General features: G+C 63.2%; 51 protein-coding genes (2 of these 51 running past the window's edge). 17 read left to right on the forward strand and 34 right to left on the reverse strand.

What is annotated here, in order from left to right:
* Nucleotides 1-1,822, reverse strand: the 5' portion of a protein-coding gene (relA, locus tag JKV55_RS05985) for a GTP diphosphokinase (protein WP_202083204.1). The gene continues 392 nt to the left of window position 1, outside the view; the window shows 1,822 of its 2,214 coding nt (coding positions 1-1,822); the start codon lies at nt 1,820-1,822; its stop codon lies off the left edge, out of view.
* A gap of 9 nt (nt 1,823-1,831) precedes the next feature.
* A complete protein-coding gene (gene rlmD, locus JKV55_RS05990; RefSeq protein WP_202083211.1) occupies nt 1,832-3,145 on the reverse strand; it encodes a 23S rRNA (uracil(1939)-C(5))-methyltransferase RlmD in 1,314 nt (437 codons plus the stop codon).
* 80 nt (nt 3,146-3,225) lie between these two features.
* Here rlmD and barA point away from each other — a divergent pair, with 80 nt between their 5' ends.
* The gene (gene barA / locus JKV55_RS05995; RefSeq protein WP_202083213.1) at nt 3,226-5,922 is read left to right on the forward strand and encodes a two-component sensor histidine kinase BarA; all 2,697 of its coding nucleotides are present in this window, start codon (nt 3,226-3,228) and stop codon (nt 5,920-5,922) included.
* Nucleotides 5,923-6,081: 159 nt separating this feature from the next.
* On the opposite strand, the gene pdxJ is transcribed toward barA, so the two are convergent.
* The 10 genes from pdxJ to rpoE form a co-directional block, all read right to left on the reverse strand.
* Complete coding sequence (gene pdxJ, locus JKV55_RS06000; RefSeq protein WP_202083215.1) at nt 6,082-6,819, reverse strand: pyridoxine 5'-phosphate synthase; 738 nt, start codon at nt 6,817-6,819, stop codon at nt 6,082-6,084.
* Complete coding sequence (gene recO / locus JKV55_RS06005; RefSeq protein ID WP_202083312.1) at nt 6,812-7,519, reverse strand: DNA repair protein RecO; 708 nt, start codon at nt 7,517-7,519, stop codon at nt 6,812-6,814. The genes pdxJ and recO overlap by 8 nt, the downstream gene beginning before the upstream one ends.
* 1 nt (nt 7,520) lies before the next feature.
* Nucleotides 7,521-8,426, reverse strand: coding sequence for a GTPase Era (gene era, locus JKV55_RS06010; protein ID WP_202083217.1), 906 nt, complete (start codon nt 8,424-8,426; stop codon nt 7,521-7,523).
* Entirely contained in the window at nt 8,423-9,091 is a 669-nt protein-coding gene (gene rnc / locus JKV55_RS06015; RefSeq protein ID WP_255511242.1) for a ribonuclease III, read from the reverse strand. The genes era and rnc overlap by 4 nt, the downstream gene beginning before the upstream one ends.
* Entirely contained in the window at nt 9,091-10,005 is a 915-nt protein-coding gene (lepB, locus tag JKV55_RS06020) for a signal peptidase I (protein ID WP_202083220.1), read from the reverse strand. Before lepB ends, rnc begins: the two co-directional genes overlap by 1 nt.
* 2 nt (nt 10,006-10,007) lie before the next feature.
* Nucleotides 10,008-11,804, reverse strand: coding sequence for a translation elongation factor 4 (lepA, locus tag JKV55_RS06025; RefSeq protein ID WP_202083222.1), 1,797 nt, complete (start codon nt 11,802-11,804; stop codon nt 10,008-10,010).
* A gap of 79 nt (nt 11,805-11,883) precedes the next feature.
* Entirely contained in the window at nt 11,884-12,333 is a 450-nt protein-coding gene (locus tag JKV55_RS06030; RefSeq protein WP_202083224.1) for a SoxR reducing system RseC family protein, read from the reverse strand.
* Entirely contained in the window at nt 12,330-13,301 is a 972-nt protein-coding gene (locus tag JKV55_RS06035) for a MucB/RseB C-terminal domain-containing protein (protein WP_202083226.1), read from the reverse strand. The genes JKV55_RS06030 and JKV55_RS06035 overlap by 4 nt, the downstream gene beginning before the upstream one ends.
* Nucleotides 13,302-13,319: 18 nt before the next feature.
* Nucleotides 13,320-13,871: a sigma-E factor negative regulatory protein gene (locus JKV55_RS06040; RefSeq protein ID WP_202083228.1), complete on the reverse strand. Its 552-nt coding sequence runs from the start codon at nt 13,869-13,871 to the stop codon at nt 13,320-13,322.
* Nucleotides 13,872-13,887: 16 nt separating this feature from the next.
* Nucleotides 13,888-14,466, reverse strand: a complete 579-nt coding sequence (rpoE, locus tag JKV55_RS06045; protein ID WP_202083230.1) for an RNA polymerase sigma factor RpoE — start codon at nt 14,464-14,466, stop codon at nt 13,888-13,890.
* A gap of 181 nt (nt 14,467-14,647) precedes the next feature.
* On the opposite strand from rpoE, the gene nadB reads away from it, so the two are divergent.
* Nucleotides 14,648-16,264 (forward strand): L-aspartate oxidase, encoded by a 1,617-nt coding sequence (gene nadB / locus JKV55_RS06050; RefSeq protein WP_202083232.1) that lies wholly within the window; start codon nt 14,648-14,650, stop codon nt 16,262-16,264.
* On the opposite strand, the gene JKV55_RS06055 is transcribed toward nadB, so the two are convergent.
* On the reverse strand, nt 16,261-16,644 hold the full coding sequence (locus tag JKV55_RS06055) for a protein YgfX (RefSeq protein ID WP_202083234.1): 384 nt from the start codon (nt 16,642-16,644) through the stop codon (nt 16,261-16,263). The two genes, nadB and JKV55_RS06055, sit on opposite strands and share 4 nt — an antisense overlap.
* Complete coding sequence (locus tag JKV55_RS06060) at nt 16,613-16,876, reverse strand: FAD assembly factor SdhE (protein WP_202083236.1); 264 nt, start codon at nt 16,874-16,876, stop codon at nt 16,613-16,615. Before JKV55_RS06060 ends, JKV55_RS06055 begins: the two co-directional genes overlap by 32 nt.
* A 119-nt stretch (nt 16,877-16,995) precedes the next feature.
* Here JKV55_RS06060 and ygfZ point away from each other — a divergent pair, with 119 nt between their 5' ends.
* A complete protein-coding gene (gene ygfZ / locus JKV55_RS06065) occupies nt 16,996-17,898 on the forward strand; it encodes a CAF17-like 4Fe-4S cluster assembly/insertion protein YgfZ (protein ID WP_202083238.1) in 903 nt (300 codons plus the stop codon).
* On the opposite strand, the gene JKV55_RS06070 is transcribed toward ygfZ, so the two are convergent.
* The gene (locus tag JKV55_RS06070) at nt 17,880-18,770 is read right to left on the reverse strand and encodes a LysR family transcriptional regulator (RefSeq protein WP_202083240.1); all 891 of its coding nucleotides are present in this window, start codon (nt 18,768-18,770) and stop codon (nt 17,880-17,882) included. The genes ygfZ and JKV55_RS06070 overlap by 19 nt on opposite strands.
* An 89-nt stretch (nt 18,771-18,859) precedes the next feature.
* On the opposite strand from JKV55_RS06070, the gene JKV55_RS06075 reads away from it, so the two are divergent.
* Nucleotides 18,860-19,297: a PACE efflux transporter gene (locus JKV55_RS06075; protein WP_202083242.1), complete on the forward strand. Its 438-nt coding sequence runs from the start codon at nt 18,860-18,862 to the stop codon at nt 19,295-19,297.
* A gap of 33 nt (nt 19,298-19,330) precedes the next feature.
* Here the strand turns inward: JKV55_RS06075 and JKV55_RS06080 are convergent, their stop codons facing one another.
* The 9 genes from JKV55_RS06080 to ehuR all read right to left on the reverse strand — a co-directional run bounded on the left by JKV55_RS06080 (nt 19,331) and on the right by ehuR (nt 30,672).
* Nucleotides 19,331-20,608: a dicarboxylate/amino acid:cation symporter gene (locus JKV55_RS06080; RefSeq protein ID WP_202083244.1), complete on the reverse strand. Its 1,278-nt coding sequence runs from the start codon at nt 20,606-20,608 to the stop codon at nt 19,331-19,333.
* Nucleotides 20,609-20,965: 357 nt separating this feature from the next.
* A complete protein-coding gene (locus JKV55_RS06085; protein WP_202083246.1) occupies nt 20,966-22,294 on the reverse strand; it encodes an amidohydrolase in 1,329 nt (442 codons plus the stop codon).
* A gap of 2 nt (nt 22,295-22,296) precedes the next feature.
* Complete coding sequence (locus tag JKV55_RS06090) at nt 22,297-23,730, reverse strand: aldehyde dehydrogenase family protein (RefSeq protein ID WP_202083248.1); 1,434 nt, start codon at nt 23,728-23,730, stop codon at nt 22,297-22,299.
* A gap of 52 nt (nt 23,731-23,782) precedes the next feature.
* Nucleotides 23,783-24,835 (reverse strand): threonine aldolase family protein, encoded by a 1,053-nt coding sequence (locus JKV55_RS06095; RefSeq protein ID WP_237332700.1) that lies wholly within the window; start codon nt 24,833-24,835, stop codon nt 23,783-23,785.
* Nucleotides 24,836-24,876: 41 nt separating this feature from the next.
* The gene (locus JKV55_RS06100; RefSeq protein ID WP_202083250.1) at nt 24,877-26,058 is read right to left on the reverse strand and encodes a M24 family metallopeptidase; all 1,182 of its coding nucleotides are present in this window, start codon (nt 26,056-26,058) and stop codon (nt 24,877-24,879) included.
* A gap of 94 nt (nt 26,059-26,152) precedes the next feature.
* Entirely contained in the window at nt 26,153-27,439 is a 1,287-nt protein-coding gene (locus JKV55_RS06105; RefSeq protein ID WP_237332701.1) for a TRAP transporter large permease, read from the reverse strand.
* 17 nt (nt 27,440-27,456) lie between these two features.
* Entirely contained in the window at nt 27,457-28,020 is a 564-nt protein-coding gene (locus tag JKV55_RS06110) for a TRAP transporter small permease (protein ID WP_094038528.1), read from the reverse strand.
* 62 nt (nt 28,021-28,082) lie between these two features.
* Nucleotides 28,083-29,102 (reverse strand): TRAP transporter substrate-binding protein, encoded by a 1,020-nt coding sequence (locus JKV55_RS06115; RefSeq protein WP_237332702.1) that lies wholly within the window; start codon nt 29,100-29,102, stop codon nt 28,083-28,085.
* 205 nt (nt 29,103-29,307) lie between these two features.
* Complete coding sequence (ehuR, locus tag JKV55_RS06120) at nt 29,308-30,672, reverse strand: MocR-like ectoine utilization transcription factor EhuR (RefSeq protein WP_202083252.1); 1,365 nt, start codon at nt 30,670-30,672, stop codon at nt 29,308-29,310.
* Between the two features lie 446 nt (nt 30,673-31,118).
* Between ehuR and doeA the strand changes: the two genes are divergently transcribed.
* From doeA to JKV55_RS06165, 9 genes are all read left to right on the forward strand, one after another.
* Entirely contained in the window at nt 31,119-32,306 is a 1,188-nt protein-coding gene (gene doeA / locus JKV55_RS06125) for an ectoine hydrolase DoeA (RefSeq protein ID WP_202083254.1), read from the forward strand.
* 7 nt (nt 32,307-32,313) lie between these two features.
* On the forward strand, nt 32,314-33,315 hold the full coding sequence (gene doeB / locus JKV55_RS06130; RefSeq protein ID WP_202083256.1) for a N(2)-acetyl-L-2,4-diaminobutanoate deacetylase DoeB: 1,002 nt from the start codon (nt 32,314-32,316) through the stop codon (nt 33,313-33,315).
* Between the two features lie 106 nt (nt 33,316-33,421).
* Entirely contained in the window at nt 33,422-33,901 is a 480-nt protein-coding gene (locus JKV55_RS06135) for an Lrp/AsnC family transcriptional regulator (protein ID WP_202083258.1), read from the forward strand.
* Nucleotides 33,902-34,370: 469 nt separating this feature from the next.
* Entirely contained in the window at nt 34,371-35,888 is a 1,518-nt protein-coding gene (locus JKV55_RS06140) for an NAD-dependent succinate-semialdehyde dehydrogenase (RefSeq protein ID WP_237332703.1), read from the forward strand.
* Between the two features lie 53 nt (nt 35,889-35,941).
* On the forward strand, nt 35,942-37,348 hold the full coding sequence (locus JKV55_RS06145) for an aspartate aminotransferase family protein (protein WP_202083260.1): 1,407 nt from the start codon (nt 35,942-35,944) through the stop codon (nt 37,346-37,348).
* A gap of 123 nt (nt 37,349-37,471) precedes the next feature.
* Entirely contained in the window at nt 37,472-38,464 is a 993-nt protein-coding gene (eutB, locus tag JKV55_RS06150) for a hydroxyectoine utilization dehydratase EutB (protein WP_202083262.1), read from the forward strand.
* Nucleotides 38,465-38,501: 37 nt separating this feature from the next.
* Nucleotides 38,502-39,446: a cyclodeaminase gene (locus JKV55_RS06155; protein WP_202083264.1), complete on the forward strand. Its 945-nt coding sequence runs from the start codon at nt 38,502-38,504 to the stop codon at nt 39,444-39,446.
* Between the two features lie 98 nt (nt 39,447-39,544).
* Nucleotides 39,545-40,339, forward strand: a complete 795-nt coding sequence (locus JKV55_RS06160) for a maleate cis-trans isomerase family protein (RefSeq protein WP_202083266.1) — start codon at nt 39,545-39,547, stop codon at nt 40,337-40,339.
* Entirely contained in the window at nt 40,336-41,229 is an 894-nt protein-coding gene (locus JKV55_RS06165; protein WP_202083268.1) for a DMT family transporter, read from the forward strand. Before JKV55_RS06160 ends, JKV55_RS06165 begins: the two co-directional genes overlap by 4 nt.
* A gap of 308 nt (nt 41,230-41,537) precedes the next feature.
* On the opposite strand, the gene lysS is transcribed toward JKV55_RS06165, so the two are convergent.
* Entirely contained in the window at nt 41,538-43,022 is a 1,485-nt protein-coding gene (gene lysS, locus JKV55_RS06170) for a lysine--tRNA ligase (protein ID WP_202083270.1), read from the reverse strand.
* A 257-nt stretch (nt 43,023-43,279) separates the two neighbouring features.
* Nucleotides 43,280-44,378, reverse strand: a protein-coding gene (prfB, locus tag JKV55_RS06175) for a peptide chain release factor 2 (protein ID WP_202083273.1) whose coding sequence is annotated in 2 segments (ribosomal slippage) — nt 43,280-44,302 and nt 44,304-44,378 — 1,098 coding nt in all. Because the reading frame shifts where the segments join, the coding sequence is not laid out codon by codon here.
* Between the two features lie 199 nt (nt 44,379-44,577).
* Here prfB and JKV55_RS06180 point away from each other — a divergent pair.
* Nucleotides 44,578-46,458 carry a methyl-accepting chemotaxis protein gene (locus JKV55_RS06180; RefSeq protein WP_202083275.1) on the forward strand — a complete coding sequence of 627 codons (1,881 nt, stop codon included), beginning with the start codon at nt 44,578-44,580 and terminating at the stop codon, nt 46,456-46,458.
* A gap of 71 nt (nt 46,459-46,529) precedes the next feature.
* Here JKV55_RS06180 and recJ read toward each other — a convergent pair whose 3' ends face one another.
* Nucleotides 46,530-48,269 (reverse strand): single-stranded-DNA-specific exonuclease RecJ, encoded by a 1,740-nt coding sequence (gene recJ / locus JKV55_RS06185; protein ID WP_439654900.1) that lies wholly within the window; start codon nt 48,267-48,269, stop codon nt 46,530-46,532.
* Nucleotides 48,270-48,406: 137 nt separating this feature from the next.
* On the reverse strand, nt 48,407-49,294 hold the full coding sequence (gene xerD, locus JKV55_RS06190) for a site-specific tyrosine recombinase XerD (protein ID WP_202083279.1): 888 nt from the start codon (nt 49,292-49,294) through the stop codon (nt 48,407-48,409).
* Between the two features lie 75 nt (nt 49,295-49,369).
* Here xerD and fldB point away from each other — a divergent pair, with 75 nt between their 5' ends.
* Nucleotides 49,370-49,885 carry a flavodoxin FldB gene (fldB, locus tag JKV55_RS06195; protein ID WP_202083280.1) on the forward strand — a complete coding sequence of 172 codons (516 nt, stop codon included), beginning with the start codon at nt 49,370-49,372 and terminating at the stop codon, nt 49,883-49,885.
* A gap of 82 nt (nt 49,886-49,967) precedes the next feature.
* Here the strand turns inward: fldB and JKV55_RS06200 are convergent, their stop codons facing one another.
* From JKV55_RS06200 to JKV55_RS06210, 3 genes are all read right to left on the reverse strand, one after another.
* Complete coding sequence (locus JKV55_RS06200) at nt 49,968-50,342, reverse strand: DUF6746 family protein (protein WP_202083282.1); 375 nt, start codon at nt 50,340-50,342, stop codon at nt 49,968-49,970.
* 186 nt (nt 50,343-50,528) lie between these two features.
* Nucleotides 50,529-51,833, reverse strand: a complete 1,305-nt coding sequence (gene brnQ, locus JKV55_RS06205; RefSeq protein ID WP_439654901.1) for a branched-chain amino acid transport system II carrier protein — start codon at nt 51,831-51,833, stop codon at nt 50,529-50,531.
* A 165-nt stretch (nt 51,834-51,998) separates the two neighbouring features.
* Nucleotides 51,999-52,706: a tRNA1(Val) (adenine(37)-N6)-methyltransferase gene (locus tag JKV55_RS06210; RefSeq protein ID WP_202083319.1), complete on the reverse strand. Its 708-nt coding sequence runs from the start codon at nt 52,704-52,706 to the stop codon at nt 51,999-52,001.
* 70 nt (nt 52,707-52,776) lie between these two features.
* On the opposite strand from JKV55_RS06210, the gene srmB reads away from it, so the two are divergent.
* The gene (gene srmB, locus JKV55_RS06215) at nt 52,777-54,072 is read left to right on the forward strand and encodes an ATP-dependent RNA helicase SrmB (RefSeq protein ID WP_202083286.1); all 1,296 of its coding nucleotides are present in this window, start codon (nt 52,777-52,779) and stop codon (nt 54,070-54,072) included.
* Between the two features lie 321 nt (nt 54,073-54,393).
* Here srmB and yaaA read toward each other — a convergent pair whose 3' ends face one another.
* From yaaA to JKV55_RS06230, 3 genes are all read right to left on the reverse strand, one after another.
* Complete coding sequence (yaaA, locus tag JKV55_RS06220; RefSeq protein WP_202083288.1) at nt 54,394-55,167, reverse strand: peroxide stress protein YaaA; 774 nt, start codon at nt 55,165-55,167, stop codon at nt 54,394-54,396.
* A gap of 9 nt (nt 55,168-55,176) precedes the next feature.
* Nucleotides 55,177-56,286 carry a PilT/PilU family type 4a pilus ATPase gene (locus tag JKV55_RS06225; protein WP_202083289.1) on the reverse strand — a complete coding sequence of 370 codons (1,110 nt, stop codon included), beginning with the start codon at nt 56,284-56,286 and terminating at the stop codon, nt 55,177-55,179.
* Nucleotides 56,287-56,347: 61 nt separating this feature from the next.
* Nucleotides 56,348-57,382 (reverse strand): type IV pilus twitching motility protein PilT, encoded by a 1,035-nt coding sequence (locus JKV55_RS06230; protein ID WP_202083291.1) that lies wholly within the window; start codon nt 57,380-57,382, stop codon nt 56,348-56,350.
* A 34-nt stretch (nt 57,383-57,416) separates the two neighbouring features.
* Here JKV55_RS06230 and JKV55_RS06235 point away from each other — a divergent pair, with 34 nt between their 5' ends.
* Nucleotides 57,417-57,671, forward strand: the 5' end (the start) of a protein-coding gene (locus tag JKV55_RS06235) for a YggS family pyridoxal phosphate-dependent enzyme (protein WP_202083292.1). It continues 438 nt past the right edge of the window; 255 of the gene's 693 nt are visible here — the first part of the coding sequence; it begins with the start codon at nt 57,417-57,419; its stop codon lies off the right edge, out of view.

Raw genomic sequence — 57,671 nt, forward strand, 5'->3', positions numbered from 1 at the left:
AACGGGCGGTGTTGGTCAGCAGGTTGCCCACCCCCTGCACCACTATATGGCCATGGGCCTTGTGCTCCTGGGGTTTCTTGGCCGCCTTCTGCTCCAGCTGGCGCAGCACCTGCTCGTCCTGCTCGGCACTGGTCGGTTTCTTGTGCTGCCCCTGCAGGTAGTTGAGCAACTGGTTGATGCGCAGGTCGCCGCCGCCGATGCCGGCCAGCAGGTCATCCAGGCTGGCCACATTGAACCGCTCCAGCGCCTTCTTGTCGATCTGGGAGAAGGTCAGCCCCAGGCGGTCCAGCTCCTTGTCGAGCACCTCGCGGCCGGCGTGGATGTTCTTGTCCCTGTCCTGCTTCTTGAACCAGGTGGCCACCTTGGAGCGGGCCCGGCTGGTGCGCAAGAAGCCCTGGTTGGGGTTCATCCAGTCCCGGCTGGGATTGGGCTGCTTCTGGGTGATGATCTCCACCTGATCGCCGGTCTGCAACTGGTAGGTGAAGGGCACTATGCGGCCGTCGATTTTGGCGCCGATGCAGCGGTGGCCGATCTGGCTGTGGATATAGTAGGCGAAGTCGAGCGGGGTGGCCCCGGCCGGCATGTCCACCACTTCCCCCTTGGGCGTGAACACATAGACCCTGTCCTCGAACACCTGGCTGCGCAACTCGTCCACCAGGGAGCCGCTCTCGGCCATATCTTCCTGCCAGGCCAGCAGCTTGCGCAGCCAGGCGATTTTTTCCTCGAAGCCGCTCTGCCTGGCGCCGGCCGCACCTTCTTTGTACTTCCAGTGGGCCGCCACCCCCAGCTCCGCATCCTGGTGCATCTGATCGGTGCGGATCTGGATCTCCACCGTCTTGCCCTCGGGGCCGATCACCACCGTATGGATGGACTGGTAGCCGTTGGGCTTGGGGTTGGCCACGTAGTCGTCGAATTCCCGGGGGATGTGACGCCACTGGGTGTGCACCACCCCCAGGGCCGCGTAGCAGTCCTGCAGGTGCTTGGTCACCACCCGCACCGCCCGCACGTCGAACAACTCGTCGAAGTCCAGGCTCTTCTTCTGCATCTTGCGCCAGATACTGTAGATATGCTTGGGTCGGCCATACACCTCGGCCTCGATCTCCGCCTCTTTCAGCGCCTTCCTGAGTCCGGATACAAAGTCATCGATATAGGCTTCCCGCGCCAGCCGCTTCTCGTCCAGCAGCTTGGCGATGCGCTTGTAGGTGTCCGGATGCAGATAGCGGAACGACAGATCCTCCAGCTCCCACTTGAGCTGGCCGATACCGAGCCGGTTGGCGAGCGGCGCGTAGATGTTGGCGATCTCCTTGGCCACCAGCACCCGGGTTTCCTCATCGGCGCTTTTCACCTCGCGCAGGCAGGTGATGCGCTCGGCCAGCTTGATCACCACCGCCCGTACGTCTTCCACCATGGCCAGCAGCATGCGACGAACCCTGTCGACCTGGGCCTCGGAGCTCTTGTCGCTGTGCACATGCTGCAGCGAACGGATGGCTTCCATATCGGCCACCCCCTGCAGCAGGCGGACGATATTGTCGCCGAAGTCAAGCCGTGCCCGCTCCAGGTCCAGGTAGCCGGTTTCCAGGAAGGGATAGAGCAGCGCCGCCTTGAGGGTATCCAGATCCATGCTCAGGGTCAGCAGTATGCCCACCATCTCCACCCCCTCGGCCAGCAGCCGCTGCTCCGCCTCGGGCGATGCCTCCAGCCGCCGGCAATACTCGTACACCGAGGTCAGCTTATCCCTTTCTTTCGCTTCCAGGGGCAGGGTCGCCGCCCACTCGGCCAGGCTGAAGGTCGATTTAAGATGGGTATCGCGCACTGAAACCATAAGCGTCCCTTAACTGAGTTCAAACAAGGCCATCGCTTCGCAATGGACCGTATGGGGGAACATATCAATCAGGCCGAGCCGGCTGAGCCGGTAGCCCCCCGCCAGCAAGGCCTCGCTGTCCCGGGCCAGGGTCACCGGGTTACAGGAAACATAAAGCAGCCGTTCGGGCGAGAGCTTCAGCAGATAGGGCACCACCTGCTCGGCGCCGGCCCGTCCCGGATCCAGCAACACTCGTTCGAAACCTTCCCGGGCCCAGGGCTCCCGGGTGAAGTCGGCGGCCAGATCGGCGCGGTAGAAACGGGCCAGGCTCAGGCCGTTGTCTTCCGCGTTGCCGCGGGCCTGCTCCACCATTTCCATCACCCCCTCCACCCCGACCACCGGATGCCCGGACGCCGCCAGCGGCAGGGAAAAATTGCCCACGCCGCAGAACAGATCCAGCACCGGCTGTTCCGGCTCGGCCGCCAGCCACTCCAGGGCCTGCCGTACCATCTGCTCGTTGAGCCGGCCGTTGACCTGGATAAAGTCACCGGGAGAAAACGCCAGCTTAATATTATCTATCTGATAGTAAAGTGGAAAAGGAACGTGTAACGGACGGCGCCCGGTATCATCCTGTAAAAACAGCGCCAGGCTTCGCTCCTGGGCGAAGGCCAGCAGCATATCCAGGTCCCGGGTCGGCAGGCTGCCCGTATGACGCAGCAACAGGGCTATTCCCTCGGCCGCCTCATACAGCTCCAGATGCCCGAGCTGCCTGACCGCTTTCAATCGGTTAAGCAGCTGGCGCAGCGGCACTATCAGGCTTGACAGCGCCGGTTGCAGCACGCCGCACCGCTCGATCTCCACCAGCTCATGGGACTGCTGGCGACGAAAGCCCAGCGCTATGCCCTTGCCCTGGCGGCGGATCGCCAGCCGGGCCACCCGCCGGTAGCCCTGCTCGGCCCCGCGCAGCCACTCCGGCTCGGGCAGGGTCTCGACCCCGTGACGGGCGAACAGCCGGGCCACGGCGCGGGCCTTCAACTCCCGCTGGACGGCGACCGGCACATGCTGCAGCGAGCAGCCGCCGCACTGGGCGGTATAGGGGCAAAAGGGCTTCAGCCGCTGCGGGGATGGCTTCAGCACCTTGACCAGGTCGGCGGTCTGGTACTTGTTGTTCTGGCCGGTCAGCTTTACCCGCACCTGTTCGCCGGCCAGCACGCCGGACACGAACAGCGGCTTGCCCTTGTGGCGGGCCACCCCCACGCCATGGGCGTTGAGCTCGAGGATCTCGACCTCCAGCGGTGCCTGCGCCTGGACATCGGGCTTTTTGACCTTGAAGAACTGAACCATAAAACGTGGAGCCCTCGGACCGGCTATGTCATCATAAGCATCTGTTGATTTGAATGCGCATTCTCCCACATTAGCCCCCTATGACCAAATACGGCCTGCGAGCCCGGGTACTGGCTTTTACCATATTACCGACCCTGATCATCGGCATACTGCTGGCCGGTTATTTTTCCGTGAACCGTTATCAGCAGCTGGAAGAAGCCCTGATCCGCCAGGGGGTCAATGTGATCGAGCCCCTGGCCCTGGCCAGCGAGCTGGCCCTGACCAGTCGCAACCGGGAGGCGCTCAACCGCCTGCTCAGCAACATTCACCGCAACAACAGCCCCCTGGTCAAGTCCATCGCCCTGTTCGATCTGGAAGGCCGGCTGCTGGTGACGTCCAACTACCACCGCGACTTCCATGTCATGCGCCTGCCCGAGGAGCTGCCCCTGCCCCGGGTGACCCTGGTGGAAACCGGCCCCGAGGGCATCATACTGCGCACCCCGGTGGTGACCGACAACATCCGTATCGATGCCCTGTGGGAAGAATCCTCTTCCACCCCCATCGGCTATGTGTCCATGCAACTGACCAACGACTCGGCCATGCTGGTGCACTACAGGGACAGCTTCTTCGCCGGCCTGATCGTGCTGCTCGGGGTCAGCTTCAGCACCCTGTTCGGCATCCGCCTGATCAAGGGCGTGTCCCAGCCGATCACCGACATGGTCAGCGCCGTGTACAAGATCCGCGAAGGCCGGCTCGATACCCGAGTCAGCGGGGAATTCACCGGCGAGCTGGAAGTGCTCAAGAACGGTATCAACGCCATGGCCAAGTCCTTGTCGGAATACCACGACGAGATGCAGCAGAACATCGATCAGGCCACCTCGGATCTGCGCGAAACCCTGGAACAGATAGAGATCCAGAACATCGAGCTGGACATGGCCAAGAAGCGGGCCCAGGAGGCCGCCCGGGTCAAGACCGAGTTCCTGGCCAACATGTCCCACGAGCTGCGCACCCCGCTCAACGGTGTGATCGGCTTCGCCCGCCAGCTACAAAAGACCCGGCTGACACCAAACCAGCTGGACTATCTCAAGACCATAGAGAAGTCGGCCCAGAACCTGCTCGGCATCATCAACGACATCCTCGATTTCTCCAAGCTGGAGGCGGGCAAGCTGAAGATGGAGCAGATCCCCTTCTCCCTGCGCGATACCCTGCAGGAAGTGATGACCCTGCTCGCCCCCAGCGCCCACGACAAGGGACTGGAGCTGTCGCTCAGGGTGGATGCGGCGGTACACGACAGCCTGGTGGGCGACCCGTTGCGGCTGCAGCAGGTGCTCACCAACCTGGTGGGCAACGCCATCAAGTTTACCGAACAGGGCAACGTGGACGTACGGGTCGATGCCCGTCCGGCCAGCCAGCCGGATCGGGCCGCCCTGTGCATTCATGTGCAGGATACCGGCATCGGCATTTCCGACAGCCAGCGCCGCCAGCTGTTCCAGGCCTTCAACCAGGCCGACTCCAGCATCTCCCGCCGTTATGGCGGCACCGGCCTGGGCCTGGTGATCACCCAGAAGCTGGTACACCAGATGGCCGGCGATATCGAACTCTATTCGGAGCTGGGCTCGGGCTCGGTGTTCAGCTTCACCCTGGAGCTGGGCCGGGCGGCCCTGCCTCTGGCCGAGCCCCTGCCGCTGGCCGAACTCAGCCACAAGACGGTGCTCTATCTGGAGGAGGATAACTTCAGCCGGCGCGCCACCACCGCCCTGCTGCGGGAGTGGGGCGTTCAGGTGCTGCACGAGCCTTATCCGGGGGTTCGTATCGACACTGCCCTGCTGGGCTTCGGCCCCCATACCCTGCCCAGCCAGATGGAGCAGGATATCCTCAGGCAAAAAGAGTACGACAACAAGGTGGTGGTGCTGCTCAGCTCCACCGATCCGACCCTGGTCGATGCCCTGCTCAAGACCGGCGCCGGTTACTGCCTGACCAAGCCGGTACACTACCAGAAGCTGGCCCATGCCCTGGTGGAGCAGGATAGCCTCCCCCCCGAGGCCATGCTGCAGATCACCCTGGCCCCCCCTTCCCACAAACAGCCGCTCCGGGTCTTGGCGGTGGACGACAACCCGGCCAACCTCAAGCTGATCAGCGCCATGCTGAGCGAACAGGTCAGCCAGGTGGAAAGCTGTACCAACGGCCGGGAGGCGCTGAACCTGGCCACGGTCAACCGCTACGACATCATCTTTATGGATATCCAGATGCCGGTAATGGACGGCATCCAGGCCACCCGGGAAATCCGCGCCCAAGGCGGTCCCAACGCCAGTACGCCCATAGTGGCGGTCACCGCCCATGCCATCGAAGGCGAGCGGGATCGGCTGCTGCGCAAGGGCATGGACGACTACCTGGCCAAACCCATCGACGAAGCCATCCTGGCCCGTATCATCGAGCGTTTCGGTCATCGTCAGCCGGCGCAGGGGCAGATCGACTGGCCATTGGCGTTGAAGCGGGCCGGAGGCAAGGAGCCGCTGGCGAAAGACATGCTGAGCATGTTGCTGCACAGCTTCGATGAATTCGAGCCGCTGTTGGGTGCGGCCCTGTCCGGTGAGCTCGACGGCGAATACCTCTACCCCCCGCTGCACAAGCTGCACGGCGGCACCGCCTACTGCGGCGTGCCGCAATTGCAGGCGCTGGTGGCACAACTGGAGAAGGCCCTGCTGGCCAAACAGCCGGTGGAAGAGCTGGAGCCCGAACTGCTGGAGCTGGAAGAACGGATGGGGCAGATCCGGGAAGAAGTGAAGAGGTATTTATAACCCGGTGAGGAGTGAGGAGAATGCAGCTGTCGGCGACAAGCTGTCAGCCATAAGAAAAACACTCGGTACAAACACTACCTTCCCCTGCATACTCTCGTCCCTACAAAAAACCCCGAGCGCGCCAGTTCGGGGTTTTTCTGAAAGCGTACAGCTTACGGCTCAAACGCCCTGACGGGCTTCGCGCATCAGCCGCTTCATATCGCGAATGGCTTTTTCCAGGCCGTCGAAGGCGGCGCGGGCAATGATGGCATGGCCGATGTTCAGCTCCAGCATCTCGGGAATGGCGGCGATCGGCTTGACGTTGTGGTAATGCAGGCCGTGGCCGCCGTTCACCTTCAGCCCCAGATCATGGGCGTAGGCGGCGGAGGCCGCGATACGCTTGAGCTCGGCCAGTTGTTCGGCCTCGTTGGGCGCATCGGCATAATGACCGGTGTGGATCTCGATATAGGGTGCGCCGGCGGCCACCACCGCGTCGATCTGCGCCTTGTCCGCATCGATGAACAGCGATACCTTGATGCCCACCTCGCTCAGTCGCCGCACCGCGGCTCTCACCTTGTCGAGCTGGCCGGCCACGTCCAGCCCACCCTCGGTGGTCACTTCTTCCCGTTTTTCCGGTACCAGGCAGACAAACGCCGGTTTGATACGGCAGGCGATATCGAGCATCTCCTCGGTGACCGCCATTTCCAGGTTCATCCGGGTTTGGATGGTCCGGCCCAGGATCTCCACATCCCGATCGATGATATGGCGGCGGTCTTCCCGCAAGTGAACGGTAATGCCATCGGCACCGGCCTGCTCGGCCACCGCCGCCGCCTGCACCGGATCCGGGTAACTGGTGCCCCTGGCATTGCGCAAGGTGGCAATGTGATCGATATTGACCCCTAAATACAATTCACTCACTGCGACTTCCTCTCTTTCCTTTGATGAACAGGGCCCGGCTGCGCAACGGGCGACCGCCGAGATAGGGCCCCAGCGCCTGGCGGCTGAAGCGTTTGGCGGAAGCCAGCACCTCGACTCGGCTCAGATCCAGCTCGGCCAGGGCATACAGATGCTCCCCCGGATAGGCGCCGGGCTCGGCCTGCGCCAGGGCGATAAAACCGGATTCCGGCTGATAGCCATACCAGCCTTCGGGGCGGATGGCATCGCCGGTCAGGGCGTCCTGGGTGAAGTCCACGCCATAACCCAGTATATTTAGCATATAAAACTCAAAATGACGCAAACATGGTTCTATAGCATCACCGCTTGCCAGTTTTTTCAGCGTTTTATAATAAGCCTCGAACACCTCGTCGAAGGGCGTCTGGGTTTCCAGCAGATAATAGAGCAGCTCGTTGAGGTAAAGGCCGCTGTACAGGGCTGCCCCCGTCAAGGGGATGGCCGGGCCACTCGCTTCGGCGCTGTGCAGATTTTTCAGCTCGCCCTTGCCGGCGAAAGCGAGCCTTAACGGCACAAAGGGCTGTAACAGCCCCTTGAGTGGTGAGCGGGGTTGGCGGCTGCCCTTGGCCACCAGGCTCTGGCGGCCCTGCTCCCGGGTAAAGACGTCCACCAGCTGGCTGGTTTCCCGGTAGGGCCGGCTATGGATGACAAAGGCGGCGAACGCCATGTCAGTCGTCGCCATACCCTAGGCTGCGCAGGGCTCGCTCATCATCGGCCCAGCCCGACTTGACCTTGACCCACAATTCGAGAAACACCTTCTGTTCGAGCAGCCGCTCCAGATCCAGCCGCGCCTCGGTGCCGATCACCTTGAGCTTTTCGCCCTTGTTGCCGATCACCATCTTTTTCTGGCCGCTGCGTTCCACCAGGATCAGGCCGTTGATATGGATGACCCCCTGCTCGTTGACCTGATAGCGCTCGATCTCCACCGTCACCGAATAGGGCAGCTCTTCGCCCATAAAGCGCATCAGCTTTTCACGGATGATTTCCGCCGCCATGAAGCGGGAGGAACGGTCGGTGATGTAGTCTTCCGGGAAATAGTGCAGCGACGGCTTGAGCCGCGAACGGGCCAGCTTGGCAATGGTGTCCACATTGGTGCCTTTTTCCGCGGAAATGGGCACGATATCGGCAAAATTCATCTGCTGGGACAGCCACTGGATATGAGGCAGCAGCTCGTCCTTGCTCTGGACGTTGTCGATCTTGTTGATCGCCAGCACCACCGGGCAATGGATGTGGCGCAACTTGTTCAGCACCATGTCGTCATCGGCGGTCCACTTGGTGCCTTCCACCACGAACACCACCATCTCCACATCACCCAGCGAGCTGGTAGCCGCCCGGTTCATCAGCCGGTTGATGGCCCGCTTCTCCTCGATATGCAGCCCGGGGGTATCCACATAGATGGCCTGATAGGCCCCCTCGGTGTCAATGCCCATGATGCGGTGGCGGGTGGTCTGCGGCTTGCGCGAGGTGATGCTCACCTTCTGCCCCAGCAGCTGGTTCAGCAGGGTGGACTTGCCCACGTTGGGGCGGCCCACGATGGCGATAAAGCCGCAGTAAGTTTGTTCTTGATCTGTCATAGCAAGGTATCCAGGGCATGTTCGGCGGCAGATTGCTCGGCCTTGCGGCGACTGGTACCTATACCAATCACCGGATCGGGCAAGCCGTCTACCAGACAGTGCACGGTAAATTTCTGATTATGGGCCTCTCCGATCACGTCCACCACTGTGTAGGTGGGCAAGGGCTTGCGTTTGGCCTGAAGCAGTTCCTGCAGCCGGGTCTTGGGATCTTTCTGTTCCACGCCGGGCTGGATATCGTTGAGCCGCTCGTCATACCAGGACAGCAGCAGCTCGCGCACCCGCTCGATATCGGTATCCAGGTAGACGGCACCAATCAGGGCTTCCACCGCGTCCGCCAGGATAGACTCGCGCCGGTAACCGCCACTTTTCAGTTCCCCCGGGCCCAGGATCAGGTATTCCCCCAGCTCGAACTCCCGCGCCAGTTCGGCCAGGGTCTTTTCCCGTACCAGGGTCGCGCGCATGCGCGACATGTCCCCTTCGTTCACCTTGGGAAAGCGGTGAAACAACGCATCGGCCACCACCATGCTGAGGATGGAGTCCCCCAGGAATTCCAGCCGCTCGTTGTGGCGGGAACCGGCGCTGCGGTGGGTCAGGGCCCGCACCAGCAGGGTTTCGTCGTTGAAGCTATGGCCCAGTTTTTTTTGCAGAAGATTCAGTTTTTTCATCAATGAATGGCGCCTATGCGGCTGAAGCGCACGTCACTCGGTACCCAGGAAGGCAACCAGCTGTCGGCGTTACGTTCGAACTCAAAGCTTATCCAGATGGCAACCGCCCGTCCCACCAGGTTCTGCTCGGGCACAAAGCCCCAGAACCGGCTGTCGGTGCTGTTGTCCCTGTTGTCACCCACCGCGAAGTAATGGCCTTCCGGCACCACCCACTCGTCCCGGGCCGTACCCGGCTGGCGGTAATACATGGACACCCGATCCGGCAATAACGGATTGCGCAGTATGTCATGGGGGCGTTCGGTCAGGTGCTCACGGTAGCGCTCGAGCGGTATGCCCATCTGGGTAAATTCGCCGCTGTGCTCGAATTCAAGGGGCACAGGCGCAAAATCGGGGCACTCGCCCCCGTCGCAGGCGGGCTTGAGGTAGAGCTGTTTGTCCCGATAGACGAGCCGGTCCCCCGGCAACCCGACGATGCGCTTGATATAATCGATACGGGTATCTTCCGGGTACTTGAACACCGCCACATCACCGCGCCTGGGCTCGCCGGTGGGGATAATCTTGGTATTGCTGACCGGCTCCTTCAGGCCGTAGGCGAACTTCTCCACCAGGATGAAGTCGCCGACCAGCAGGGTGGGCATCATGGATCCGGACGGGATCTGGAAGGGCTCGTAGATAAAGGAGCGCAGCACCAGCACCGCACCGATCACCGGGAAGATGGACTTGGCCTGCTCGATCCAGCCCGGCGCCGTGGCGGCCTTGGCCAGGGCGGACTTGTCCACCTTGTTACCATATACCTGCTGGGCATCGGCAATTTTGCGGGCCCGCTGGGGGGCCCAGATCCATTTGTCACAGGCCCAGATGATACCGGTGACCAAGGTCACCAGCACCAGGATCAGGGCAAAGGTACTCGCCATGGTTACTTGTCCTTACCTACGTGCAATATGGCCAGGAAGGCGTCCTGGGGGATATCGACCCGGCCCAGCGACTTCATCCGCTTCTTGCCTTCCTTCTGTTTGGCCAGCAGTTTTTTCTTGCGGCTGACATCACCGCCGTAGCACTTGGCGGTCACGTCCTTGCGCAGGGCCTTCACCGTGCTGCGGGCGATGATATGGTTGCCGATGGCCGCCTGAATGGCGATGTCGAACATCTGCCGCGGGATCAGCTCGCGCATCTTCTCCACCAGTTGGCGACCCCGGTACTGGGCGTTGTCCTTGTGGGTCACGATCGCCAGGGCGTCGACCCGATCGCCGTTGATCATGATATCCAGGCGCACCATGTCCGCCGCCTCGAACCGCTTGAAGCCGTAATCCAGCGAGGCATAGCCGCGGCTGCAGGACTTGAGCCGGTCGAAGAAATCGAGCACCACTTCCGCCATGGGGATGTCGTAGCTGAGCGCCACCTGGTTGCCGTGGTAGACCATGTTGGTCTGCATGCCGCGCTTCTCGATGCACAGGGTAATGACGTTGCCCAGATATTCCTGGGGCACCAGAATATTGCACTCGGCGATGGGCTCGCGGATCTCCTCGATGTGGTTCACCGCCGGCAGCTGCGAGGGGCTGTCGATGTAGACGGTCTCGCCGTCGGTCTTGACCACCTCGTACACCACGGTCGGCGCCGTGGTGATAAGATCCAGATCGTATTCCCGCTCCAGCCGCTCCTGGATGATTTCCATGTGCAGCATGCCGAGGAAGCCGCAGCGGAAACCGAAGCCGAGGGCATTGGAGGTTTCCGGTTCATAGAACAGGGAGGCGTCGTTCAGCGACAGTTTGTCCAGGGCGTCACGGAAGGCCTCGTAATCGTCGCTGGAGATAGGGAACAGGCCCGCGTACACCTGGGGCTTGACCTTCTTGAAGCCGGGCAGAGGGCTGTCGGCCCCATGTTTGGCATGGGTCAGGGTATCCCCCACCGGCGCGCCGTGGATTTCCTTGATGCCGCACACCACCCAGCCCACTTCGCCGCAATTGAGGCCATCGGTATCTTTCTGTTTGGGGGTGAAGATGCCGATGCGATCCACGCCCCATACCTGGCCGGTGCTCATCACCCTGATTTTGTCATTCTTTCTCAGGTTGCCGTGCTTGATCCGCACCAGCGAAACCACCCCCAGGTAGGAGTCGAACCAGGAGTCGATGATCAGCGCCTGCAACGGCCCTTCGGGATTGCCTTCCGGCGCCGGGATCTTGTGCACTATGGTTTCCAGCACGTCGTCCACGCCCAGGCCGGTCTTGGCTGAGCAGCGCACCGCATCGATGGCGTCGATGCCGACGATGTCCTCGATTTCCTGGGCCACCCGCTCCGGCTCGGCCTGGGGCAAATCGATCTTGTTCAGCACCGGCACCACTTCCAGATCCATGTCCAGGGCCGTATAGCAGTTGGCCAGAGTCTGTGCCTCAACGCCCTGACCCGCGTCCACCACCAGCAGCGCACCTTCACAGGCGGCGAGGGAACGGGAGACTTCATAGGAAAAATCCACGTGCCCGGGGGTATCGATAAAGTTCAGCTGGTATTGGATGCCGTCATTGGCCTGGTAGTTCAGGGTCACACTCTGAGCCTTGATGGTAATGCCGCGCTCCCGCTCCAGATCCATGGAGTCGAGCACCTGTTCCTGCATTTCCCGATCCGACAAACCGCCGCACACCTGGATCAGGCGATCGGACAGGGTGGACTTGCCGTGGTCTATGTGAGCGATGACGGAGAAATTACGAATATGCTTCATGATGCAATAAGGAGTCCGTAGTCTGAAAGCGAGAGTCAAAGGCGAGATTCTACTGGATTCGCGCTACCGTGGCCAATCCTTAGTCGATCTTGACGACCGGGAGCAGGGCCCCGATAAGCACCGGCTCGCTCAGCGCTCTGCCCCCACGGCGGGATAAACGGGAAGCCAGGATAAAGCCGGCGCTGCCGCCAACGGCGGCCCCCGCCAGGGCACCGCCGTCCCCCAGGCCCAGCACCAGGCTGGCCAGCAGGGCGCCGCCCAGCAGCAGCAGCAGCGGCAACAGATAGACCAGCAGGGCACTGGTGATCAGATTGTGCTCGGGAATGCCGATGCGCACCTGTTCGCCCACCTTGAGCGGCAGGCCGGTGGCGATAAAAAAACGATGCTCGCGCCCGGGCAGGGCCTTGGCCACCAGGCCGGTACCGCAGTGGCTGCTCTGCCGGCACTGACCGCAGGCCGATTTGCCGAAACAGGCGACCTCGACGCCACCCTCGCCTACCGCCACGACCGTCGCCACCTCTTCGATCATGGATTGACGGCCTTGGGCTGGATCGACTCGGCGATACGGCGGGCGGTATCCGCCGGGATATCCCCCACCACGGTCACCTCAACCCGTGCCGGGTTGACCAGGCTGACCAGGTGGGTGGCACCCTGACGCACCAGCTGTTGCTGCGGTTCGGCGCCAATCCCGGCCTGAGCCACATAGACGGAAACATCCACCACGCCATTGGATGCCATCAGATAGTCCACCGGCTGCTCGGTGACCGGCAACTTGTGCTTGTCCTGGGATCTCACCTCAAAGCCCTGCGGCAGCCACCCGGCCTGCCAGGGCAACGGCTGCTGAGGCGCCGGGTACACCTCGGCCGGGGACATGGCCGGCGGCAGGCTGGCCGCTTTCAGCTCACGCAGAAAGGCGGCAGGTTCCTCGCTGATATGCAGGGCCACCCCCATGCTCTGCTCCACCAGCCCGGCGTCTTTGTCCAGGGTGTCCAGCTTGAGCAGCAGACCGGATTCCTGATCCAGCCAGAGCACGTAGCCGTAATAATGATCCGCCCTGGGCACCAGCCGCACCACCTGAGCCACCCGCCCCAGCACCCGGCTGCGCCCGGCAATGACCGCATCATAGTGCTTCAGAACAGGCTCCAGCGACATCAGCTGCAGGCGATTGAACAAACCGGGCAGACGCGAATGCTTGAGGGTATAACCATCGTGGCTGGCATCGAAAAAACTGATCTCGTCGTCCCGCTGCACATATTCCCGCGGCCGGCCGTTGAGGTGGGTAAGATGGGTCAGCACCTGGCCGTCGAAATGGCCGCGGGTGAGCCGTTTGGGCTCGAGCTGCCCCTGGCTGGACTCAACCAGAGTCAACTCGAAATTGAGCTGGCGATAGGCCTGCTGCATTTGCTGCAGCAGGGTTTCGGCCGGCCCTGCCTCTGCCATGACCGAAGCGGAGAAAGTCCAGGCCAGCGCGAGGACAAGGGTACGCAGTCCGCTCATGATCAAATCGGGTTACCCTCAGTTCTGGCGCAGCCGCTGCTGCAATTCATGATCCATCAACAGCGCATGGATTTTACGCTGCTGCTCCAGCAGGGCCTGCTCATTCAGCACCTCGCGGGAGTCCGCCTGATAGTTGAGGCTGACCGGGGCTGCGCCACCACTCAGGGGCACGGTATTGAGCACCGGCGCCTGGGGATCATTCTGGCTGTATTGCTGTACCCCGAAAATCACGGCCGCCGACACCGAGGCCGCTACCGCAAACTGGCCGAGCTGGCGCGCCAAGGGGGCCACCCGTCCGAACAGGGGCCGCAGCACCTTGGCCTGGCGCCGCTCACCCGTGTCCGGTGCTGGGGTCGCCAGAATGGCGGCTTCCTGCTCCAGCGCCGCCGCTATCCGGTCACTTAAGTCGAGCTGAAGGTAGTTCGGCAACTCGTTACGCATGACGTCGCCGTAAAGATGATAGCGGCCAAATGTCTCTGCCAGCTCGCTGTCGCGGCCAAGCCGTTCCAACAGCACCTTGTCCTGGATTTCTCCGTCCACCAGTGCCGAGATATGCTCTTTATTTGCCATAACATTTATTCCCCGTTCAACCCTGAAGTAAAGGCTGGACCCGCTTGTCAATTGCCTCCCGTGCCCGGAAAATCCGGGAACGAACCGTCCCGACCGGACAGTCCATCACGCTGGCAATTTCTTCATAGCTCATCCCTTCCAGCTCTCGCAAGGTAATCGCCGTTTTAAGATCCTCCGGAAGCGCATCAATGGTCTCAAATACCGCCCGCTTGATCTCGTCCGACAACATGAGGTTTTCCGGTGACGACAGCTCTTTCAGCGCCTCGCCACCCTCGTAATATTCCGCGTCTTCAATTTCAACATCGGAGCCCGGAGGCCGCCGCCGCTGGGAAACCAGATAATTTTTGGCGGTATTCACCGCAATCCGGTACAACCAGGTAAAAAACGCACTTTCGCCCCTGAAGCCGGGCAGGGCCCGGTAGGCCTTGATAAAGGCCTCCTGGGTTACATCTGGTACGTCTCCATGGTTGGACACGTATCGGGACACCAGGTTCGCCACTTTATGTTGATATTTTCTTACCAGCAGGTTGTACGCATTCTTATCGCCGCGCTGGACCCGTTCAACCAGCTGCTGGTCCGTTAAATGATCGCTCATGCGAGCCGCGTAACCTCCGATTATTCCAGTGCTGTGCCACCGGCCCGTGATAGCGCACCTTTAGTAGACTCCGGGTGCGGGAAAAAGTTCTGAACTCATTTGAGATAGATGATTCCGGCTGCGCCTGTGCTCAGCTTGGGATAACATAGAAATATTATCCATACCGGGCCAATGATACTTTATGAAGGATCCTGTTGAATACCTCTGCGACGTACTCATCATTGGCAGCGGTGCCGCCGGCCTGTCGCTGGCGCTGAAGCTGGCCGACCATGCCAGGGTTCATGTGCTGAGTAAAGGCCCGCTGGCCGAAGGGGCGACCCTCTACGCCCAGGGCGGCATCGCAGCCGTGTTCGATGAAACCGACAGCATCGAATCCCACGTGGCCGACACTCTGATCGCCGGCGCCGGCCTGTGCGATGAACAAGTGGTGGAATTTACCGCCAGCCAGGCCCCCGGCGCCATCCAATGGCTGATCGGCCAGGGCGTGCCCTTCGATACCGAAGAGTCGGCCGAGGGTGAGCCTTCCTACCACCTCACCCGGGAAGGCGGCCACAGCCACAGGCGCATCTTCCACGCCGCCGACGCCACCGGCCGGGCGGTACAGATGACGCTCACCGAACAGGTGCAGCAGCATCCCAACATCCATATCCTGGAGCGGGTCAACGCCCTCGACCTGATCACCACCGCCAAGCTGGGCCTGCCCGGCAACCGGGTGCTCGGCGCCTATGTGTGGAACCGCAACAAGGAACGGGTGGAAACGGTGCGCGCCAAGTTCATCGCCATGGCCACCGGCGGTGCCTCCAAGGTCTACCAGTATACCTCCAACCCGGACGTCAGTTCCGGCGACGGCATCGCCATGGCCTGGCGCGCCGGCTGCCGGGTGGCCAACATGGAGTTCAACCAGTTCCACCCCACCAGCCTCTATCATCCGGCCGATAACAACTTCCTGCTGAGCGAGGCCCTGCGCGGCGAGGGCGCCCTGCTCAAGCGCCCCGACGGCAGCCGTTTCATGCCCGACTACGACGAACGGGCCGAACTGGCGCCGCGCGATATCGTGGCCCGCGCCATCGATCATGAAATGAAACGCCTGGGCGCCGAATGCATGTACCTGGACATCAGCCACCAGCCGGCCGACTTTGTCGTCAAGCACTTCCCCACCATCCATGAACGTTGCCTCAAGGTAGGCATCGACATCACCAGGGAAGCGATGCCGGTGGTGCCCGCCGCCCACTATACCTGCGGCGGCGTCATGGTCGACATGCAGGGCCGTACCGATATCGAAGGCCTCTACGCCATCGGCGAGGTGTCCTACACCGGCCTGCACGGCGCCAACCGCATGGCCTCCAACTCCCTGCTGGAATGCATCGTGTTCGCCCGCGCCGCAGGCTCGGATATGCTGGCCAAGCTGGCGGACACCCCGGAGCCGCCCATGCTGCCCCTGTGGGACGAGAGCAAGGTGACCAACTCGGATGAAGAAGTGGTGATCCACCACAACTGGCATGAGCTCAGGCTGTTTATGTGGGATTACGTGGGCATAGTGCGTTCCGATAAGCGGCTGGAACGGGCCAAGCGGCGCATCGACTTGCTCAAGCAGGAGATCCAGGAGTATTACGCCAACTTCCGGGTCAGCAACAACCTGCTGGAGCTGCGCAACCTGGTGCAGGTGGCGGAGCTTATCGTGCTGTCGGCCATGGAGCGCAAGGAATCCCGCGGCCTGCACTTCACCCTGGACTACCCGGAGCAATTGGCGGCCCCCCAGCCCACCGTACTGACGCCGGACAACTACCTGGCCGGCTAAGCGCCGGTCAGCACCTGCCGGGACAGGCGCCGGAACACCTTCTCCGGCACCGCGTCCTGGAACAGCCAGAACGGCGGCCAGGGGTCGCCTTCCAGCACCAGCAGCAAAAAGCCGGGCCCGGCCCGGCTGTGGCGGGACAACACCCCACTGCGCCCGTTGAGGCTGAGCACCCCCTGGTTGAATTCCCCTTCCAGCCGGTATTCCGCCCCCTTGCGCCCCAGCCACCACAGCGCCAGCAGCCAGCCGGGCAGGAACCAGGCCAGCCTGTCCGCCTCCAGCCAGAGCGAAGCGGGCAGCCAGAGCATGCTTGCCGCCGCCATCAGGTAGCAGCGATGCAGCAGCGACGGCTCAGCGCTGATTGCGAACCTGGTTGCGCTCAAGGATATAGCCCACCATGTCCTGCAATTCGGCGTCTTGCGAGCGGTCGTGGCCCATGAACCAGGCGAACAGATCCGGGTCATCGCACTCCAGCAAACGCCGGAACACCGCCTTGCGGGCCTCGTCCAGGGCGTCGTACTCGTGCTCGACAAAGGGGGCCAGGATCACATCCAGCTCCAGCATGCCGCGGCGGCAAGCCCAGATCAGGCGGGGTTTATCAGAGGTATTGAGCATCTTCGCTTCCAAAAAATAAAACAAAGCCCATGTTATAAGGTCGAATGAGTACTGACAAATATGTTGGCCATCTTTACCATGAGGGTCACACTTCTTTATAGACAACAGAGGATGTACCCGTGTTGACTATCGCTTCTTCTCCCGTACTTTATCCCCTCAGCGACAGGGCCGTGCTCAGCCTGGCCGGCGACGACAGAACCAAATACCTGCAGGGCCAGGTCACCTGCGACGTGGCCGCCCTCGAGGCCGGCGACGCCTGTCCCGGCGGCCACTGCGATGCCAAGGGCAAGCTGTGGGCGCCCTTCTGGCTGGCCAACCTGGGTGAGCAGTTGCTGCTGGTGCTGAACCATTCCCTGCTCGAGCGCCAGTTGCCCGAACTGAAAAAGTTCGCGGTGTTTTCCAGGGTCGAGCTCGAAGACGCCAGCGACCGCTGGCAGCTGTTCGGCCTGGCCGGCGAAGGCCTGTCCCACTGGCTCAATAACCATGTGGGCGACGGCAACCTGTGGCAGGGCGGCATCGTTATCCCGGTGGCGGCCGAACATGCGCTGCTGCTGCTGCCGCTGGACGCCGAGCTGCCCGAACTGCCGAGGGGCAGCGAGCAGGAATGGCAGGGGCTGATGATCCAGGCCGGGCTGCCCGACATGGGCGCCGAACACCAGGGCGAATATATCCCGCAGATGCTCAACCTGCAGGCCCTCGGCGGCATCAGCTTCACCAAGGGCTGCTACATGGGCCAGGAAACCGTGGCCCGGGCCAAGTACCGGGGCGCCAACAAGAAGGCCATGTTCGTGCTGGCCGGCAAGGCATCCGACCCCATTGCCGTCAACCAGGATCTGGAACTGCAACTGGGCGACAACTGGCGCCGGGCCGGCACCGTACTGAGCCACTGGCAACAGGGCGAAGACTGCCTGCTGACCGCCGTGCTCAACAAGGATCTGGAGGCGGACGCCGTGCTCCGGCTCAAAGATCAGCCCGACAGCCGGCTGCATCTGCAGCCCCTGCCCTACGATCTGGTGGACTGAGCGCCGCTGATGGCCGCGTTCTTCAGCCAGGACGCGGCCTTGCCCAGAGGCCGCTGCTTGTGCCAAATCAGCTCCAGCGCCACCTGCCAGTCGGTCTCGTCGAACGCCAGCCGGGGGGAGACCAGCAGCCCCTCGCCCAGGGCCCGGGCCACGATGTGTTCGGGCACATAGGCCCAGCCCAGGTTGCGCTGCACCAGCTCGACGATGACCCAGTGACTTTCCACCCACCACACCTCGGACGCCACCCGCAACCGCACCTTTTCTTCGCTGTCGTTGCGGGTCGCCACCATCAGCTGGCGGTGGCGCTTGAGCTCCTCCCAGTCCACCCGCTGGCCGGCCAGGGCATGGCCGGGGGCACAGACGATCTTCATCGGCACCCAGCCGAGGGCATGGAAGTTGAGGGAGGAAGGCAGGATTTCCTGGCGCCACATGATGCCCAGATCGACCCGTTCCTCCAGCACCATGCGACTGACGTCCTCCATCAGCGGAAACAGCAGCTCCAGCTCGACGCTGGGAAAGCGGCGGGCGAACTCATCCATCAGCCGCCCCAGTTGGTCGGAAGGGTAGAGTTCGTCCACCGCCAGCACCAGCCGGCTTTCCACCCCTTCCCCCAGGCTCTTGGCCAGGCCGCGAAAGTGTTCGCAACGCTCCAGGATCACCCGCGCCTCCGCCAGTAGCCGCTCCCCGGCCGGGGTCAGCCGGGGATAGCGGCCCTCGCGGCTGAACAGCGGGTTGTCGAGATCGATCTCCAGGTTGGCCACCGCCGTGCTCACCACCGACTGGGCCTTGCCCAGGCGGCGGGCGGCGGCGGAGAAGGAGCCGGTTTCTACCGTGGCCACGAAAGCCTGCAATTGTTCCAGGGAAAAACTCATCTATCTGTCAATCCGATACTAGCTAACTTTTACCCTCGATATTAGCAGATAGAATCGCCATCAAAGCATATCACTACGGAGGAGATATCATGCGCACCACCAAAGACCGTATTCGCCATACCCTGGGATTTGAAATCGTCGGCCTGCTGATTTTCGCCCCCCTGGCCAGCCTGCTGTTCAACCACAACTTGCTCGACATGGGATTGATGGCGCTGGTCGGCTCCCTCATCGCCACGGTCTGGAACTATCTTTACAACCTGCTGTTCGACCATGCCCTGCTCAGGCTGAGGGGAGATGTGCGCAAGACCACGCCGATCCGGATAGCTCATGCCCTGCTGTTCGAAGGCGGCCTGCTGCTGCTGTTCCTGCCGATGATCGCCTGGCACCTGGGCATCACCCTGTGGGAAGCCTTCCTCATGGATATCGCCATGGCCACTTTCTACCTGGTGTATGCCTATCTCTACAACCTGGCCTACGACAGGGTATTTCCCCTGCCTTTCGCTCCGCAAGGGCAGGCCCAGGGATAAAAAAAACCGCCGGCCGGCGGTTTTTTTTCCTGCTTAGGATTTTTCCTCTATGGTCGACAGCCCGGCCGCCTCTTCCAGGCGGTCCGGGTTGCCTTCCATCCTGGCCACTATGGTGTTGACCGCGGTGTCGCCCACCACGTTGGAAGCGGTACAGAACATGTCGTTGATGCGGTCCACCGCCATGATGATGGCCATGGCCTCGATCGGCAGCCCCATCTGGTGCAGCAGCACCCCGGCCATCACCACGGCACCGCCGGGCACACCGCCCACGCCCACGGACATCAGCAGTACGGTCACGCCCACGGTCAGCAGATCGCCGGCGGGGATGGGGGTGCCGGAAATATTGGCGGCGAAGATGGCCGCCAGGGTGATGTAGATGGCGGAGCCGGACATGTTGATGGTGGCGCCGAGCGGCACCCCAAAACCGGCGATGGCCCGGGATACCCCCAGCTTCTCGGTCAGGGTGCGCATGGTCACCGGTATGGTGGCGTTGGAGCTGGCGGTGGACAGGGAGAACAGCAGTTGCTCCCGGGTGGCCTTGCGGAACGCGCCGGGCCGGATACCGGTGCTCAGCCATACCGCCAGCGGATAGGCCACCAGTATCCAGAAACCGAGCACCAGCACCACCAGGGCCACGTAGCCGGCCACCGACATCAGGGTGTCCGCCTCCAGGGTGGCGCCCAGGCTTATCATCAGCGCGAACACGCCGTAGGGAGCCAGGACCATCACCAGGCCCACCAGCTTCATCATCACCTCGTTGGCCATGCGGAAGGCGCGGGCCGCAGGCGCCGCCGTGGCCCCCAGTCCCTGGATGGCCAGGCCGGTAAGAATGGCCATAAAGATGATCTGCAGCATGTCGCCGGAGGCGAAGGCCTGCACCGGGTTGCTGGGCACTATGCCCACCAGCATGGCGCCGATATTGGGCGTTTCGGTGGTGGCCAGCTCGACGGCGTCGGAGGCACCATGGGGCAGGCTGGCGCCCAGGCCGGGCTGGAAGATCACCCCGACCAGGATGGCGGCGGCGATGGACAGGACGGTGTTGACGATATAAAGCCCGAAGGTCTTGCTGCCCAGGCGGCCGAAACTGTTGATGTCGCGCAGCTCGCAGATGCCGGTGACGATGGAGATATAGACCAGGGGCACCACCATCAGCTTGATCAGCGACACGAACATGCCGCCCACCCCCTCGGCCAGGCCGACCACCCCGTCATTCAGGAAGGCGACGCCGGTAAAGAGATACTGAATCATGCTGCCGATGAGCAGACCGGCGAACAGGCCGGTGAAGATGCGGGCAGAGAGAGAACCTTTCATATGTATTCCTCAGCAAGACCTGAACAGATTATCTGTTATTAGTTATTTTTATAGATAAGTTGACCAGCCAGTTGGCAAGTCGGCGGGATTTTACATTTAAAAAACAGCTCGGCAACCCTGGCGTCCGGGCGGGCGGCGGTTGCGTGACCGCACTCACAGCATTTGATCATTTACAAAAAAGTTTAATACCCGGATGGAACCCATCAAAATGCCGGCGATCGGCCGGCGCAGCAGTGCACTTTATCCTCCCTAACGCCCCGGTGCCGCCTGCCGGCACCACATCAGGCGACATCGGAGGCTGAAAGAGGCAGCAGGGATTGCCTCTTTTCTCGGTTGCAGCAGACAATCACCATCTGATTAGACTTTAAACTGGCCGGGGTCCCAGGAAGCCAGCATCTGCCGGGCCAGGTGAAAATAGAAGCTGCTGCCCCAGGCCAGCAGGGGATCGGGAATGTCGAAACGGCTGTTGTGGTGCCCGCCCACCACCGGGCAGCCGAATAGCAGGTGGCAGGCCTGGCCACCGCCCTCGTTCACCGCCCGGGTCATAAAGGTGGCGTCCTCGCTGGCCGGCACCTGGTAGCTGTCCTGAATATCCCCGGCCCCGAGGCCGAAGGCCAGCGCCTGTTCCTTGATCCAGGCCGCCAGCGCCGGGTGGTTGGGATGGCTCTCGAAGCGGGTGAGCGGGGTTATCTCTACCGTCACCTCCTGCATCGCCGCCGCCCCCTCGATCACCTGCCGGGCCCGCTGTGCCATGTAGTCGCGGATGCCGTTGTCGGCGCCGCGCACCTCGAAGCGCAGCCGCGCCTCGTCGCAGATGATGTTGTTGGGGTTGTCCGCGTGCATGGCACCCACGTTGACTCGCGAGGCGCCCCCGCCGTGGCGGGCGATGCCGTACAGGGCGGTCACCGCCTGGCAGGCGGCCAGCAGGGCGTTGCGGCCGTAGTGGGGGTTGTTGCCCGCGTGGGCGGGCCGGCCGCGGAACACCACCTCGAACACGCTGCCGGCAATCCAGGTGGCGTCGCACACCAGCACCGGCCGGTCGACGATGCCCACATGCACCGAATAGAGCCGGTCCGCCCCCTGCAGCTGGGGCAGGCGGGCAAAGTGCACCCCGCCCCCGGCCACTTCCTCCGCCGGCTGGAACAGCAGGGTGAAGCGCCCCTTCAGCGCCGCCTTGTGCTCGGCCAGCAGCCGGGCCAGGCCCAGGCCGACCGCCATGTGGCCGTCGTGGCCACAGGCGTGCATCCGGCCGTCCACCACGGAGGCGAAGCCGGCCCCGCAGGGCGAGTGGTCGCAGCCACCGCTCTCCTGTACCGGCAGGGCGTCGATATCGAAGCGGAAGGCCTGGTGGGGCCCACCGCCGCAGTCGAGTTCGGCCACCAGGCCGGTGAAGCCGCCCGCCATCTCCGCCAGGTAGGGATCCCCCTCCCCCAGTTCGGCCCGGGCGGCGGCGAAGGCGGCGTCCAGCTGTTCCCGGGGCGGCAGGTTGTGGGGCCTGAGTTCCCCCCACAGCGGCCGTCCCCAGCGGACGCTGAAGCCCATCTGCGCCAGCTCCCGGCACAGCACCGCCGTGGTACGGAACTCGCACCAGGACAGCTCCGGATGGCGATGGAAGTCGTGCCGCCGGGCGCGCACATAGTCGAGCACCGCCAGGCCATGCTCGTCCAGCCGATCGTAATAGGCCATGTTCAGTCCTCCAGGGCGGCGCCGTTGATGTTGAGCGAGTTCTTGCTGCTGAAGGCGCGCAGCCCTTCCGGCGACAGCGCCAGGGAGCCGTTGCCGGAGTGGCGGTGGCCGATCCAGCCCAGGCGGGCGTCGACGAAGTTGCAGCGGTTCACGTAGAGGGTGCCGAAATCGAGCGCCTCGATAAAGGCATTGGCCCTGGCGCGCGAACGGGTGAAGATGGAAGCGGTCAACCCGTAGCGGGTGTCGGCGACCAGGCCGAAGGCCTCTTCGTCGCTGCGTACCTTCATCACCGGCAGCACGGGCCCGAAGGTTTCCTCCTTCATGATGCGCATGCCGTGATCCACCCCGGCCACCAGGGTCGGCTGAATGAAGTCGCAGCCCGCCAGGGTCTCCCGCGATCCGCCGGTCACCAGGGTCGCGCCCCTGGCGGTGGCATCCGCCACCAGCTCCAGCAGGCCGTCGATGGCCGCCCTGCCGCCGAACAGGGGCCCCAGGGTGGTCTCTGGCCGCAGCGGGTCGCCGTTGACCTCAGCGACCATGATGGCCCTGGCGCCTTCCACCACGGCGTCGTACAGGGACTCGTGCACGTAGAGCCGTTTGACCGCACAGCAGGACTGGCCGGCATTGTGCAGCCGGCCGATCTTCACCGCCCACAGCAGGGCCTGCTCCAGATCGGCGTCCTCGGCAATGTAGCAGGCGTCGTTGCTGCCGAGCTCCAGCGCGGCCTCGATAAAGGGGGAATCCAGCTGATCGTTGAGCGCCCGCCGGGCGATGCTCTGCTGGATCACCCGCCCGCCCTGCACCGAGCCGGTGAACACCACCTGGTCGATGTCGCCCCGCTCGATGATCTCGGCGGACACCTCATAGTCGACGGTGATGTTGAACAGCAGATCCGCCTGATCGCCCAGGGTGTGGAAGGCCCGTTCGAACAGGCGCCCCACCGAGGGGGTGGTGGTGTGCTTGAGCAGCACGGCGCTGCCGCTCAGCAGGGCGCAGACCACGCCGTTGATGGCGGTGAACAGCGGGTAGTTCCAGGGGCTGATGATATAGACGATGCCCTTGCCCCGGTAGCGGATGCGGCCCTGGAAGTCGGCATCGTGATAGGCCGAGAGATCCAGATCCGCCAGCGCCCCGTCCTCGGCAAAGCGGCACATGTATTCCGCCCGCTCGATCATGTAGCGCAGCTCTTCGGCCGCCGCCGTCTTCGGCTTGCCCATCTCCCGGGCGATGGCGGTGCTGATCTCGTCCTCTGCCGCCCGGAATACCTCCAGGGCGGCGCGCAGCCGGCGTGCCCGCTCCGGCGCCGGTACCCGCGACCAGCGCCGGTAGGCGGCCCGGGCCAGGGCCAGTTTTTCCGCCACCGCGCCGAAGCTGGCCGAGGCCTGTTCGAAGACGGTTTCGCCGGTGAAGGGGTTGTTCAGTCGTACCATCGCCATCGTTGTCTCTCCTTGGTTTTTCTGGGTTCCCGCTCGGGCCGATGCCTGCGGTTTACTGTTCCTGTGCGGCCAGTTGTCCCATCCGCGCCACAAAGGCGTCGACATGGGCGCGCTCGATATCGAACGACATCACCAGCCGTGCCTCGGACCGGCCGGGACTGCTGTCGGCCCGCCAGACGTGGAAGTAGGCTTGCTGCTGCAGCGGCGCCAGCCAGTCGTTGGGCAGTTCCACGAACAGCATGTTGGTCTCTACCGGCGCCACCAGCCGGGCCTGGGGCACGGCCTTGAGCCGCTCGGCCAGGTAGGCCGCCATGGCGTTGGCCTGGGCGGCGTTGTGCAGCCAGAGATCGTCCTCGAAATAGGCCAGGAACTGGGCGGCGAGGAAACGCATCTTGGAGGCCAGGTGCATGCCGTGCTTGCGGATCACCGGGTACTGGGCCTGCAGGGCCGGGTTGAGCACCACCACCGCCTCGCCCATCATCAGGCCGTTCTTGGTGCCGCCGAAGGACACCACGTCCACCCCCAGCTCGGTAAAGAGCCGTTTGCAGTCGCCCCCCAACGCCGCCACCGCATTGTGGATGCGGGCACCGTCGATATGCACGTAGAAGCCGTGGGCCCGGGCGAAGTCGCAGAAGGCCCCGAGCTCGTCCGGGCGGTAGACGGAGCCGCGCTCGGTGCACTGGGCGAGGGAAATCACCCTGGGCTGGCTGCGGTGCTGGAAGCCGATGTCACCCAGGCGCGGGCGCATGTCGTCGATGCGGATTTTGCCGTTGTGCGCCGGCAGGGTGATCAGCTTGGCGCCGAGGAACTGTTCGGGGGCGCCGGCCTCGTCGATCCACAGGTGGGACTCGGCGGAGCAGAACACGGCTTCGAAAGAGCGCACCAGCCCCTTGAGGGCGATGACGTTGGCGCCGGTGCCGTTGTACACCAGGAAGCTTTCGGCCTGATCGCCGAACAACTGCTTGAAGGCCCGGTTGGCGCGGGCGGTCAGTTCGTCGGCGCCGTAGCCCAGGGCATGGCCCCGGTTGGCGTCGGCCAGCGCCGCCATGATGGCGGGGTGCACCCCGGAGGCGTTGTCGCTGGCAAACATGGGAGCTTGGGTCATGAATCCTCCAGTGAGCGCCGGCCGAGGCCGGCGCCGTGCGGTCAGTCGATAATAAAGAGCGCCCGCGGGGTGTTGCACAGGCATTCCACCCCGGTCTTGGTGATGCGGATCGACTCGGTGATGGCCACGCCCCAGTCATCGAACCAGACCCCGGGCATGAAATGCATGGTGACGTTCTCGGTCAGCAGGGTGTTGTCGATGGGCCGGAAGCTGATGGTGCGCTCGCCCCAGTCGGGCGGGTAGCCGATACCTATGCTGTAGCCGCAGCGGGAGTCCTTGACGATGCCGTGTTTGGAGATCACCGCATCCCAGGCGGCGTGCACCTCGTGGGCATAGACCCCCTCCTTGGCAGTTTCGAGCACCGCCTCTATGCCCTCGAGCACGATCTGCACGGTGTCGTAGGCCTTGGGGTTGGGCTTGCCGAGGAAGACGGTACGGCTCTGGGGCGCGTGGTAGCGGGCCTTGACCCCGGAGATCTCCAGGGTAGAGCAGTCGCCCTGCTGGTAGACCTCGTCCCGCCACATCACATGGGGGCAGGAGGTGCCCACCCCGGCCGGGATCAGCGGGGCGATGGCGGCGTATTCGCCGGCGTATTCTTCCAGCCCCGCCACCGAGGTGGCATAGACCTCGGCGGCCACGTCCGCCAGCCGGACCCCGGGCTTGATCTTGTCGATGGCCTTGGTCATGGTCAGTTCGGTCAGGCGGGCGGCCTGGCGCATGTAGCCGATCTCCGCCTCGGACTTGACGCTGCGCACCCAGTTGACCAGGGCGTCGGCATCCACCAGGGTGGCGTTGGGCAGGTGGTACTGCAGTTGGTTGAGGCTGCGGCCGCTGAAGAAGAAGCTGTCGCCCTCATAGCCCACCCGGGCGCTGCCCTTGCCGCGTTCGGTAAGCAACTGGGCGACGAACTCCATGCAATGGGCGGCCGGGTTCTGGATGTAGTGATCCGAATAGCCGAGGATGAAGTCGTCGGTCAGGTAGCTGGTCAGGCGGGCGCCGTTCACGTCCTGGCCGCGCACCACGCACAGGGGCCTGTCCCAGTCCTGGCTGACCAGGGCGTACTGGGGGGTGTAGAACGACCAGGCGTCGTAGCCGGTCAGGTAGTAGAGGTTGGCAGGCTCGCTGACGATCAGCACGTCGATGCCCTGCTCCAGCATGCTCTGCTGGGTCTTGTGCAGACGGACCTGATATTCTTCGAGGCTGAATGGCTGTTGGTATTTCACAGACGGACACTCCAGGCACGAGGTTGCGGGTGCAACCGGGTATACCGGCAACCGCGGTTGCCGGTGGTTGGATTAAACAGGATTCGGAAAAGGCTTACTTGGCGAAGGCCAGATCGCGCAGGAACAGGGCGATCTGCGGAAACAGGATCAGCAGGCCCGCCACCAGCACCAGGATCAGCACGAAGGGCAGGGATCCGCGTACCACATCCACGTAGCGCCGGCGGAACACCGCCACCGCGGTGAAGATGTTGCAGCCGAAGGGCGGGGTGACCGCGCCGATGGCCACCTGCAGGGTGATGATGACCCCCACCAGCACCTTGTCCAGTTCCAGGCGGTTAATCTCGGGCAGGAAGATGGGCACCATGATCAGGATGACCACGATGGAGTCCACGAACATGCAGCCGACGAAGAAGGCGATGGAAATCGCCAGCAGCAGGCCGAGTTCGTTGGTCTCGTTCAGTCCCAGCCCGGCCATGATCGCCTGGGGGATCTGGGCGAAGGAGATCACCCAGGAGAAGGCGCTGCCCGCCGCCACCAGGATGAACACCACGGCGGTGATAAGCCCGGTGGATTTGGCGATATCCAGCACATCCCTGATCTTCAGCTCGCGGAAGATCACCACCTCCAGCAGCAGCGCATAGAGCACGCACACCGAGGCGGCTTCGGTCGGGCTGAAGATGCCGCCGTAGATGCCGAACACCACTATGACGGGGAAGCCCAGGGGCCAGATGGCATCCCGGGTCGCCTTGAGCCGTTCGGACAGGCTGGCCTTGGGCACGGTCGGCACTTCTTCCTTGATGGCAAAGAACACCGAATAGATGGAGAACAGCACCAGGATCAGCAGGCCGGGGACGATGCCGGCGATAAACAGCTCGGAGATCGAGGTCTGGGCGATGCCGCCATAGATGATCATGCCGATGCTCGGCGGGATCAGCAGGGCAATGCCGCTGGAACTGATGATCAGCGACAGGGAGAAGGAGTCCTTGTAGCCGTTCTGGACCAGCTTGGGGTGCAGCGGCGAGCCCACCGCCACCACTGTGGCCTGGGTGGAGCCGGACACGGCGCCGAACATGGTGCAGGCGGTGGCGGTACTCACCGCCAGGCCGCCCTTGTAGTGGCCGATATAGGCCATCACCATGTCGATAAGCTTGGTGGCCGAGCGTCCCTTGGTCATGATGTCGGCGGCCAGGATGAACATGGGCACGGCGATCAGCGATGCCGGCCGAATACCGGCGAACATCTGCTGGATCATGAACTGGGAATTGCCGAAGCCGTTGAACTGTACGTAAAAGCCGATCAGGGTGGCCACCATCATGGGCACCATCATGGGGAAGCCGATCAACAGCAGCACCACCATGGCCATCAGCATCAAAGAGGTCATATCCATTGGTCCAGCCCCTAAATTTCCGCCACGTTTTCATACTCTTCACTGGTCACTTCACTGGCCAGGAAAATCTCTCTGTTGAACAGGTTCTTGATCCCGGCAACAAAATACTCGAAGCCGGTAATAAACAGGCTGATCGGCACCCACAGATAAATGGTGTAAACCGGAATTTGCAGGGCGGGCAGTACCTGGCCGCGCGGGGCCACCCACAGGATGTATTTCACCGAGAAGTAGCAGATGGTGAAAATGCAGGCCGAGGTCACGAAGGTAATGATGACAATCAGGCCTTTCTGAAGCTTCTTGGGCAGGGCATCGAAGATGGCCGTCATCCGGATATGGCTGCCATGCCGGGCCGCAAAGCTGGTACCCGCGAAGGTCACCAGGATAATCAGAATGCTGTTCACTTCCTCGGCGAAGAACAGGCTCTGGTTGAAAATGACGCGACCGATAACGTTCGCAATATTGTTGGTCGCCATCAACAGGACGCTGGCAATAAGAATAGCGCCCTCCACCTTATTCAATATGCCGATAAAGTGATGGTAACCCGATTTGATCAGGCCGGGAGACGAGGTAGTCATCAGCAGCTCCTTGAGACTTGGCGCAGGGGGTGACACGGGTTGCCCCGTGCCACCCCTGGTTTTTACTTGCCCTTGGCGTCTTGCAGATCCGCTTCCATCTGCTCGAGGATCGCCTTGCCGGATTGACCGGTCATTTCCACAAACCTGGCCTTGACCGGGGCGGACGCCTCACGGAAGGCGGCGCGCTTGTCTTCGGCGAGCGACACGAACTGGATGCGCGGCTTGGCCGCCTTGATCTTGGCGATGGACTCGTCCTCCAGCCCCTGCTGGTAGTCGAGGATGAAGTCGGTGGCCTCGGCAATGGCTTTTTGGACCAGCGCCTGATCGTCATCGGACAGGCCGTCATAGAAGTCCTTGTTGGCCATCACCGCGGTGGTGAAGATGTTGTGGCCGATGTCGGTGATCACCTCGGTCACCTCGTACATCTTGGTGGACTCGATGAAGAACATGGGGTTTTCCTGGCCCTGGATCATCTTGGTCTGCAGGGCGCCGAACACTTCGCCCCAGGGCAGCGGGGTGGGCACGGCGCCGAAGGACCTGTAGGTTTCCACCAGCAGCGGCGAGGTCATCACCCGGATCTTGACCCCGTTCAGCTCGGCCGGGCTCTCGAAGGGCGCCTGGGTGGTGATGTGCACCCGCCCTTCCGGGAACATGCTCAGCAGCTCCAGCCCCTTGTCGGCGTAAAGCTTGGGAAAGTGCTCGTTGATGACCTTGGAGTTCTTGAAGAAGTAGTTGATTTCAGTTTGTTTCTCGGGAAGGACATAAGGCATCAGAAAGACCTGGGCCTCGGGGATCAGGCTGCCGGTAAAACCGGGGGACTGGTCCACGAACTGCAGTATGCCGGCCTGGGCCTGCTCCATCACATCCACCGACTCGCCCAGGGTGCCGAAGGGGTAGATCTGCACCTTGTGATCCGAGTTGGCCTCGATCACTTCCTTGAACTTGGTGGCGTACACGCCCTGTACTTCGGTCAGGCTTTCCTCGATCGCGTATTTCCAGGTGGCGGCACTCACCTGCAGCGAGGCCAGGGCCAGGGCGGCGACGGACAGCTTGGTGGTCAAACCCGGTGATTTCTTGCTCATGTCAGTAGTCCTTCTGATGGTTGGTTCCGCATTGTACAAATGTAAAAATCGGTTCGTTGACAGACTGCTTCCTCGAACGATCTCCGTTCAATTTGTCCTGATTTGTCTTGGTGACAATTTGATAACATTCATACTAACCGCAGCCTGCCGCCGTTTTTTTTCGTGTCGGGCCCGGCCAGCTTGCGACTTCTTCTGTAATCGCCCCTCACAACAGAAAATGTGTGGGCGGCGGCGGCGCGTTGAGCATGTCCGCCAGCAACTGCAGGCCATGGCGCACCCGCTGGCGGCCGCTTTCGCTGCCCAGGCTGAGCCTGACCCGGTCGAGCCGGCGTTCCGGATCGACCACGAAAGGCTGGTAACCGGTGATCAGGATGTTGGCCTGTCTGGCGGAGCTCACCAGCTCGTCGGCGCCCCAGCCTTCCGGCAGGCGCAGCCACAGGTGCATGCCGTGCTCGTGGCAGTCGTACTCGAAGCCCGACAGTATCTCCCGCGCCAGCCGTTGGCGGACCGCGAACTCCTGCTGCTGGAAGACGATCTGCCGCGCCAGGCTGCCATCCTGGATCCAGCGGCTGGCCACCTCGAATACCAGGGGGGTGGCCATCCAGCTGGAGGCCGCCAGCCGAGCCACGCTGTGCTGCATCAGGTGGCGCGGGGCCACCATAAAGCCACAACGCAGGCCGGGCGCCACCGTCTTGGTCAGGCCGGTGACGTAAAACGCCTGATCCGGCAACAGGCTCGACAGGGGCGGCAGCCGGTCCGGCTCCAGGGCACCGTAGACGTCGTCCTCGATCACCATCAGGTGATGGCGTCGCGCTATCTCGGCGATGGCCTGGCGTCGCTCCGGCCCCATGTGGCAACTGGCCGGGTTGCTCATGCTGGGGGTACAGCACAACACCTTGATTTTTTTCTTGCGGCAGGCTTCTTCCAGAGCGGCGGGAATGATGCCCTCCCGGTCGGTGGGCAGGCCGCACAGGCGCACGCCCAGCATCCGTGAACGTGCGATCAGGCCGTGATCCACCAGCTCCTCGCAGGCCACCAGATCCCCCGGTTGCAGCAGCACCCCCATGGCCAGCATCAGGCCCTGGGAGGCACCGTTGCACAGCAGCACCCGCTCCGGCTCCGCCGGCAGTTTCTGGCTGTCCAGCCAGTGGGCGACCGCCTCCAGGTGGGCGCGCTGGCCCTGCACCGGACGCATGGCCCCGATCAGGGCGTCGGTATTGCCCTGGCCGATACGTACCAGAGTGTCGCCGAACAGCCGGGACAACTCGCTGGTGCAGACTGGATGGGCGATGGACAGATCGATGGCCCGGCCCTCGGTGTCCTTGTCCTCGACCAGCATCAGCTCGGTTTCCTTGTCGGCACCGTAGTCGCTGACGAAGGTACCGCTGCCCACGCAGGCGGTGATAAAACCCTGCTTCTCCGCATGGGCATAGGCGTTGCTCACCGTCTGCACGCTCACCTGCAGTTGCTCCGCCAGCACCCTGTGGGTGGGCAGGCGGGTGCCGGGCAGCAGTTCTCCACGGGCGATAGCCTCTTCCAGCGCCTTGGCGATGGCCAGGTACTTGGGCATTCCTGTTTTCAATAACGGTTGGATATCAATTGTCATAGTTCAATAAATTCATTGACACGAATAAATGCACTGATGTGTACTAGCGCCCGAAGCAACATACTAGGACAATAAGCGGTACCAATCCAGTCTTTTGCCCGATTGTCATGATTGCAGGGACGAATTGTATCAGTTAGGCGCTATGGGCCCCGGCCCGACGAGGTAACACTCATGGATAACCACAGCCTGAACCCCATCCTGCTTCTGCCAGCCTTGGCGACGGTATTCCCTTCTCTTCTGCGTGAGCGAACGCAAGGCCTGCGCCCGCAGGATCGCTGATCAGCGGTTGTGCCGGCATCGCCGGCACAACCGCAATCCCCAACCCAAAAAAAACCGCCATCAAGCCGCTGTCTGCCCCCTGGGCCGGCAGGGATTGGTGGTCCCGATTGCCAGACATAGAGATAGCTCTCATGCATAACCATGTACCCAACTTCTCCCTCGAGGAGTACCAGACCCGGCTGGCCAAGGTGCGCGCCGCCATGGACAGGCACGAAATCCAGACCCTGATAGTGCACGATCCGTCCAACATCGCCTGGCTCACCGGCTACGACGGCTGGTCCTTCTACACCCCCCAGGTGGCAGTGGTGGGACCGGCCGGCGAGCCGATCTGGTACGGCCGGCAGATGGACTCCAACGGTGCCAAACGCACCGTCTACCTGCAGGAGGAGAACATCACCTGGTATCCTGACTACTACGTGATGAACCCGCCCCTGCACGCCATGGAGTACCTGGCCAACCAGATCCTCAAGCCACGCGACTGGGCCCGGGGCAATATCGGCATCGAGATGGACAACTACTACTTCAGCCCCACCGCCTACCTGGCGCTGAAGGAAAACCTGCCCGAAGCCCAGCTGGTGGACGCCACCGCCCTGGTCAACTGGTGCCGGGCAGTGAAATCCGAGGCCGAACTGCGCTACATGCGCATCGCCGCCCGCATCGTGGAGAACATGCACCAGGCCGCCTTCGAGATGATCGAGCCCGGCCTGCCCAAGAACCGGCTGGTGGCCGAGATCTACCGGGTGGCGATGGAAGGCCACGAAGGTCATTTCGGCGACTACCCGGCCATAGTGCCCATGCTGCCCTCGGGCAAGGACGCCTCGGCCCCGCACCTGACCTGGGACGAACGCCCTTTCAACCACAACGAAGGCACTTTCTTCGAAATCGCCGGCTGCCACCGCCGCTACCACTGCCCGCTGTCGCGCACCATCTACCTGGGTCAGCCCAGCGATGACTTCCTGCGCGGGGAAGAGGCGCTCAACGCCGCCCTCGAAGCCGGGCTGGCCGCCGCCAGGCCCGGCAATCGCTGCGCCGACATCGCCGATGCCCTCAACGCCGTGTTGTCGGACTACGGCTTCAACCGGGAAGGCGCCCGCTGCGGTTACCCCATCGGCCTGAGCTACCCGCCGGACTGGGGCGAGCGCACCATGAGCCTGCGCAACACCGACCAGACCATACTGGAGCCGGGCATGACCTTCCACTTCATGCCGGGACTCTGGCTGGACGACTGGGGCATAGAGACCACCGAGAGCATAGTGATCACCGAGAGCGGGGTGGAAACCCTGTGCAACTATCCCCGCAAGCTGTTTGTAAAGAGGTAACCAGACAATGCAGGCAACCACCATTACCCCCACCGTCGACTTCGAGCGGGACGGCAAGCAGCACGGTTTTCTCAAGCTGCCCTACTCCAGCGATCAGTCCGCCTGGGGCTGCATCATGATCCCGGTCACCGTGGTGAAAAACGGCGAGGGCCCCACCGCCCTGCTCACCGGCGGCAACCACGGCGACGAATACGAGGGCATCACCGCCCTGTTCAAGCTGGCCAACAGCCTGGAGCCCGAGCAGGTACGGGGCCGGGTGATCATAGTGCCGGCCATGAACTACCCGGCGGTGCGCAACGGCAGCCGCACCTCGCCCATCGACAAGGGCAACATGAACCGCAGCTTTCCGGGCAACCCGGCGGGCAGCATGACGGAGCGCATCGCCGACTACTTCAACCGCTACCTGGTACCGATGTGCGACTACGCCCTGGACATCCATTCCGGCGGCAAGACCCTGGACTTCATCCCCTTCTCCGCCGCCCACCGGCTGCCGGATCCGGCCCAGGAGGCCGCCTGCATCGAGGGCGCCAAACTGTTCGGCGCACCCAACGTGGTGGTGATGTTCGAGCTGGACACCGCCTCCCTCTACGACACGGCGGTGGAATCCCAGGGCAAGGTGTTCGTCACCACCGAGCTGTGCGGCGGCGGCACCAGCAGCCCCGAGACCATCGCCCTGGCGGACCGGGGGGTGCACAACTTCCTGATCTTCGCCGGTATCACCCGGGGCGACTACCGCCTGCCCGACACCCCGCCGCGCCTGCTCGACATGCCCGACGGCTCCTGCTACATGATGAGCGAGCACCAGGGCCTGCTGGAGCTGTGCGTTTCCCTGGGCGACCGGGTCAGAACGGGCGATCTGGTGGCGCGCATCCACAGCCTGGAGCGCACCGGCCAGCCGCCGGCGGAATACCGGGCCAAACGCGACGGCATTCTCGCCGGCCGCCGCCACCCGGCGCTGATCGACATCGGCGACACCTTCGCGGTGCTGGCGGTCGAGCTCGACGCCTGAACAGAACTTAAGATAAGTACTTGAGCACAAAGGGCTGCTGGTTGCCACCGGCGGCCTTTTGTATACTCAAGCCATCAAGATTGCACAACAACAAGCAGGAAGCCCCATGCGTCTGGATCGCTACGACATCAAAATTCTGCAAATCCTGCACCAGCAGGGCCGCATCACCAAATCCGGCCTGGCCGAGGCCATCAACCTCTCGGTCAGCCCCTGCTGGGAGCGGGTCAAACGGCTGGAGGACGCCGGCATCATCCAGGGCTACGGCGCCCGCATCAATACCGAAGTGCTGTTCAGGCGCTCGCCGGTGCTGGTGGAAGTCAGCCTCAAGCAGCACAGTGCCGAAGCCTTTAACCGCTTCGAGCAGGCCATGCAGCAGTGCGACCAGGTGGTGGACTGCTACGCCACCGGCGGCGGCGTCGACTATATCCTCAAGGTGATGTGCGACGGCATCGACCAATACCAGCGGCTGATCGACAGCTGGCTCACCTCCGGGCTCGGCATAGAACGCTACTTCACCTATATCGTCACCAAGACCATCAAGCAGCAGCAGCCCAGGCTGGAATTCGCGGCGGAATACAAGGAGTAGGACGGGGACCAACAGTCTCCAGTTTGTGGACGACCTTGTCTGTTATAACCCAGGAAGCCGGTCAAAGGGCCAGCTCCGCCGACACGCCGCGGTAGATGACACTCGCCGCTTCAGCCTGCTGCGAACATTCACTGGATGTTCGGTCAGGCTGAAGCAACTCGTCACGGCGAGACAAGCTCGCCCCAGGTGGGCTCGAAATGCCATCCATGGCATTTCATGGTCGGCGGAGCCGTTCCCTTTGTCCGCCTGTTTTAACATGGGTGTTGCCTGTTTACGTCAGCCCGGGCTTGGGCAGTAGTCCGTCATACCCCACCTTTCTCTCTCCTCCAGAAAAAAACAATTTTTTAACCTCGGTTATCAGAAAAATCGCCCCGCCAACGCCGGGGCAACAAAAAGTATCTCCCCGCCATCGCTCCTAGAATGACCTCATAGCAACAACCTGTACCCAAACAACGAATTGGTGGTGTTTATGAGCCTTACCCTCAAGCATGTATCCGACAGCAAGGTCACCGAAGCCATTATGCCCTATCTCAAGGATCCCCGGCTGGTCCGCGAACTGGCCTATGTCAACGGCAAATGGGTCAACGGCAACGCCGATCTGGCCGTGCTCAACCCGGCCACCGACGACATCATCGGTCACTGCACCCAGCTGCAGCCGCTGCAGGTCAGCCAGGCCATCGACGCCGCCGAACGCGCCTTCCCGGCCTGGCGGGCACAGCTGGCCGACGAGCGCGCCGCCATCCTGATGCGCTGGCACGATCTCATCCTCGACAACAAAGAGGACCTGGCGGTGCTGATGGTGCTGGAGCAGGGCAAGAGCCTGAGTGATGCCCGCGGCGAAATCGACTACGGCGCCTCCTTTATCCGCTGGTTCGCGGAAGAGGCCCGCCGCGCCTACGGCGAGACCATTCCCAGCCATATTCCCAACGCCCAGTTGGCCACCCTGCGCGAGCCCATCGGCGTGGCGGCGTTGATCACGCCCTGGAACTTCCCCAGCGCCATGATCACCCGCAAGGCGGCGGCGGCCCTGGCCATCGGCTGCACCGTGCTGGTCAAGCCGGCCAACGAAACCCCCTTCTCCGCCCTGGCGCTGGCCGAGCTGGCCGAGCGCGCCGGCTTCCCGGCCGGGGTCTACAACGTGATCACCGGTGACGGCGCCGAGGTGTGCGACGTGCTGTGCCGCTCCGACAAGGTCAAGGCGCTGTCCTTCACCGGCTCCACCCGGGTCGGCAAGCTGCTGCTGGAGCAGGCCGCGGCCACCGTCAAGAAGTGCTCCATGGAGCTCGGCGGCAACGCCCCCTTCATCGTGCTGCCGGACATGGACATCAGCGCGGCCGCCAAGGCGGCGGTGGACGCCAAGTTCCAGACCGCCGGGCAGGACTGCCTGGCCGCCAACCGCATTTTCGTGCCGCGCGCCAAGTATGAAGACTTCCTCGCCGCCTTCGCCGCCGAGATGGCCAAGATCCAGGTAGGCAACGGCTTCGACGAGGGCGTGACCATGGGCCCGCTGATCTTCCGCCAGGCGGTGGACAAGGCCCAGGCCATCGTCGATGACGCCCTCGCCAAGGGCGCCCGGCTGATGGCCGGCGACCAGAGCCAAGCACCGGGCACCAACTTCTTCATGCCGACCCTGCTGGCCGACGTGACCCCGGAGATGAAGGTATTCCGCGAGGAGAACTTCTGCCCGGTGGCCGGGGTGCTGCCCTACGACAGCATCGACGAGCTGATCCCCCTGGCCAACGACACCGAATACGGCCTGGCCGCCTATGTGTACGGCCACGACATCCGCCATATCTGGCAGCTGATGCGCGGCCTGGAGTTCGGCATGGTGTCGGTCAACTCGGTGAAGATGACCGGCCACCCCATCCCCTTCGGCGGGGTCAAGCAGTCGGGCCTGGGCCGCGAAGGCAGCCGTCACGGCTTCGATGAATACAGCCAGATCAAGTACTACTGCCTGGGTGCCATGCCGACCGTTAGCGGCAGCTGAGACCAGGACTGAACACCCATACCGGATTGAACGCTATCAAGGGAGCGACCACCATGACCATAGATACCAAAAAGCTGCTCGAAATCGACCGCAACACCGTGTTCCACGCCTCCACCCACCTGAAGCAGTACGCTCATGGTGAAGTGGGCGGACGCATCATCACCGGCGCCCAGGGCATCCGCATCCAGGATTCCGAAGGCGTGGAGCTGATTGACGCCTTCGCCGGCCTGTACTGCGTGAACATCGGCTACGGCCGCACCGAAATGGCCGAGGCCATCTACGAGCAGGCCAAGAAGCTGGCCTACTACCATACCTATGTGGGCCACACCAACGAGGCGCTGATCGAGCTGTCCGACCGTATCATCAAGATGGCCCCCGCCGGCATGAGCAAGGTGTACTACGGCATGTCCGGCAGCGACGCCAACGAAACCCAGCTCAAGCTGGTGTGGTACTACAACAACGCCCGTGGCCTGCCCCAGAAGAAAAAGGTGATCTCCCGGGATCGCGGCTACCATGGCTCCAGCATCGCTTCCGGCTCCATGACCGGCCTGCCGCTGTTCCATGCCCACTTCGACCTGCCGCTGGAGCGCATCAAGCACACCATAGCGCCGGTCTACTACCGCCGCCCCGACGACAACATGAGCGAGCTGGAGTTCTCCAGGTACTGCGCCGCCAAGCTGGAAGAAATGATCCTGGCGGAAGGGCCGGACACCGTCGCCGCCATGATCGGCGAGCCGGTACTGGGCACCGGTGGCATAGTGCCGCCGCCCGAGGGCTACTGGGCCGAGATCCGCAAGGTGCTCGACAAGTACGACATCCTGCTGATCGCCGACGAAGTGGTGTGCGGTTTCGGTCGCCTTGGCGCCGACTTCGGCTCCCTCTACTACGACATGAAGCCGGACCTGATGACGGTCGCCAAGGGCCTGACCTCCGCCTATCAGCCGCTGTCCGGCGTGATCGTGGGCGAGAAGGTATGGAAGGTGCTGGAACAGGGCACCGATCAGTGGGGCGCCATCGGCCACGGCTACACCTATTCCGGCCACCCCATGGGTGCCGCTTCCGCCCTGTGCAACCTGGACATCATCGAGCGCGAAGGGCTGGTGACCAACGCCCGTGAGGTGGGCGCCTACCTGCAGCAGCGCATGCAGCAAACCTTTGCCGAGCACCCGCTGGTGGGCGAAAGCCGCGGCGTGGGCCTGCTGCACGCCCTGGAGTTCTCCAGCAACAAGGCCAGGCGCGAGCACTTCGATCCCAACCTCAAGGTGGGCCCGCAGATCGCCGCCGCCTGTCTGGAGCAGGGCCTGATCGCCCGCGCCATGCCCCACGGCGACATCCTGGGCTTCGCCCCGCCGCTGGTGGTCACCAAGGGCGAGGTGGACGACATCGTCGAGCGCACCGCCAGGGCAGTGAACAAGGTCACCGACAAGCTGGTCCGCAGCGGTGAGTGGAACGCCAAGTAAATAGACGAAAGCCGGAAGCTTCCAGCTTCCAGCTTCTAGCTTCTAGCTTTCAGCAAATATCACTCAGCCAGGTTCGCCCGCCGAACCTGGCTTTTGCGGTCATCACCACCAGAGAGGCAAAGGATGCCAGCAACGGATGTACTCCCCGACCTGTCGCGGATCTATCGGGCCCGGCAGGCACTGCAAGGCCAGGTGGCGCGCACGCCCCTGATCCGCTCCGAGGCCCTGTCGCGCCGCTTCGGCTGCGAGGCCTGGCTCAAGCTCGAAACCCTCCAGCCCATCGGCGCCTTCAAGCTACGCGGCGCCACCTTCGCCATGAGCCGGCTCGGCCCGGAACAGCGCCAGGCCGGCGTGGTCACCTGCTCCACCGGCAACCACGGCCGTGCCATCGCCTATGCCGGCCAGCGGCTCGACATTCACACCCTGATCTGCATGTCCCGGCTGGTCCCGGCCAACAAGGTCGAGGCCATCCGGGCCCTGGGCGCCGAGGTGCGCATCATCGGCAATTCCCAGGACGAGGCCGAGGTGGAGGCCCTGCGCCTGGTCGAAGAGCAGGGCATGGTCTACCTGCCGCCCTTCGATCACCCGGACATCATCACCGGCCAGGGCACCATCGGCCTGGAGATCCTGGAGGATCTGCCGACCGTCGACACCGTCTTCGCCGGCCTATCCGGTGGCGGCCTGGTGGGCGGCATCGGCATCGCCCTCAAGGGCATCAAGCCCACGGTGGAGCTGGTCGGCGTCACCATGGACAGGGGCGCGGCCATGGTGGCCAGCCTGGAGGCGGGCCAGCCGGTGCAGGTGACCGAATACGAATCCTTCGCCGACAGCCTCGGCGGCGGTATCGGCCTGCACAACCGCTACAGCTTCGAGGCGGTGCGCCGGCACATGGACAGGGCCTACCTGGTCAGCGAAGCCGCCATCGCCCGCGCCATGGTGCACTTCGTCGAGCATGAGAAGATGCTGGTGGAAGGCGCCGCCGTGGTGGGCGTGGCCGCCATCGAGCAGCACAGCCTGGACGTGCGCGGCAAGCAGGTGGTGTTCGTGGTCAGCGGCCACAACGTGGCGCTGGACACCTTCGACCGCGCCCGGGCGCTGGCGGCGGTATCGCGCTGACCGCCCCCCATCAGGACATTCCGCTTTGGAGCAAAACATGAAGATTTATCATAAAGCGCAGATCACCGAGGTCACCGGCCTGACCGACGACGCCCTGGCGGCGGTGGAAGCCGGTTTCGCCGCCCTGGGCCGGGGCGAGGTCACCATGCCGCCGGTGCTCAGCATGAACATCGGCGAGAGCAACGGCGAGGTGGACGCCAAGACCGCCCATATCCGCGGCCAGGAGCGGTTCGCCCTCAAGATAAGCTCCGGCTTTTTCGACAACCCCAAACTTGGCCTGCCCAGCCTCAACGGCCTGATGATACTGTTTTCGGCCAAAACCGGGGTGGTGGACTCGGTGCTGTTCGACGAAGGCTATCTCACCGACATCCGCACCGCCCTGGCCGGCGCCATCGCCGCCAAACACCTGTCGCGGCCGGACAGCGGCTCGGTGGCGGTGATCGGCGCCGGCCTGCAGGCCGAACTGCAGGTCGCGGCCCTGGGCCTGGTGCGCCCGATACGGGAAGTGCATGTGTTCGCCCGCAACAGCGAAAGGATGCTCGCCTACCAGGACACCATGGCACACAAATACGGCCTGCCGGTAACCCTGCACCAGAGCGCGGCTTCCGCCTGCGCCCGGGCCGACATCGTCGTGACCACCACGCCGGCCTCCAGCCCGGTGCTGCACTGGGCAGACCTGCGCCCCGGCACCCACGTGACCGCCATGGGCTCGGACAACGGCCACAAGAACGAGCTGGAGCCGGCGATACTGGCCAACGCCGACGCCCTGGTGGTGGACAGGCGCAGCCAGTCGGAGACCATCGGCGAGCTGCACCACTTCCCCGGTCCCTTTACCAAGCAGGTGTTTGAGCTGGGCCAGGTGATTGCCGAGGGGCTTGGCCTGCGCACCGCCCCCGAGCAGATCACCGTCTGCGACCTGAGCGGCACCGGGGTCCAGGACACCGCCATCGCCAACTACACCGCCGCCCGCCTGGGTGGCTGAAGGGTAACATTAGCGAAACAGAGTCAGAGTGGGCAGGTGGCCGAAACCACCTGCAGCTGGCCGATCCCCTCGGCCCGGATTGCGCAAGGACACGCATCATGCCTCAAGCCCAAGACGCCTTTTCCGCCCTGGAACGGCCCTATACCTTTACCACCCAGCCGCGCCAGGCCCGGGCCCGTATCGGCCTGGTACAACTGGCCAGCGACTACACCCTGGAGAACGACTGGCACCGCCTGGCGGAAGCAGGGATAGAGATCTACAGCACCCGCATGGCCTACAACAGCGTGATGACGCCGGACTCCCTCAGGGCCACGGCGGACAGCATCGCGGACGCCGCCGCCCTGGTGGCCCCGGGGCTGGAACTCGATGTGATGGCCTTCGGCTGCACCTCCGCCAGCATGCTGATCGGCAGCGACGGCGTGGCCGAACGCCTGACCCGGGATCGTCCCGGCCTGCCCGCCACCAACCCCTGGCAGGCCAGCCTCTGCGCCCTGCGCCACCTCGACATCCGGCGGCTGGCAGTGCTCACGCCCTATAACACCGAGGTCAACCATTCCCTGTACCGGGGCCTGCAGGACGCCGGCTTCGAGATAGTGGCCTTCGGCGCCTTCGGCCTGACCCTGGACACCGAGATCCCCGCCATCCATACCGACGCCATCATGGCCGCCACCGCCGATCTGCTGGCCGGCTGCCGGGCCGAGGGGGTATTCTTCTCCTGTACCAACCTGCGGGCGATGGCGATACTGGAAGAGATGGAACGGCGTTTCGGCCTGCCCATGGTGTCATCCAACCAGGCGCTGTTCTGGCACGCCCTGCACCTGGCCGGCCAGCTGCCGGAGATCGCCGGCTTCGGCCGGCTGTTGCGCACACCGTCCACGGAGGTGGTGCCATGAATCCGAGGCTCAACGGCATGCTGCTGTCCACCGCCGGGGTGGTGCTGCTGTCGCCGGATATCCTGGTGGTACGCTGGGTACCGCTGGATCACGGCACCCTGCTGTTCTGGCGGGGGATATTGCTGTTTTTCGGCTTCGGCGCCGTGGCCCTGTACCGCTACCGCGGCCAGCTGGGGCCCAGGCTGCGGGAAGGCGGCCTGGCCGGCCTGGGCTGCGCGCTCAGCTTCGCCCTCACCACCTACTGCTTTACCCAGTCGATGAAGCTGACCAGCCCCACCGCCGCCATGATGATCATCAGCACGGCACCGGTGTTCGCCGCCGTACTGGCCTGGCTATGGCTACGGGAATGCGCCAGCCGCCGCACCCTGATCACCATCGCCATCACCCTGGCCGGCATCGGCATCATAGTGGCGGACAAGGACGGCCACAACAGCCTGGCGGGCAATCTCTACGCCCTGGGCGCCGCCCTGTTCATGGCGCTCAACTTCAATATCGCGCGCCGGGCCGCGCCCCGGGATCTCAGCCCCATGCTGATCCTGGGCGGCCTTTTCGCCTCGGCGCTGGCGCTGCTGCACACGCCGGTTCCGGCCCTGCCGGGCGCCACCGAACTGGGGGTGATGGCGCTGACCGCCGCCCTGCTGATGCCCATCGGCTTCACCCTGCTGCAGCTGGCGCCGCGCTATATCCAGGCCACCGAGGTCAGCCTGTTCCTGCTGCTGGAGGCGGTGCTGGGGCCGCTCTGGGTCTGGCTGGTGCTGGGCGAGGCGCCGGGCGAGCGGACCCTGCTGGGCAGCCTGGTGGTCTGCGCCGGCCTGCTGTTCCACTGCCTCGGTCAGTTGCCGAGAAACCGCGCCGGCCTGCCCCCCGCCGCCAGCCCGCCCATGGTTTGAAGACCAGTTATGACTGTTTAGGATCATTTGCAAAGCTTGCTCTGTCACCACTCAGCAAAGAGTCAACAGGGCCGCCTCCACCGACACGCTGCGAGCACATCCCTGTGACGCTCGGCACATGCCGTCCCTGGCATGTGACGGTCGGTGGGGGCAATCCCTGTTGCCTCTTCCAAGCTCCAGCGCTGTCTAACGCCCGAGTCAACAGGCGACAATGAAACGTTGGGGAGGACAACAGTCCTCAAACCGGCTCTAAAAACAAAAAAGCCGGTCGATGACCGGCTTTGAACTATCCTGGAGACAACCTGAATTTAGCGCTGCGGGCGCAGGGTCGGGAACAGGATAACGTCGCGGATGGTGTGGGAGTCGGTCAGCAGCATCACCAGGCGGTCGATGCCGATGCCCTGGCCGGCGGTGGGCGGCAGGCCGTGCTCCAGGGCGGTGACGTAGTCCTCGTCGTAGAACATGGCTTCGTCGTCGCCCGCTTCCTTCTGCTCCACCTGATCGCGGAAACGCTGGGCCTGATCCTCGGCGTCGTTCAGCTCGGAGAAGCCGTTGGCGATTTCGCGGCCGCCGATAAAGAACTCGAAGCGATCGGTGATGCTCGGGTCGTTGTCGTTACGGCGCGCCAGCGGGGACACTTCCGCCGGGTACTCGGTGATGAAGGTCGGCTGGATCAGGCGGTGCTCGGCCGTCTCCTCGAAGATCTCGGTGATCACCCGGCCCAGGCCCCAGGACTTCTCGACCTTGATCTTGAGATCCTTGGCCACTTCACAGGCGCCGTCATAGGTGGCCAGCTGCTCCAGGGTCACCTCGGGGTTGTACTTGAGGATGGCGTCCTTCATGCCCAGGCGCACGAAGGGCTTGCCGAAGTCGAACACTTCCTCACCGTATTTCACCTCGGCGGTGCCCAGCACCTGGGTCGCCACGGTGCGTAGCATCTCTTCGGTGAAGTCCATCAGATCGCGGTAGTCGGCGTAGGCCCAGTAGAACTCCATCATGGTGAACTCTGGGTTGTGGCGCGGCGACAGGCCTTCGTTGCGGAAGTTGCGGTTGATCTCGAACACCTTCTCGAAACCGCCCACCACCAGCCGCTTGAGGTACAGCTCGGGGGCGATGCGCAGGTACATGTCCAGATCCAGGGCATTGTGGTGGGTGATGAAGGGGCGGGCCGAGGCGCCGCCGGGGATCACCTGCATCATGGGGGTTTCCACTTCCATAAAGCCGTGGCCGTTCATGAACTGGCGGATGGCCGCCATCACCTGGGAGCGCACCTGGAAGGTGCGGCGGGAGTCTTCGTTGGTGATCAGATCCAGGTAGCGCTGGCGGTAGCGGGTTTCCTGATCAGAGAGGCCGTGGAACTTCTCGGGCAAGGGCCGCAGCGCCTTGGTGAGCAGCTTGAACTCGTCCAGGTTGACGTAGAGATCGCCCTTGCCGGACTTGTGCAGCACACCCTTGACCCCGATGATGTCACCGATGTCCAGGCCGCCGTACTGATCCTTGATGATCTGCTGGGCTTCCTTGGTGGCGTAGGCCTGGATGCGGCCGGACATGTCCTGCAGCGCCAGGAAGGGGCCGCGCTTGGCCATGATGCGGCCGGCCACGGATACCACCTTGCCCAGGGCTTCGAGGGCGTCCTTGTCGTGCTCGCCGAATTCGGCCTGCAGATCGGCGGCCAGGTGCTCGCGGTGGAAGTCGTTGGGATGCGCGTTGGCCGGGCAGTCCTTGCGGATCTGCTCGAGCTTGGCGCGGCGCTCGGCAATGAGTTTGTTCTCGTCTTGTAGCTGCTCTGTCATGATTAAGCCTTGTTTGAATCTTGTTAGTTAAATAACCGTTCCCAATCACGCCACACCGGCCGGAACCGCACGCAGACACGCCGTATAAGGTATGACACTCGCGGTTTCGACCTGCTGCGAACATTCACTGGATGTTCGGTCAGGCCAAAACCGCTCGTCACGGCGAGCAAGCTCGCCCCCTGGGGGCTCCGCCGCGCCATCCCTGGCGCGAAGGGTCTGCTTAGCGGATCCGGCCGCTATGCCGAATGCACGGTTACTTAAAGCCCGGACTTGAGGCTGGCTTCGATAAACTTGTCTAGGTCGCCGTCCAGCACCGACTGGGTGTTGCGGGTTTCGACCCCGGTGCGCAAGTCCTTGATGCGGGCATCGTCCAGCACGTAGGAACGGATCTGGCTGCCCCAGCCGATGTCGGACTTGCTGTCTTCCATCGCCTGTTTCTCGGCGTTCTGTTTCTGCAGCTCCAACTCATACAGCTTGGCTTTCAGCTGCTTCATCGCCTGATCCCGGTTTTTGTGCTGGGAGCGGTCGTTCTGGCACTGCACCACTATGCCGGTGGGTTCGTGGGTGATGCGCACCGCCGAGTCGGTTCTGTTGACGTGCTGACCACCGGCACCGGAGGCGCGGTAGGTGTCGACCCGCAAGTCCGCCGGGTTGATTTCGATTTCGATGTCGTCGTCGATTTCCGGATAGACGAAGGCGGAGCAGAAGGAGGTGTGGCGACGGCCGCCGGAGTCGAACGGCGATTTACGCACCAGCCGGTGCACACCGGATTCGGTGCGCAGCCAGCCAAAGGCGTATTCGCCGCTGAACTTGACGGTGACGGACTTGATGCCGGCCACTTCCCCTTCGGACAGTTCGATGATCTCGGTCTTGAAGCCGCGGGCTTCGCCCCAGCGCAGATACATGCGCAGCACCATGTTGCACCAGTCCTGGGCCTCGGTGCCGCCGGAGCCGGCCTGCAGATCCAGGTAGCAGTCGGATCCGTCGTGCTCGCCGGAGAACATGCGGCGGAATTCCAGATCGGCCAGCTTCTTTTCCAGCGCGTCCAGCTCGGCCTTGGACTCCTCGAAGGTGTCTTCGTCTTCTTCTTCCACCGCCAGCTCGACCAGGCCACCGATATCCTCTATGCCCCGATCCAGTTCATCCAGGGTGCCGACCACCCCTTCCAGGGTGGATCTTTCCTTACCCAGTGCCTGGGCGCGCTCGGGCTGGTTCCATACATCCGGCTGTTCCAGCTCGGCGTTTACCTCTTCCAGACGCTCTTTCTTGGCATCGTAGTCAAAGGTACCCCCTAAGAAGCTGTGCCCGTTCAGACAGCTCCTTGAGTTTGTTGTACACAGGGTTTACTTCAAACATGGGTCGACAGACTCTCTGTTGTACTGAGTGAGTGTGTTTGGCGGCTCGCCAAAATCAGGGCGCTTATTCTACCGAAAGCCGGGCCTGAACGCAGCAGGGAGCGGCCATATTTCGAGCGACGATCAATATTTAGTTTCGATTAAATTTTCTTAAACGGCTGTCGATATAATAAGGCATCGCCCCAACCAGAATAAAAAAAGTGAACAACCTTAAATTAAAGCACAAGATTCTGTTAAGTTTTATCACCGCCATTGTTATCACCGCCCTGATCCTCAGCGGCCTCGGCTTTCGGGACATGAAAACCCAGCTTTACCGGGGCAGCGAGGCGCTGGTATCCGGCCTGGCGCAGAAGGAAGCCGAGAAGGTGGCCGAGTGGCTGGGCAGCCGCCAGGCCATGCTGAGCGCCGCCGCCAAACAGCTGGGAGACAGCCCCCTCTCTTCCCTGCAGCTGATACAGGAGGCCGGCAATTTCCAGCTCGGCTTTTACGGTACCGCCAGCGGCGTGATGCACGACAGCGACCCCGGCATCGATCGCACCGGTTACGACCCGCGCAGCCGCCCCTGGTATCAACAGGCCCAGAGAGACAACGGAAGCATCGTCACCGCCCCCTATCTGGACGTCGCCTACAAGGTGCTGGTGGTCACCCTGGCCCAGCCGGTGCAGCAAAACGGCCGCCTGGCCGGGGTGATCGGCGGCGATGTGGCCATTACCAGCCTGATCGACGACATCAACGCCATCCGCCTGCCGGCCCGGGGCTACGCCATGATGCTCGATAAAAATGGCACCCTGATCGCCCACCGGGATCAGGCCAGGGTGCTGCAGACCGCCGCCAACCTGGATCCGCACCTGTCCGCCAGCAACCTGGAGCGCTGGCAACGGGAGCAGACCCTGCACCCGGTGACCCTGGCCGGCGAGCACAAGCTGGTCTATGCCCAGCCGGTGGCGGGCAGCGACTGGCAACTGCTGTTCGTACTGGACAAAGCCGCCCTGGAAGCCCCGCTCGCCACCCTGCTGTGGCAACAGCTGGGCCTGGCCGCGCTGGTGATCGCCGCCGCCGTGGTGCTGATCAGCCTGCTGGTGCAGCTGCTGCTCGCGCCCCTGCTCAAGGTTTCCCGCGCCCTGGCCCAGATTGCCGACGGCCGGGGCGATCTCACCCAGCGCATCCGCCTCAGCAGCAAGGACGAAGTGGGCCAGCTGGCCGCCAATTTCAATCGCTTCGTGAGCAGTCAGGCGGAGCTGATCCGCCAGATCCGCAGCCAGGCCGAACATCTGGGAGCCAACGCCGAGCAGGCCTCGGTGCGCGCCAACCAGACGGTAACCGAGCTCGGCCGCCAGCAGCAGGAAGTGGCCATGGTGGCCACGGCGGTGACCGAAATGGCCTCCGCCACCCAGGAGATCGCCAACAACGCCGAGCACACCGCCACCGCCGCCCAGCAGTCCTCGGCCAGCACCGAACAGGGCAAGCAGCTGGTGCACAAGACCCGGGATTCCATCCAGTCCCTGGCCCGGGAAATGGAGCAGGCCTCCTCGGTCATAGTGCGCCTGGATCAGCACGCCAAGGAAATCTCCAGCGTGCTGGCCACCATACAAGGCATTGCCGAGCAGACCAACCTGCTGGCGCTCAACGCCGCCATCGAGGCGGCCCGCGCCGGCGAGCAGGGCCGCGGCTTCGCGGTGGTGGCGGACGAGGTGCGGGTGCTGTCCCAGCGCACCCAGGCGTCCACCGAGGAAATCCAGGACACCATCAGCACCCTGCAACAGGCCACCAACGAGGCGGTGAAGCTGATGGACACCAGCCGCAACCTGGCGGAGCTGAGTGTGGAAGATGCGGAGGCCGCCGCCCAGGCCCTGGCGGAAATCACCACGGCGGTGGGACTGATCTCGGACATGGCCAGCCAGATCGCCACGGCGGCGGAAGAGCAGAGCCAGGTGACCGGGGAGATCACCCAGAACACCACCGCCATCAAGGACGTGGCCGACGAGCTGGCCGAGGATGCGAGCCAGTCCCTGCAGCAGTCGAACAGCCTGCACAAGCAGGCGGGCGAGCTGAACGGCCTGGTCAGCGCCTTTACCCTCTAATCCGTCACCGGTATTTACGGAATAACGCAAAAGGGCCCCAGCGGGCCCTTTCTTACATAACGGTGCCGGCCCTACCGCGGGGCCAGCTGCTCCACCAGCAGTTGCAACTGGCGCCGGCCCTTCCATTCGTTCACATCCAGCTTGTAGGCCAGCTCCACCTGCTGGATGGCGGCGTTGGGCCAAATGGCCAGATCCACGTTGAAGGCGATGGCGTCGAACAGGGTGCGCCCCTCGTCCGGACTCAGCACCAACTTGAGGTGCTTCTCCCCCACCAGCCGCTGCTGGATAATGCGGAACTCGCCGTCGAACAGGGGCTCGGGAAAGGCCTGGCCCCAGGGGCCGGCGAAGCGCAGCTGCTCGGCCAGCTCCAGGGTCAGCTCATGGACCCCCAGCTCACCGTCGCTCAGGATGTCCCCGGCCAGCAGCTCGGGGCTGACCCACTCGTCCACCATCTGCTCGAACGCCGCTTTGAACGGCGCCAGCGCCGCCTTGGTCAACGACAGCCCCGCCGCCATGGCGTGGCCGCCGAACTTGGTGATCAGCCCCGGATGGCGGCTGTTGATGGCCTCCAGCAGATCCCGCAGGTGCACCCCGGGAATGGAGCGGCCCGAGCCCTTGAGCTCGTCCTCGCCCGCCTCGGCGAAGGCGATCACCGGGCGGAAGTAGCGTTCCTTGATGCGCGAGGCCACCAGCCCCACCACCCCCTGGTGCCAGTCGTCCTGGTGCAGCACCAGGCCGGCGGGCAGTTCGCCGTCGTCGATGCGCACCCGGGCCAGGCTGGCCAGGGCCTCCTGCTGCATGCTGGCCTCGATGGCCTTGCGCTCCCGGTTGAGCTCGTCCATCAGCGCCGCCAGTTTGCGGGCCTCGTCCAGGTTGTCGCTGAGCAGGCAGGCCACCCCCATCGACATGTCGTCGAGCCGGCCCACGGCATTGAGCCGGGGCCCCAGGGCGAAGCCCAGATCCGTGGCCACCAGCCGGGCCTGGCTGCGGCCGGAGATGTCGATCAATGCCTGAATGCCGGGTCGCACCCGGCCGGCGCGCATCCGTTGCAGCCCCTGATGCACCAGCACCCGGTTGTTGCCGTCCAGGGCCACCACGTCCGCCACGGTGCCGAGCGCCACCAAATCCAGGTAGTCCGCCATATTGGGCGCACCGATATCCTGTTGCTCAAACCAGCCCTGCTCGCCCAGGGCCGAACGCAGCGCCAGCAGCAGGTAAAAGGCCACCCCCACCCCGGCCAGGTTCTTGGAGGGAAAGTCGCAACCGTGCTGGTTGGGATTGACGATGGCGTCCGCCTCGGGCGTTTCCTCGCCGGGCAGGTGGTGATCGGTGACGATCACCTGCATGCCCGCCGCCCTAGCCGCCGCCACCCCACTGATGCTGGAAATGCCGTTGTCCACGGTGATCAGCAGTTCGGCGCCCAGGGCCGCCGCCTCATCCACCACCTGGGGGCTCAGGCCGTAGCCGTAATCGAAGCGGTTGGGCACCAGGTAGTTGACCCGCCGCGCGCCCATGGCGCGCAGGCCGTGCACCATCAGCGCCGAGCTGGTGGCGCCGTCGCAGTCGAAATCGCCCACTATCAGTATGCTGCGCTGCTGCTCCAGGGCCTCGGCCAGCAACCGCACCGCCTCGGCCATGCCCTTGAAGCCGGGCTTGAGCAGGGCGCCGGCCTGCAGGTTGAGCTGCTCGGGCCGCACCAGGCCACGGCTGGCATAGAGCCGCTGCAGCAGCGGGGAAAGCTCGGCGGGCAACTGATGGGGCGCGACTTCACGCCGGCGGATGGGCAATCGGGAACGGACGGACATGGGCAAGACTTGTTTTTAAACGGGCCGACCACACTAACCGCGCCGGGGGGAATTTGCAACGACCCGCCGAAGGCGAAGCCAGAAGCTATAAGCTTGAAGCGGGAAGCCATCTCTTCCAGCTTCCGGCTTATGGCGTCCAGCTTCTATCCTCGCGGATGATGCTGCTCGTGCAGGGCGTTGAGCCGGTGGGTGGCCACATGGGTATAGATCTGGGTGGTGGACAGGTCCGAGTGGCCCAGCAGCAGCTGCACCACCCGCAGGTCGGCGCCGTGGTTGAGCAGGTGGGTGGCGAAGGCGTGGCGCAGGGTGTGGGGCGACAGCTCCATGGTGATGCCGGCGCGCAGGGCATAGTGCTTGATGCGGTGCCAGAAGGTCTGGCGGGTCATCTGCCGGGCCCGGCGCGAGGGGAACACCACGTCCGACGGCTGCTCGCCCAGCAGCGCCGCCCGCGCCTCCTTCAGGTAGCGGCTCAGCCAGTACAGCGCCTCCTCGCCCATGGGCACCAGCCGCTCCTTGTTGCCCTTGCCGGTCACCCGCACCAGGCCCTGGCGCAGGCTGACGCTCTCCATCGACAGGCTCACCAGCTCGCTCACCCGCAAGCCGGTGGCGTACAGCAGCTCCAGCATGGCCTTGTCGCGCAGCTCCAGGGGGTCGCCCACCTCCGGCGCCTGCAGCAGGCGGGACACCTGCTGCTCGCTCAGATCCTTGGGCAGCCGTTTGGGCAGCTTGGGGCCGGCGATCAGCACGCTGGGATCGTCGGCACGCAGCTGCTCCCGGTGCAGGTACTGGAAAAAGCGGCGCAGCACGCTCAGCATGCGCGCCGTGCTGCTGGCCTTGAAGCCCAGATCCAGCCGGTGGGCCAGGTACTGCTGCAGGGTCAGGCCGTCCACCGCCAGCAGGCTGCCGCCCTCGCCGTCCAGCCAGGCGGCGAAGTGGGTCAGATCGCTGCGGTAGGAGGCCAGGGTGTTGTCGGACAGTCCCTTCTCCAGCCAGAGGGCGTCGACGAATTGTTCCACCAGGGGATGGCTCATGCTTACTCCGGGCTCTGCCCTGTGCGCGGGCTTCTGTTATGATAGGGCCCTTGTCTGTTGAGATAACGGAACCCCATGAATATCGGTCTCTTTTACGGCTCCACCACCTGCTATACCGAGATGGCCGCCGAGAAAATCCGCGACCAGCTCGGCGCCGAGCTGGTCGACCTGCATAATATCAAGGATGTGCCGCTCAAGCGCGCCGAAGACTACCCCATACTGCTCTTCGGCATCTCCACCTGGGATTTCGGTGAACTGCAGGAAGACTGGGAATCCCACTGGGACGAGGTGGACGAGCTGGATCTGGACGGCCGGGTGGTGGCGCTGTTCGGCATGGGCGATCAGCTGGGCTACGGCGAATGGTTCCAGGATGCGCTCGGCCTGCTGCACGACAAGGTCGCCGCCCGCGGCGCCACCCTGGTCGGCTACTGGCCCAACCAGGGCTACGAGTTCGAAGCCTCCAAGGCGCTCACCGACGACGGCCGCTACTTTGTCGGCCTGTCCCTGGACGAGGCCAACCAGTATGACCACACCGATGCCCGCATCCAGGCCTGGGTGGCCCAGATACTGGAAGAAATAGCGGCCCTGTGAGCCGCCGTTACCCGCGCTCCGTCCGCGGGTAGCCCCTCCTTTCAGCTTTCTATCTATTCCACGTCCCGCCTCAAACCACCGCTCAGGGGATCAGGGTGCGGGATACCGCCAGATAGGCCTGGCCCCTGTCCTTGACCACCTGCGGCTGGTTGCTCTCGGAGGCGATATGCACTTCCTCCAGGGTCTGTGCCAGAGTCGCGGTTTCTTCATTGATTTTGGCCAGGGCGTTTTCCAGGGTGTAGGTGAGCTGGTGCACCTCGTTCAGGGCCGCCGGTGTCAGCTCCCCTGCCAGCAGTTCGGCCAGCTTGGCGTTGTACTCGGAGAAGTTGGCCACCGCCTGCTCCAGGGTCTCGGCGGGCTCGCCCTGGTAATGGTCCGGGCGCGTCTCGGCCTGAAGGTTGGCCGCCAGCAGCAGGGACAGGGCGGAGAAGGCAGGCAGCGAAAGGGATTTGATCATGGTTTCCTCGCGTTTGAGTAGAAGGTCTCCACCAAACTAAACCAAATGATAACCATTATCAATTTTATCTGCGTGATGCTTGAGCTGGATCAAACGACGCTTTTTCTTCCTGCTCTCCCGGCCTTAACAACGAAAAAGGGGCGGCTCTATGCCGCCCCTTGGGAACCAGGGTTAACCCTCGCCGGCTCAGGCCAGGGCTTCTTCCCGGGCCTTGCCGATCACCAGACCGGCCAGGGCGGCGACGGCGGTGGGCAGCACCCAGGCCATGCCGACGCCGAACAGCGGCAGGAAACCGAACAGGCTCATGTTCAGGCCGGCCGCCTGCATGCCGTCGAGCAGGCCGAATACAAAGGAAACGGCGATAATCAGGCGGAAGGCGAATACCGGCGACTTCATCAGCGGTCGCAGATAGGTCGCCAGCACCAGGGCGATCGCCACCGGATACAGGGCCACCAGGATCGGGATGGACAGGCTGATCAGGGTGTTCAGGCCCACGTTGGCCACCAGCATGCAGGCCAGGGCGATCAGCACCACCCAACGGCGATAGCTGCCCTTGCCGGTCAGGTTGTGGAAATAGTCGGCACAGGAGGAGATCAGGCCCACCGCCGTGGTCAGGCAGGCCAGGGTGACGATGCCCGCCAGTATCCACAGGCCGGGGGTGCCGAACAGAGCCAATACATAGGCGCTGATGATCTCGCCGCCGTTGCTGGCGGACTCCACCACGCCCAGGCTGGTGCCGCCCAGGATGAACAGGGACACATAGACGAAACCCAGGCCGGCGGCGGCGATCAGCGCCGCCAGGGTCAGGTAGCGGGACTGGGCCTTGGCGTCGGTCACGCCTTTCTTGCGCAGCACGTCCAGGATCAGGATGGCGAACAGCAGGGACGCGAAAGTATCCATGGTGTTATAGCCTTCGATAAAGCCTTTCACGAAGGGCTGGCTCAGATAGGCTTCGGCCACCTCGGGCTGGGAGCCTTGGGGGTTGACGAAAACGGCGATGGCCAGCACCACCAGCAGCACCAGCAGCACCGGAGTCAGCAGCTTGCCCACAGCTTCCAGCAACCGGCCCTGGCTGAGGGAAAGCAGCAGCGCCACTCCGAAGAACACCAGGGTATACAGGGTGAGGCTGGCCTGGCCCGGGTTGTCGAGGAAGGGCCTTATCCCCATCTCGAAGGCCACCAGGCCGGTACGGGGGGCGGCGAAGGCCGGGCCTATGATGATGAAAATGGCGCACGCCATGACCGTCACCACCAGGGGGGGCAGGTAACGACCCATGGTGGGCAGGCCGCCGCCGGCCAGGGCGGCGGCGACCAGGCCCGCCAGGGGCAGGCCCACGGCGGTGATCAGGAAGCCGAACATGGCACTGGTCAGGTTTTCACCGGCCAGGTAGCCGGCCAGGGGCGGAAAAATGATATTACCGGCGCCCAGGAAGAAGGCGAAGGTCATAAACCCTAAGCCCATGATATCAAAAGTGGATAAGGATCTGTTCACAGCAAGCCTCATTGCGGTTGTCCGCACAGTGCCCAGCTTCATTTGGAAGCCAAGCGAAATAACAATACGACACGCTGCCAGTCATCAGTTGGAAAATACTAAAAACTGGCAGGCATCGAGCTGGCCAGTAGCATAATGATGTGGAAATCAGATTCAAGGCGAAATTTACATCTTCAAATAGAAGGGCGAGACCATTTCCTTATATATGTCGCCATAGTCATTATTTTTAGTATTAATGACAATTTCACCCAGCAACAAGCAGTGTTTAATGCTGCATAATTGTAATAAAAAACGACCAGGACTTTTTCCTTCCCTGGTGATGACATCCCGCTTTTCGGTTAAATAAAAGCCGTTTGACTCAGCCTGCCATACGGCCTCTTCCAGCGACTGCAGCGGCAAAACCACGGATAATCTGCCAGCGGCAGCGAGCAAACGTTTACCATGAGCAAACAACTCCGCCAGGCTCAGGCTGCCGGTATGGCGAGCGCTGGCCCGGGCCTGGCAGTCGAACGACTGGCCGTGCCCAAAGTAGGGCGGGTTGGACACAATCAGGTCGAACGGCGCGGCCTCGAACGCCTGCAGGGCGCCGCCAATAATGCTGACCTTATCCGGCCAGGGCGAAGCGGCCACGTTTTCGGCGGCCTGGCCGGCAGCGGCCCGGTCCAGCTCCAGCCCGGAGATCCGGACCCCGGGTTCGCTGCGCTGGGCCAGCATCAGCGCCACCAGGCCCGAGCCGGTACCGATATCCAGGATACGGCGGGCCGACCCCAGCGGCGCCCAGGCCCCGAGCAGTATGCCGTCGGTGCCCACTTTCATGGCGCACCTGTCGTGATTGATATGAAATTGCTTAAAGGTAAAACCGCGGCCGCTCATGGTGATCCTGTCAGGCTTTTTTATCCGAATTCGCCTATAATACCCGCCTTTTAGGCTGACGAGATCGATCATGAGCAGTATGACCTTCGAGCAACTGGAACTGGACCCCATTCTGGTACGCGCCCTGGCACGCATGGGCTATGCCAGGCCCACCACCATTCAGAGCCAGGTCATTCCCGAAGCCATGAGCGGCCGGGACATCATGGCCTCGGCTCCCACCGGCACCGGCAAGACCGCCGCCTTCCTACTGCCGGTCTGTCAGCACCTGCTGGACTTTCCCCGGCGCCAGGCCGGCCCGGCCCGGATCCTGATCCTGACCCCCACCCGCGAGCTGGCCAAACAAATCGCCGACGACGCCAAAGCCATGCTCAAGGAAACCGGGCTGAGGGTGGAAGTGATCACCGGCGGGGTGAACAGTGAAAAACACCTGCCCGCCCTCACCAAGACCACCGACATAGTGGTGGCCACCCCGGGCCGGCTGCTGCAGTATATAGAAGAAGAATCCTTCGACAGCCGGGATATCGAAATGCTGATCCTGGACGAGGCGGATCGCATGCTCGACATGGGTTTTATCGGGGATGTGGATCGTATCGCCGCCGAGGCCCGCTGGCGCCGCCAGACCATGCTGTTTTCCGCCACCCTGGAAGGCCACGGCCTGACCAAATTTGCCGCCGACATCCTGAAAGAGCCGGTGGAAGTCACCGCCGAGCCCCCGCGCAGCGAGCGCAAGAAAATCACTCAATGGCTGCACCTGGCGGACAATCCCGAACACAAGTTCGCCTTGCTCGTTCATCTGCTGCGCCAGCCGGACGTCACCCGCAGCATCGTCTTCGTGAAAACCCGCGATCGGCTGATGGAGCTGGCCAGCCGGCTGCAGCAGGAAGGGCTGGACAACGCCTGGCTGCGCGGCGAGATGGATCAGGAAAAACGCTTCGAGGCGCTGCGCCGCTTCCGCAACGGCAAGGTCAATATCCTGGTGGCCACCGACGTGGCGGCACGCGGCATCGACCTGCCCGAGGTCAGCCATGTGATCAACTTTGATATGCCACGCACCGCCGACGTCTACGTACACCGTATCGGCCGCACCGGCCGGGCCGGCCGCAAGGGCACCGCCATCAGCCTGGTGGAAGCCCACGACATGCCGGTGGTGGCCAAGGTGGAACGCTACACCGAGCAGAAACTCAAACGCCGGGTCATCGACGAACTGCGCCCCAAGCACAAGGAAGCCAGCGTCACGACACGCAAGAAAAAAGTGACCGATGGCAACAGCAAGAAAACCGAGCAGCCGAAGAAAAAGATCAGGCAGCGCGATCAAAAAGCCAAGGGCAAACCCAAGTGGGCCCAGGAGAAAAAAGCCGAGCAATAATTCCGGCTTGGCTATGCTGATCAGAAACTAAGGAGGCATGGCCATGAGCAATCCCTTTATCGGCCGCGAGCGGCGCCGGCGGCAACGCCGGCAGATCCTGGATAGGCGGGACCTGATACGCCAGCCACCGGCAGGCCAGGATCGCCGAACCCGCCCGGATCGGCGCCAAACGGCTGCTACACGGCCTGCAAGTGGATAAAAAAACCGGCCTCTTGGGCCGGTTGAAAATGACAGAAATGAAGAGAAGAGAAATCAAAAATTCAGTAGACACACCTAATAAGAAAGTGGCCGGAACAAAAGGTTCCGGCCTTTTTTTATTTTTTATTGCTCTTCCCGCTTGAACACCAGCTCGGTGGCCGAGGACTCGGCTTCCGCGAAGTAATAACCGGCGCTGTCGAAGGCGGTGAGCTGGCTCACCTCGCTCAGCCGGTGCTCGATGATGTAACGGGCCATCATGCCCCTCGCCTTCTTGGCGTAGAAGCTGATCACCTTGTACTGGCCGTTTTTGCCGTCCTTGAACACCGGGGTGACTACCTGCCCGTCCAGCTTTTTCGGTTTGACCGCCTTGAAATACTCATTAGAGGCCAGGTTGATCAGCACGTTGTCACCCTGCTCCGCCATGGCCTGGTTGAGCTTGTCGGTGATGATGTCACCCCAGAACCGGTACAGATCCGCGCCCCGTTCGTTGTGCAGTTTAGTGCCCATTTCCAGCCGGTAGGGCTGCATCAGATCCAGCGGCCGCAGCACCCCGTACAGGCCGGACAGCATGCGCAGGTGACGCTGGGCAAAGGCAAAATCATCCGCACTCAAGGTCTCGGCCTCCAGCCCGGTATAGACGTCGCCCTTGAATGCCAGTATCGCCTGCTTGGCGTTGGCAGGGGTAAAGTTCGGCTGCCAACCGGCAAAGCGGGCGGCGTTGAGCCCGGCCAGCTTGTCACTGATGCTCATCAGCTTGCCGATCTCCGCCGGCGTCAGTTGCCGGGCCCGCTCGATCAACCCGGCGGAGTGATCCAGCAGTTCGGGCAGGCTGTAGTCGGCAATCACCGGCGGGGTGTCGTAATCCAGGGTTTTGGCGGGGGAAACCACTATCAGCATGAGAGTCCTCTAAGATTCTATCGTCACGTTATCGAGCAGGCCGGCATCCAGTCCACCGCCGCCGTGCAGCTTGATCATCAGCCGCAGATCGTTGGGCGAGTCGGCATAGGCCAGGGCTTCGGAGTAGCCTATATGCTGCTGGGTGTAGAGGTCAAACAACGCCTGATCGAAGGTCTGCATACCCAGTTCGCGGGATTTGGCCATGATCTCTTTCAAGCGGTGCATCTCGCCCTTGCGGATCAGATCCGCCACCAGCGGGGTATTGAGCAGGATCTCGAAAGCCCCCCGCCGCTGCATGCCATCGCGGGTGGGGATCAGCTGCTGGGCCACGACCGCCTTCAGGTTGAACGACAGATCGAACAGCAACTGACGGTGTTTGCTTTCCGGCACCAGATGCATAATCCGGTCCAGCGCCTGGTTGGCGTTGTTGGCATGCAGGGTGGCCATGCACAGATGGCCGGTTTCGGCAAAGGACAGGGCGAAGCCCATGGTCTCTTCCGAGCGGATCTCACCGATGAGGATCACATCCGGCGCCTGGCGCAGGGAGCTTTTCAGGGCGGCATCGAACGACTCGGTGTCGATACCCACCTCCCGCTGGGTCACGATGGACTGGCCATGCTGGTGAAGGTATTCCACCGGATCCTCGATGGTGAGGATATGGCCACCCGCATGGCGATTGCGGTGGCCTATCATCGCCGCCTGGGTGGTGGACTTGCCGGTACCGGTGCCGCCCACGAACAGCACCAGGCCGCGCTTGGTCATGGCCACTTCACGCAAGGTGTCGGGCAGGTAGAGCTCTTCAAAGGTGGGAATATGGCTTTCGATACGCCGTATCACCATGCCCGCCTTTTCCTGTTGCCAGAAGGCACTGACCCGGAAACGGCCGGCCTGTTCGTCGGTAATGGCGAAGTTGGCCTCCTTGTGTTGATGAAACCGGGCACGCCAGTCGTCGTTCATGCAGGACTCAACCAAAGCCAGAGACTGGGCCGCGGTGAGCGGCTCCGAACCGAGCGGCAGCAGCTTGCCCTGCACCTTGATGGTGGGAGGAATACCCACCGAGATATACATGTCCGATGCCTGCTGTGCCCGCATGGCATTCAGGAAAGGAGTCAACTCCATTACCACCTCCGGTTGTTCGTTTACTGACCTGGTATCGATGGGCTCGGGCCCGCGCCGGCGGTCAGATGCTTTGCGGATCTGCCGCCTTGGCCCGGGCGTCCACCGGCGCCACCCTGCCGCTGCCGACCAACAGCTTGAGGCACTGATCCATGGTCTGCATGCCGTGGGCCATGCCGGTCTGGATCACCGAATACATCTGCGCCACCTTGTCTTCGCGGATCAGGTTGCGGATGGCCGGGGTACCCAGCATGATCTCGTGGGCGGCGATGCGGCCACCACTCACCTTTTTGAGCAGGGTCTGGGAGATCACCGCCCGCAGCGACTCGGACAGCATGGAACGCACCATGTCCTTCTCGGTACCGGGGAAAACATCGATGATACGATCTATGGTCTTGGCCGCCGAGGAAGTATGCAGGGTGCCGAACACCAGGTGGCCGGTTTCGGCGGCGGTCAGCGCCAGGCGAATGGTTTCCAGGTCCCGCAGTTCGCCCACCAGGATAATATCGGGATCTTCCCGCAGCGCCGAACGCAGCGCGTTGCCGAAGGAATGGGTATCCCGGTGCACTTCCCGCTGATTGACCAGGCACTTTTTGTTGCCGTGCACGAATTCGATGGGATCCTCGATGGTGAGGATATGCTTGTTGAAGCTCTCGTTGATATGATCGATCATCGCCGCCAGGGTGGTGGATTTACCCGAGCCGGTCGGCCCTGTCACCAGCACCAGGCCGCGCGGATATTCGGCAATGCGGCGGAAGATCTCGGGGGCACCCAACTGTTCCAGGCTCCAGACCTCGCTCGGGATCACCCGGAATGCCGCCGCCGCGCCGCGGGACTGGTGGTAGGCATTCACCCGGAAGCGGGCCAGGCCCGGCAGCTCGAAGGAAAAGTCGACCTCGAAGTTTTCCTCCAGCTCCTTGCGCTGGCGATCGTTCATGATGTCGTATACCAGGCGATGGACTTCCCGGTGTTCCAGCACCGGCAAATTGATCTTGCGCACCTCGCCGTCCACCCGGATCAAGGGCGGCACCCCTGCCGACAGGTGCAGATCCGATGCATTATGCTTTACACTAAACGCCAAAAGTTCCGTAATATCCATAATATATCCCTGTCGCTTCTGGTTACTTATTTATATGAATACTATCGTACAGCAGCTGCAACGCGTTCACGACAGAATTGCCGACGCCGCCCGCCAATGTGACCGCAATGCAACGGAGATCCGGCTGCTGGCCGTCAGCAAGACCAGGCCCGCCGCCGATGTGCAGGCCGCCTATGCCGCCGGCCAGCGCCAGTTCGGCGAAAACTACGTACAGGAAGCCGTCGACAAGATAAGGGCGCTGAAAACCGCCTGCCCGGCTATCTGCTGGCACCTGATCGGCCCGCTGCAG

Origin of the sequence: Zobellella iuensis (assembly GCF_016746085.1) — a bacterium.
Lineage (GTDB): Bacteria > Pseudomonadota > Gammaproteobacteria > Enterobacterales > Aeromonadaceae > Oceanimonas > Oceanimonas iuensis.

What these genes read in the sequence shown, in the direction of transcription:
- lepB (WP_202083220.1), bottom strand. Translation starts at nt 10,005, where the DNA reads ATGGCGAGTACCTTTGCCCTGATCCTGGTGCTGGTGACCTTGGTCACC.
- JKV55_RS06115 (WP_237332702.1), bottom strand. Translation starts at nt 29,102, where the DNA reads ATGAGCAAGAAATCACCGGGTTTGACCACCAAGCTGTCCGTCGCCGCC.
- recO (WP_202083312.1), bottom strand. Translation starts at nt 7,519, where the DNA reads ATGGCGTTCGCCGCCTTTGTCATCCATAGCCGGCCCTACCGGGAAACC.
- rpoE (WP_202083230.1), bottom strand. Translation starts at nt 14,466, where the DNA reads ATGAGCGATCATTTAACGGACCAGCAGCTGGTTGAACGGGTCCAGCGC.
- lysS (WP_202083270.1), bottom strand. Translation starts at nt 43,022, where the DNA reads ATGACAGAGCAGCTACAAGACGAGAACAAACTCATTGCCGAGCGCCGC.
- ehuR (WP_202083252.1), bottom strand. Translation starts at nt 30,672, where the DNA reads ATGCCCAAGTACCTGGCCATCGCCAAGGCGCTGGAAGAGGCTATCGCC.
- JKV55_RS06035 (WP_202083226.1), bottom strand. Translation starts at nt 13,301, where the DNA reads ATGAGCGGACTGCGTACCCTTGTCCTCGCGCTGGCCTGGACTTTCTCC.
- JKV55_RS06140 (WP_237332703.1), top strand. Translation starts at nt 34,371, where the DNA reads ATGAGCCTTACCCTCAAGCATGTATCCGACAGCAAGGTCACCGAAGCC.
- JKV55_RS06060 (WP_202083236.1), bottom strand. Translation starts at nt 16,876, where the DNA reads ATGCTCAATACCTCTGATAAACCCCGCCTGATCTGGGCTTGCCGCCGC.
- xerD (WP_202083279.1), bottom strand. Translation starts at nt 49,294, where the DNA reads ATGAGCCATCCCCTGGTGGAACAATTCGTCGACGCCCTCTGGCTGGAG.
- JKV55_RS06230 (WP_202083291.1), bottom strand. Translation starts at nt 57,382, where the DNA reads ATGGATATTACGGAACTTTTGGCGTTTAGTGTAAAGCATAATGCATCG.
- srmB (WP_202083286.1), top strand. Translation starts at nt 52,777, where the DNA reads ATGAGCAGTATGACCTTCGAGCAACTGGAACTGGACCCCATTCTGGTA.
- JKV55_RS06200 (WP_202083282.1), bottom strand. Translation starts at nt 50,342, where the DNA reads ATGATCAAATCCCTTTCGCTGCCTGCCTTCTCCGCCCTGTCCCTGCTG.
- JKV55_RS06165 (WP_202083268.1), top strand. Translation starts at nt 40,336, where the DNA reads ATGAATCCGAGGCTCAACGGCATGCTGCTGTCCACCGCCGGGGTGGTG.
- JKV55_RS06090 (WP_202083248.1), bottom strand. Translation starts at nt 23,730, where the DNA reads ATGGCGATGGTACGACTGAACAACCCCTTCACCGGCGAAACCGTCTTC.
- JKV55_RS06210 (WP_202083319.1), bottom strand. Translation starts at nt 52,706, where the DNA reads ATGAGCGGCCGCGGTTTTACCTTTAAGCAATTTCATATCAATCACGAC.
- fldB (WP_202083280.1), top strand. Translation starts at nt 49,370, where the DNA reads ATGAATATCGGTCTCTTTTACGGCTCCACCACCTGCTATACCGAGATG.
- JKV55_RS06075 (WP_202083242.1), top strand. Translation starts at nt 18,860, where the DNA reads ATGCGCACCACCAAAGACCGTATTCGCCATACCCTGGGATTTGAAATC.
- nadB (WP_202083232.1), top strand. Translation starts at nt 14,648, where the DNA reads ATGAAGGATCCTGTTGAATACCTCTGCGACGTACTCATCATTGGCAGC.
- JKV55_RS06110 (WP_094038528.1), bottom strand. Translation starts at nt 28,020, where the DNA reads ATGACTACCTCGTCTCCCGGCCTGATCAAATCGGGTTACCATCACTTT.
- JKV55_RS06030 (WP_202083224.1), bottom strand. Translation starts at nt 12,333, where the DNA reads ATGATCGAAGAGGTGGCGACGGTCGTGGCGGTAGGCGAGGGTGGCGTC.
- JKV55_RS06040 (WP_202083228.1), bottom strand. Translation starts at nt 13,871, where the DNA reads ATGGCAAATAAAGAGCATATCTCGGCACTGGTGGACGGAGAAATCCAG.
- rnc (WP_255511242.1), bottom strand. Translation starts at nt 9,091, where the DNA reads ATGAAAAAACTGAATCTTCTGCAAAAAAAACTGGGCCATAGCTTCAAC.
- JKV55_RS06070 (WP_202083240.1), bottom strand. Translation starts at nt 18,770, where the DNA reads ATGAGTTTTTCCCTGGAACAATTGCAGGCTTTCGTGGCCACGGTAGAA.
- JKV55_RS06145 (WP_202083260.1), top strand. Translation starts at nt 35,942, where the DNA reads ATGACCATAGATACCAAAAAGCTGCTCGAAATCGACCGCAACACCGTG.
- JKV55_RS06080 (WP_202083244.1), bottom strand. Translation starts at nt 20,608, where the DNA reads ATGAAAGGTTCTCTCTCTGCCCGCATCTTCACCGGCCTGTTCGCCGGT.
- JKV55_RS06095 (WP_237332700.1), bottom strand. Translation starts at nt 24,835, where the DNA reads ATGACCCAAGCTCCCATGTTTGCCAGCGACAACGCCTCCGGGGTGCAC.
- eutB (WP_202083262.1), top strand. Translation starts at nt 37,472, where the DNA reads ATGCCAGCAACGGATGTACTCCCCGACCTGTCGCGGATCTATCGGGCC.
- yaaA (WP_202083288.1), bottom strand. Translation starts at nt 55,167, where the DNA reads ATGCTGATAGTGGTTTCCCCCGCCAAAACCCTGGATTACGACACCCCG.
- doeB (WP_202083256.1), top strand. Translation starts at nt 32,314, where the DNA reads ATGCAGGCAACCACCATTACCCCCACCGTCGACTTCGAGCGGGACGGC.
- JKV55_RS06160 (WP_202083266.1), top strand. Translation starts at nt 39,545, where the DNA reads ATGCCTCAAGCCCAAGACGCCTTTTCCGCCCTGGAACGGCCCTATACC.
- JKV55_RS06085 (WP_202083246.1), bottom strand. Translation starts at nt 22,294, where the DNA reads ATGGCCTATTACGATCGGCTGGACGAGCATGGCCTGGCGGTGCTCGAC.
- JKV55_RS06155 (WP_202083264.1), top strand. Translation starts at nt 38,502, where the DNA reads ATGAAGATTTATCATAAAGCGCAGATCACCGAGGTCACCGGCCTGACC.
- lepA (WP_202083222.1), bottom strand. Translation starts at nt 11,804, where the DNA reads ATGAAGCATATTCGTAATTTCTCCGTCATCGCTCACATAGACCACGGC.
- era (WP_202083217.1), bottom strand. Translation starts at nt 8,426, where the DNA reads ATGACAGATCAAGAACAAACTTACTGCGGCTTTATCGCCATCGTGGGC.
- rlmD (WP_202083211.1), bottom strand. Translation starts at nt 3,145, where the DNA reads ATGGTTCAGTTCTTCAAGGTCAAAAAGCCCGATGTCCAGGCGCAGGCA.
- doeA (WP_202083254.1), top strand. Translation starts at nt 31,119, where the DNA reads ATGCATAACCATGTACCCAACTTCTCCCTCGAGGAGTACCAGACCCGG.
- JKV55_RS06135 (WP_202083258.1), top strand. Translation starts at nt 33,422, where the DNA reads ATGCGTCTGGATCGCTACGACATCAAAATTCTGCAAATCCTGCACCAG.
- JKV55_RS06225 (WP_202083289.1), bottom strand. Translation starts at nt 56,286, where the DNA reads ATGGAGTTGACTCCTTTCCTGAATGCCATGCGGGCACAGCAGGCATCG.
- JKV55_RS06105 (WP_237332701.1), bottom strand. Translation starts at nt 27,439, where the DNA reads ATGACCTCTTTGATGCTGATGGCCATGGTGGTGCTGCTGTTGATCGGC.
- barA (WP_202083213.1), top strand. Translation starts at nt 3,226, where the DNA reads ATGACCAAATACGGCCTGCGAGCCCGGGTACTGGCTTTTACCATATTA.